This window comes from Ralstonia nicotianae (genome assembly GCF_018243235.1).
Lineage (GTDB): Bacteria > Pseudomonadota > Gammaproteobacteria > Burkholderiales > Burkholderiaceae > Ralstonia > Ralstonia nicotianae.
The window spans coordinates 57,672-114,199 of sequence record NZ_CP046675.1; the positions used below are offsets into that span (position 1 = coordinate 57,672).

A 56,528-nucleotide genomic window follows, 5' to 3' on the forward strand; every position below is an offset into this window, starting at 1 on the left:
TCGATGTGATCGTGCGCCGGCGGCAGGATTGGACGAGAGAAATCGCTTACCGAGAAGCAGATGGGGCGTTGCTGGATGATCTTGCTCACGCGAGGAGGCTCGTCTCTTCAGGCGAGCCTTGATGTCGGCTATGCGTTGCGTGGCTTGTACTTGCTTCGCATCCGCAAGCCATGTTCCGCCCGGATGGAGTTTTCCGTCGGTTCGCCCGTATTGGCGTGAGCGTAGGCCCCCAGGCCAACCGCCCTCAACTCCTCCTGGCCGGCTTCACTGGTTTCGTCGTAGCGATCGCCGCTCCCCCCTTTGGAGGTTCCTGCCATGACATGGTGGGCATGGATCATTTCGTGGGCAAGGACAACGAATGATTCTTTGGAATCTTTCCTCATTCGCTTTGGCGAGCCGTTTCGACTGAGCTCAATGCTTTTCTTAGGGTTCCAACTGACAATCGCACTGCAACCGGCTTCTCCCTCAAAAGTTGCGCCATTCGCCAGTTGTGCAGCGATGCTTTGATTTTGGTCGAAATTCGCGGGCCTGTACGCAGCGATTTGAGGTCGGGTCAAAACCGGCTCTGTACTGGATTCATCGTCCGAATCGATTTCGCTAATGGTCAGCTTGCGCTGTCTGGTTGCGCTCAGAGAGCTGATACCGCGAAGCAGTTCATTACCCGAGCGCCCGGACGCAATTTTCCCTAACGCCTCGTTTACTTTGCCCGCATAACGGTCAGCTTCGCGTTGATTGTCACTTGCGGTTGCAATGTAAAACCCAGGGTACTGTGTCTGTATAAGCATCGTGTCGTTATTGCTCCAAGAGGTTGAATACACAAGCCCAGGCAGCGAGCGCGCCGGGCTTTCGATGCTAGCAAGCGCCATCGCGAAGCTCTATGCTCGACGCGAAGTTGTGCGCGCCGGTGCGAACATGGGCGAGAAGGGTAGGGCGGTTGCACCAACTGATGGGGCGAGTACACCGCGCACAGGAAGCGGTTATCCGCGAGGCGGCAGACTGAGGGGGGTGCGCCAATTGAGCAGTCCCTCGGCTTCGCGGGCTCTACGCCGAAAACTCGTCGGCGATTTCGCAGGCGGCCACAAAGGCCGTCAGGTGGGGCAGGTTGCGCGGGATGCCGTAGATCTGGCTGAGCCCGCCGTTCGTCTTGCGCTGCATCCACGCGGCCGCCGTGGCGTCGATGGCGGCGGCAAGCATCTGGTCGGCGTGGAGGGCATTCAGGACCTCATCCGCAAAATGCCGCCCAAACGAACTGTCGAGAAAGATGCGCACCGCCTCTAGCGACGAGCCTGTGGCTTTGGAGACGGTTGTCATCACCAGGGGCCAGGCTTTGTCGGCGCCCCTTCATCGTGCCGTAGAAGCCCCAGCCTTCGTTGCGGGTGGCCGGTATTTGATCTGCGGTAGTCATCTTGCTTGGTTTCAACATTGTTGCGATGGGACCAGTAACGCGCTGTTCGGAGCGCAAGCCAAGCCGTTCTGGACAAGCGTTGGCGGGGTTGCAACACACCGCCCGCAGCGCGGGTGGGCGTGCAGTTGACTCTCCGATCAGGTGGCCACTTGCGGGATGGGGTAGGGTGTGCCGCCCGCACAGGGGCGGCACCGAATGCCCGGGCGATCAGGATTCGGGGTCTTTGGCGTACAGGTCCCCGCTGGTGATATCGGCGACGTAGGCGACGTCGCGGAAGGCGCCGGGCTCATCGGCGATGCTGACGCCGCCGATCGACGTGAGCGCGACGCCGTATTTGCATGTGATGGCGGTGAGCTCGGTGACGAAGGCGTTGTAGTTGGCGGTGGGGATGTCCATGTTGGTGTCCTTGGTTGATGTCGTTGCGACACCTGTATGAACGCGCTGTTCGAAGGAGACGCCAAGCTGTTCCTGGCTTCTTCTACGTCAGTTGTGATCAGTCGGCGCGGGTCACGTACCGCGCGTAGTCGCCACCCTCCGGATTGACATACAGGGTGGGGCAGCCGGGCGCGGTGACCTCGATGCAGAAGTAGCTGCCGAGCCTGCCGCCGCCCTTGCCGCGCAGCCTGTCGCGGGACACCAGCAGGCTGCTCGCGAAATTGTCGAACTCAGTCGCAGTGAGTTCCTTGGTCTCGGTGATGTAGACCTCGACGTATTCCTGGCCGCGCACCTGGCTCAGATCGGCTGGCTTGCGGGCAAAGGGCAGACGCTTGGCCAGCTTTTCGGTTTGGATGACGTTGTCGCCGGTGACCACAATGCGGGCCGAGCGTTTGATGGTGTTGCTCATGGCGTTCTCCTTGAGATTGGCGTCGTCAATCACGACAACGACATGAACGCGTTGTTCCGGCCACAAGCCAAGCGCTGTCCCCAGCTTTATGCGGGGCCGCCGCAATCGCAGTCGGCCCTGTGCGCCGTCAGGCCGAGTGGTCGCCGTCTTCGGTTTCGATCCGGTACACGCGCTCACCGTTGCCCCTTCGGGGTGGCGCAGCATCGCGATCACCTGGGCCTGCTTGCTGTTTTCGCGCGTGCGCGGCGCCTTGGCCCCTTGTTTCCGTTCGGCTTCCGCTGCCGTCTCCGCAGCTTGGACAGCGGGGGTTTCTGCTTGCGGCGGGGGAGTCCCAACGCGTTGTAGCCCTCGTCCGTCACGTGTCATTCCAGACGCTCGAAGACGATCAGGGTGCGCTTGCTGAGGCCGTCGAGCACCTTTTTGCGTGCGCCGCCTTTGATGTTGTCGGGGAACCATTCGATCTTGCCGCTGGTGTGCTGGATGGCGTAGGCGAGGATGGCGTGCTGTGCCGGGGTCAGTGGTAGCGTGGTCATGTGCTGCTCCTTCGAGGTGGTTTGAACGTGACGTGATGAACGCGCTGTTCAGCGAAGACGCCAAGCGCTATGTGCGTCGAGGGCGCAATCGGCAGGCAAAAAAAGCCAGGAAGGAAAACTGACGCCGATACCGTTCGGACTAAAAAGTCCGAGTCGAGTCATTTTTTGGGCGAATCGCGGCGATTTTTCATCATCGTTTTTCTGCCACATTCTCAACGCAAAAAAAAGCCCGCGACGGGCGGGCAATTAAAGCAAGAGTGTGATGCGATCTGCAGGCATCTAGGCCATTGGGGAATGGGTGTGTACGCCTATCGGATTAAGTTGAATGAAATCAGTTGCATGCCAGAAAATCATTTTCAAATCGTGCTTTGCAGCATATACGTCGGACTGGAATTTTCAACCGTCATTCGGAGTATTTTTGATTGGGTGTTGGTGTCTTCCAACGCAGCTTGCGGAGGCGGTTTGGGATCTCCGTCCATACCCCACGTCAGCAGTATCTGACTGTAGGTTCCCAGGGATTCCATCAGCGCCCAAGATGTAGTGCGAGGCAGGGATTGCACGCGCCCCCAAAAAAAAGAGCGCCGGACATTCAGTTGTCCGGCGCACGGCGCACAGTAACAGCAGGGAAGATGCATCGCGCCGCTTCCCCTATTCTCGTCAGGGGCGGCTGACATCTCAATCCGTGCCCGCCCCAGTGTGCGACGCGTTGCAGTGGGTCGGCGGGCAGCCCCGCCGGGCGCCTGATGTCAGGCGTTATCCTCCTCATCGTCTTAACCGTTCTCGATTTCCTCGATGATGTCCTGCAGGGAGCCCTTCGATCCGCTGCCGTAGTCGCCAAAGAGCGCGGCGGAGATTTGATCCATCCATCCACGCTTGCCGCCGATGTCGCCCGCGCTCAGCACGCTTCGCGCGTCGTCGATCAGGTTGAGCATCGGTTGCTGGATTTCGCGCAGTTCGCAGGCGGCTTCTTCTCGGGTCAGGGTGCCGATCATTGTTTGCTCCGGTTGAGGTGTCGTGTTGATGGACGCATGAACGCGCTGTGCAGCACCGAAGCCAAGCGCTATCTGCAACAGAACCAGCTAGATTCAGATGGGAATTTCGATTCGCGCCTACGCACGGCATCGGGGCGTGTCGGACGCCGCCGTGCGCAAGGCCATCGCCGCCGGCCGCATCACGCCGGAAGCGGGCGGCACCATTGATACGGACCGCGCCGACGCCGAATGGGCACGCAATACCGACGCGCCGCGCACCGGCACGCGCACCCGGCCCGTCAGAGCCGCCGTGCAGCAGGAGGGCGGCCAGACCCAGGACGGCCCGACATCGTCGCCCACAGGCGGCACGTCGCTGCTGCCGGCCCGCACCGTCAACGAGGTGGTCAAGGCGCAAACCAACAGGTGCGCCTGGCCCGACTCAAGGGCGAGCTGGTGGACCGCTCGCAGGCCATTGCCCACGTCTTCAAGCTGGCACGCGCCGAGCGCGATGCGTGGCTGAACTGGCCGGCGCGGGTCTCCGCGCAGATGGCCGCGACCCTGGGCGTCGATCCGCACACGATGCACGTTGCGCTGGAGTCCGCCGTGCGTGAACACCTGCAGGAGCTGGGCGAGCTGCGCCCGCGCGTGGATTGATGCTGGACGCGGATTACGAAGGCGCCGCCGAGCTCGAGCGGGACTGGCGAGAAGGACTGACGCCCGATCCGCTGCTGACTGTCTCCGAATGGTCCGACCGCCATCGCATGCTGTCGAGCAAGGCGTCGGCCGAGCCCGGGCGCACCAGCCGCACGCCATACGCGACATTGCCTCCGGCTGGCGACTGGGACCCGATCGTTGGGACAACCCAAATCGGTCCGAGGAACCCGTTTGACGAATCTGATGAACGCTCGGAACGTCTGGTCCCTCTTGTGGGGGGGCTGGCTTGGGTAGGCTCAGTTTGTTTAAGACGATCGTCGGGATCCAGACTTTAAAAATCCCTCTGTGGAATGCGATGTAGGTCGCCAATGCCTATTCCATAATGTGAATCGATATCATAAGAAATGGAAAGGGGATGAGATTGGTAAAGAATCTGTATATGTCTGACGCGCTTGCCACGGCGCTATTTCCGCTGCTGTGTAAGTGCAGGTGGCTTAATAATTGGAATGAGATCTTTGAAGTTAGGTGTTGGACCTAAATTTTTCTAAATTGAGAAAAAGAAAAAATCAGTATCAAGCCTTGACGTGGCGTCGTAATCTAGCCCCGGTTCCGGGCGGCGCTGACTTTGGCGAAGTAACCCTCGCGTCCGACTGACGCGAAACCAGCGCGCTACGGGACATAAACTAAGCCGGAGCCGCTGGCACGCCTTGACAGCGCGCATGCCGCCTATCCAACATTACCGAGAAGGAAGGGTGAATATTTTGCAGTCTAAAAAAAGAATCTGGAAGAAATTGGAATATGTGATGGCTGCCTCACTGCTAGCTGGAGGTGCGTTATCAGCTCCAGCTGTTCACGCCGAAGCCCATGTCGATAACCCGTTTGTTGGTGCGACCGCTTATGTGAACCCGGATTATGCGAAAGAAGTTAATTCTTCAATTGCGAAGGTAAGCAATGCTTCATTGAAAGCAAAAATGGAAATCGTGAAGTCATACCCTACATCGGTCTGGCTTGATAGTATTGGTGCGATAGGCGGTGGTGCGAAAAATGCAGGCCGTCTTGGTCTAATGGCTCATTTGGATGCTGCATTGGCTCAGAAAAAGGCGAATAAGCCAATTACGGTGGGCTTTGTTATTTATGATATACCTGGGCGCGATTGTCACGCGCTAGCTTCTAATGGCGAACTTCCTTTGACTCCAGAGGGCCTGCAGCGCTATAAAAAAGAATACATTGATGTGATTGCCGGAATTTTTGCAAATCCAAAATACAAAGATATCCGTATTGTTAATGTTATTGAGCCGGACGGCTTGCCAAACCTTGTAACTAACTTGAGTGACGCTCGTTGCGCTAAAGCGAAATACACGGGAATTTATGAGGATGGCATTAAATATGCGCTTAACAAATTTTCAAGTATTAAAAATGTGTACAACTACATGGATATCGCTCACTCTGCCTGGTTGGGGTGGGATGACAACCGGGCGGCGGCAATTCTTCTGTATACACAGTTGATTCAAGGAACCACAGCAGGTTTTGCTAGTGTAAATGGTTTTGCTACCGATACGGCAAACGTTACACCGCTGGTTGAGCCAAATCTACCTAATCCTGATATGAATGTGGGTGGGCAGCCCATCAGATCGGCAAAATTCTATGAATGGAATCGTTATTTCGGCGAAATTGATTTTGCAGAAGCCTTGTATAAAGATTTTGTCGCTGCGGGCTGGCCATCTAATATTGGGTTCTTAATTGATACTGGACGTAACGGATGGGGAGGGGCTCAACGTCCAACTGCCAGTACCGGAAGTGATGTCAATGCTTATGTAAACTCTGGGCGTGTAGATCGTCGGAAACACCGTGGTAACTGGTGTAATCAGGTCGGAGCAGGCATGGGCCTACCTCCATCTGCGGCTCCAGGCGGTCATTTGGACGCTTTCGTATGGATTAAGCCTGCAGGTGAATCTGATGGTTCTAGCAGACTTATTCCGAACAATCAGGGCAAAGGCTTTGACAAAATGTGCGATCCTAATTTTATAACAGCGGATGGCGTGTTGACAGGTGCATTGCCTAACGCTCCAATTGCTGGTGAATGGTTCCATGATCAGTTTGTCATGCTAATTAATAATGCTTATCCTGCTATAGGGGGTTCTACTCCAAAGCCGACGGCTAGTTCCTCGCCGACTCCTGCTCCAAGCAGCAATATTTCTATTCGTGTCATCGCGGACAACGAGTGGAACGCAGGTTCCTGCGAGCGCGTCCAGGTGACTAATACCGCCAGCAGTCCCAGCACATGGGCTGCCACGCTTCAGATCAAGGGCCAAGTCCAGAGCCTCTGGGGTGCAAATTGGTCACAGAACGGTGACACCCTCACCGCTTCCGGTATGGACGGGAACAAGACGCTTGCGCCGAATGGGGTGGCCGAATTCGGCTTTTGCACGGCATATTGAGGTGCTGTTTGGGTGTGCAGCTAGCAACAAGGTCACGGGATCGGGCGCGCTTTGGCAGACTTGGGGCACGCAGTTCGAGCAAGACGGCATCTACGCCGTATTCCCCCGGCGTGCAGACATTCAGGTGGGAGAGATCTACCTAACCTGCGCTTCGACCATCGCACAGAAGTTCGATGCGGCCAACGAAACAGCACGCCGGATGGTCCCGAGTCCTATGTGGGTGGCCTCCGTGCCGGGCATGGTCGATACCGCTCAGAAAGATGGCGCCCTGTCCAATCTGTATAAGACCCGTGTGCAGTTGCCGCGAATTGCTGTGCCGGCGGCTGAGGAAGGCAGCACACCCGCACCTGTTGCCGCATCGGCCGTGGTCGCAGCGAGCACACCGGTGGCAGCTCCTGCGTTCAAGACGCGAGGATGATGACGGCACTGGCCGAGCGCGGGAGGCCCGCGCTCGACGGCACCGTTGCCGGCAACAGCGGCTCCAGCGCTTTCCACAATTCGTTGGTGATCTTCTTTCGAGCCATGCCACCAATAACGCTCACGGGCCATCATGCGATGACTGGGTTTGGTTGGCGACGCTAAGTAACCGTGTGGCCGGGCTACCCCGGCCACGATTTTCTGCTTTCAAACCTTTGGATGCCGAGCGCGATAGCATCTTCTGAATGTCGCTCAATGCGTCATCCAGTTCGGGTTTGGTCTGCACCCGTCGCCCACCGCAACAGTTCGTTGCGGCGGCCTGCTGCTCAGGCTTGCGGAAATTGGTTATTTAACCGTCCAGGTTTGTGAGCCTTGATCTTGATTCGTGGTGTGCCAAACATTTCTGGTCGCTGTACCACCGCAGGCGCCACGGAAGACGGAGGCCATGATATTGAAATTTGAAACGGCCTGAAAAGACGTAGAACGAAGAGATTGGACGTCGTATTGAGCGTTGTTGAAATAGATTCGAACACAGCCCGAGGTGGCATTCTGCACGGTAAGCTGAACGGACCTTTGAAGGATCGCTGTCTGCGAGTTGGCTGTGCCTGCGGTCAGGGCCATCGCCGTCGTAGCTGTAGCGAAAAAGAATTTCTTGAGATGATATTTAGGTATTCTCATTTTATTTTCCAATGCAGATTTGATTGATGGCGATAAAATTGCCAGGGTTGTCACCCCCTCACACGATGGAATACCTTGGTTTGTCCTAGGGCGGATATCCCGAGGTACCCACGCAAGTGCATCTTCCCGTCCTTGATTGTCACCTTGCAGGTGTACGTGCGACCGGAGGCGCCGTCATAGAGTGATCCACCGGTCCATTGGCCATCCTCCCAGCGAAGACCCGAGAGAAACACGACGTTTTTCAGCGAGCGGGAACGCAGCGCGGGATTAGGATTCTTCGTGTCCAGCTTGAACGTGGCATTGTCAGATTCCACGACCTGGTTGCCATACAGGAGACGTGCCTCGAATTCCGGCCCTGCCTTGTACATGTCGAGCTTCACGCTTCCATCCTCGGCTTCCCACGCCCCGATGATCTCGTCGGCAGGCAACTGCTGGGCATGCGTGACTACTGTGAAGAACAGGCTCATAACGAAGAGCATCATGGACACACTCGATCGTCCTAATACCAAGCTCGCCTTCATGCCATTGATCCTTGTTAGAAAGGTTTCTCCGATACAACCCGCACCGAACGGTCAACTCGCACAGCACCATGCTGTATTGAGCTCGATCGGAATCACGAGACTTTTTTCCATTCAGTCACGCTCATGAGATGCGCTCACGGTTGCGATAGACGAGCAGATCGTAGTGGCTTGGGGTGAGCCGGGCAGTGGCAGATGGCGTCGATGTCATTGCGGATCGCGCCATTCTTTTCTGAGGTGGGGTGACCATCGGTACACGGTCTGCCGGGGCGGAATGTCGTGCGGTAGCATGCGCCAGTCGCAGCCCGCTCGCATTAGGTGGGGCAGGGCGTTGACCACTTCCCGTCAGTCGCGCTCCCGGCGCTGGCCGCTGGCGGCCGCGCGTGGCAGCAGAGGCTGGAGCGCTGACTATTTGATAGCCGTCTTCAACAGTCTGCCGGTTGCTCGGGGGCAGCCGCCTGATCAGCATACGATTGGCGCGATATGCAACTCGACTGACGTCGTTCGCCAGTGCGTGGGCGTCCCCAGGGGCGTAACTTTGGGCAGATCGCAATCGGTACGGAAATCATGATGTCTGACAGACGAAAGAAGACGGCGCTCGTGACTGGCGCATCCTCTGGTATGGGCAAGGAAATCGCGAAGCGCCTGCTTGCAGACGGTTTTCAGGTCTACGTTGCGGCGCGCAGCGTGGACAAGATGAGCGACATCGCGGATCTTGGGGCAATACCTGTGCGCATGGACATCTCGAAGGATGAGGAGATCACGGCGGCAGTCGATACCATGCTTCGGGCAGTAGGCCGTGTGGACGTGCTGGTGAACAACGCCGGTTTCGGGTTGTATGGCCCGATTGAGGAGGTTGGCATTGACGAGGCTCGATACCAGTTCGAGGTCAACGTCTTCGGTGCCGCCCGCCTGACGCAACTCCTGCTCCCAGCGATGCGGAAGAGCGGTGCGGGGACGATCGTGAACATCACGTCGATGGGCGGCAAGATCTACACGTTGCTTGGGGGCTGGTATCACGCGACCAAGCATGCGCTTGAGGGCTGGTCGGATTGTCTGCGGCTCGAGCTCGCGCCCTTTGGTATCAATGTCGTGGTCGTCGAGCCTGGGTTGATCGAGACGGGGTTCGGCGACGTGGTCGCCGATGGTCTGCTCAAGCGATCGGGCAACGGCGCGTATGCGAAGCTGACGCACGCGGTCGCCAAAGCGACAAAGGACGCCTATGGGCAAGGGCGCGGCACCGATCCGAGCGTCATCGCAGGTATCGTGTCCAAGGCGGTTGCGGCAAAGCAGCCGCGCACCCGCTACGTCGCCGGCAAGTACGCCAAGCCGATGATCCTGATCCGAAGCTGGCTTGGCGACCGCTTGTTCGATCGCATGATCATGAGCCAGATGCGATAGGATGGCTTCACAGTCAGCGAGCGGAGACCTATCCGTCAGATTTTCTGTGTCAGTCCAATGTCAGCAGAGTGCCAACCATGAGCGGAGCCCGGGCAGACCGCTGTAAAGTCCCGCAAGCCTTCTGGCTTACGATCGAGCGTATCGGGCTGCCGCCGGCCGCGCTGCTGCGGCAAGCCCGTCTCCCCGGAGCCTTGCACCTGAATCGGCAGGGATTTGTCACCACGGCGCAGTACTTTGCGCTGTGGCGGGCGCTTGAGGATTTGGTGCCGGAGCCCGGCATCGGCATCAAGTTAGTCGAAGCGGCCAATACGGCGGTGCTTCCGCCATCGAACCTGGCGGCATTTCATGCGCGGAACTATCGCGACGGGCTTGACCGGATCGCCCGCTTCAAGCGGTTGTGCACGCCTGAGCAGTTGCACTTTACCGAGGAGAATGGCGAGTTCACGATGACGACCGAGTGGTTATACGCGACAGAACTGGAGCCTGCTGTCGCAACGGATGTGACCTTCGCCTCTTTGGTTGAGCTTGGGCGCAGAGGCACAGGGCAGTGCCTAACGCCTCGTCGCGTGCAGTTCGTACGTCCTGACCCGAAGGTCGACATCCATCGAGCCTATTTTGGTTGCCCGGTCCGCTACGGCGCTTCCCACAATGTGCTGACCCTGAAGTCAGCTGACTTGGATCGTCCTTTCCCAGGCCACAATCCGGAGCTCCTTGAAATGCTCACGCCAGCGCTGGCCTCAGCGCTTGGCGAACTCGATGCGCATAGCTCGATCCGGGAGCAGGTCAAGATCGTTCTCAAGCGGAGCCTGGCGAGCGGCCGACCGGAGCTGCCAGACGTGGCACGCGAACTCGGAATGAGCGAGCGTACGCTACAACGTCGCATCACCGATGACGGTGGATCCTTCCGAGGCATCCTGATTGAAGCGCGACAAGAGCTCGGGCGGCAATTGTTGGCCGATCCGTCCGCTGACATCGAGGAGGTGGCGTGTCTGCTGGGCTATCAGGATACGAGCTCGTTTTATCGAGCTTTCAGAGGCTGGGAGGGTGTGACACCCAACCGGTGGCGGGAGCTCAACAGCAATGGGCCGGCGGTGTGAGCGTTGCTTTTGCACAGCCGTCGCTTCTACTTCCCCCTGAATCTCAGAGGCGCGCGAGCACAGCCTGGCCCTGCGCCGGAATTAGGCAGCGCTTGCAGGACATGGCATCTTGATCCCGTGGGAAGACCGCAACAGGCCGCCAGCGTTTTGGGCGCGCTCAGGTTTGCGCTTGCCGCCAGAGCCCGCTGGCCGAAGACGATACCGTCCGAAGATGGCGACGAGTTCCGTTACCAAGCACGGATCGTCCAGTCGTTCCGGCCGCCGCGCGGTGACGTCGTGGATGATCCCGAACTCACTAAAAAGGATCACTGGCCGCTCTTTTTTGTTGGGTAACGCCTACCCAATATAAAAACATACGGAGCAAGCTGACATGGGAATGCCATCGCGGCCACGTGTGGGAGACGTCGCCAAATTCAATGTTTGCCGGCCGCTGGTGTCCATCGTGCGCCATCCTGGACCGTATCCGGGCAGGAATCAGCACAAGCAGCGATACGAGGCCACCGGTAAGTTGGACACGGTATCGCGCTAGGAGCAGGCCGAAGCGTGTCGGCTGGCGAGAACGCAACGGCGGCAGCCGGCCATCATCAAGGACATGCTGGTAACGGTTGGGGGCCGGACGTACTCGGGCCTCGGGACAAGCATCTGGCCGCAGTTCAGTGCCGACGTGGGCATAAGCGGAATGAACTGTTTTAGGACGGCGTGGCCGCCACAAGATAGCGTCATGAAGGTCGGTCGGTGAGGAGGCTCCACTTTTTCTGTTTCGGATTTCGCCGCGGCTGGCTGCATGCCACAGATGCTTAAACTGCTTGCGGGTAACGACATCGTTGTCGAGATCAGATATGCGTCGCTGTACGGTGATGAATTCTCGTCCATCAATCACATGCGCCTAAACAACGCTGACGCGATCCATCTCGCCGATCAACTCAAGAGATCGTCTTGCATGGTCGAACCGAGCCGTAGGTCGTGCTTGGCGCAGTTGTCCGGCTGAGGCTCACAACGGACATCCGTAGATGTCTTCGAGCACGACCATACCCCGTCGGTATGGAAAATTTGGACTATTGCGCAAACCGACGGACACCAGTTCAGGGGGCAGACGCGAGTTCTGTTCAGCAAAGCTGGCTGCTTCCACACCAGTGGTGCATTGGTACGCAAAAACCCGCGACCGTTGGAAGCGTGTTTTTGCGTTCGCCTCCGTAGGCCACCACCAAAGATTCAGCGCAAAAAGCCTTGGAAACACAACGTGTTCCAAGGCCTTGAGTGCACGGAATTTCCGGACGCGCCATGCGCGATGCGGTCTACGGGCCAAGCGGCATTCCGGTGGTTGGCGGGACGTCCGCCTGGCCGCGGGTCACCTTAAAGGCCCAGGCTCTTACAGCGCCTCCATGCTGCGCAGCACCCGTGTCGGAATCCCGACGACGTCGATCTTCTGCCCCACGTCGCCACGCTGAGGGTTGACGATGCCCCCATCTACGTGACGCCCTTGTTCGGCCAGCGTCTGCAACTGTTTGACGTCGGAGGCCTGGTCGCCATAAGACGTGACAGGAACATCGGGCGGCACCGAGAGGTGCTCCAAGCTCCGCAGCAGTCGAGTGGCCCCGGGCTTCTTATCGCCACGATCCACGACGGTCGTGTCCGGATGGGCAAAAGTGGATGCCTCGCCCAGCACTTGACGCAAGGCTTCGTCATTGTCGCCCTGCAGCGCCGCGGTCAAACGGTCCTGCAGCGTTTCCGGCATCTCCTGCGGCTGTACGCCGGGTTTGGGCCGCAGTTCGAACTTCACGTTCGGGAATTCAACGTGCTGTCCGCCACATAGGGGCCGCGGGACGGTCTCACCAGGTGCACGACGCCGCCTTCGTCGCCCAGCATGTTGGTGACGTGCGGATGCAGCCGGGCAATGTATTCACCGCGAGCCTGATCGATGCTTGCCGTCGCGGCAAAGCCGCGAATGGCGCGGGTTCCGCTGCTCTGGGTACTGAGCTGCGGGCTGGTTTTCTGTGCGCCGATCCTGCTGTCGTCACCCGCAATCGGCTTGTCGGTGAACAAGTCCCGGCCGTGTTTGCCGGCATGTCGCACCGCGTAGTAGTCCTGCTTGCTCTGATGCAGGGTCTCGACCATGGAGGGTGCAGGTTGCTCCGTGGCGAATTCGCTGAAGAAGACCGGGGCTTGCGTTGCGGCCCGCTGATGGCATGCCCGTGTTTCCATCCGGTCCGTCGACCCCAGGTTTTTGGGGGGAGGCAGGAGGGACGCGCCCTTGCTGGGAGCGGCCTTGCGGCTTTCGGTGATCATTTTATCCAGTGCCCGGCGATTTTATGTCGGTCCGGCCGGCTCCGTTTTAATCGGGCCTTTCGGGCGGTTCTGGTGCGCCGCGCTCGATGCTGCCCGAGGGATCGGGCTGCTAGCGGTTGTTGTCGCGGATGAACGGCAACGATATTCGGGATGCGATGGGTGATGCTGAGGCCGGAAGATTTTATGAATTTCATGGTTTGCTTGAATGGGGCGGCGGTTAAATCCGGATTCCAATTAAGGTGATGCCGAGGTGCGTGCCACTGACTGCTTGGGGGTGCCGTTGAGAAACAGATGGATGTAACGGATCGGGAGCGGCACAAGCCGCCAGCGTATGGGCAGATCGGAGGAACGCTGATCCGATCTGCCCTGCGCGTGTCTTGGCCTGTCGCAGGTGCGACGGCCGCTGGATTATTGGGAAATGAGCATGTGTCGTTTTGGTGTTGTGGTTGGCTCATTTGGATAATTTCGACTGTTTATTTGATGATTTATCGATATTTTGTGCTTTTTTTCGATGCGAAATTTTGTTTTCAAATCGGAAGTGGGGTCGTTTGTGTTTTTGCTTTCTGGGGTAAGTGATTTTTGAATGTGTTGCTTTTAATGACTGATGTTATTTTTGTTTTGCGCCTTTGGTGTGGTTTATTTTTCTTGCTGGATCGCGTTGCTATTAGGCGCAGAAGGCCGGACAAGGAGGGGGCGCTCGTCCGTGTTGTGCCGGCACGATGCTGACACGCGAGTGCATGGACAGCCCCCATCGTGTCGTGGCCGCGTCGAATGGTGGGTTCGAAGACAACGGCGAGCCCTACAGCAGCCTGAACGCGATCGCCGACGTTCTTGGGGTGCGGGATGGCGCGAAGAAACAGCGCAAGGGGACCGGTGCATGAGCCCGCAGGAAGCGCCGGCGTTGCGCGATCGACACCCGCAAGTTTTCAGACGAGGGGGGCGACCTGGACTTCAATTCGATCGACGCACGGCGTGACGCGGGTCACGCCTACATCGCCGGCCAGTGCGCCGAGGGCTGGATTCCGGTGTCGGACGACCACGAACGAGGGGCAGGGCTCACTCGTAATACGCCGGCGCCATCTTCAGCGTGTCGCGCTGCGCTTTGTCGTGGTTGATCCAGAGCTGCGCTTTTTCCCGTACCAGCAGATCGGCGATGCGCTGCATCGAGGCACGCGTCTTGTCCTGGTCGAAGTTGATGGAGGGCACGCGGCGATTGTCCCAGTTGCTCTGGAAGTGGACGGCATCGCCCGACAGCACGAGCGCCCCCGTCTTCGGCAGCTTGACCAGCAGCGATTGATGGCCGGGCGTGTGGCCGGGTGTCGAGATGAGCATGACGCTGCCGTCGCCAAACACATCCTTGTCGCCTTCGAGCTCGGTGACCGGATGGTCGGGCTTGAAGCGCGGCGCATGGTTGGCGCCGGGCCATTCGTACTCAGCCTTCTGCACCAGCAGCATCGCTTGCGGGAACATCTCGACGTTGCCGATGTGGTCGGGGTGGGTGTGAGAGATCGCGACATAGTGGATGTCAGCGGGCTTGACGCCGAGTTGTGCCAACTGGCTCGCCAGCGTTTTCGGCCGACGCCAGTGGATCGCCTTCGGATCCGCCGGGGCCTGCCCATCCGGCAGGGCGGCGATGGCATCGTCTACGCCCGTATCCCACAGGAGCCAGCCTTGCGTGTGCTTGATCAGGTAGCAATTGTCGGCAAATGCCATCGGTTTGCCGACATTCACGCCTGGTGACCAGCGCGAGATGTCACCGGCGACGCCTTCGCCGCAGTTGAGGATGTAGAGACGCTCGACACCGCTCGTCTGCCGTGTGGGTAGGCTGCCGCACCCCGCGGCCAGGATGACAACCGACGCGAGCGCAAGTTGAGCGGCGATGCGCAGAAATTTCAGCATGACGGACTCCCATGGATGGGCGGCGAGTGCGGGCAAGGTCGTTTGCGAGGCTTCGCGTCGGAACGATGTCGGTGCCGCGTCAGGCGGAATCATGATCGTCAATCGTCCTCGCCGTCCGCTACTGTTGCTGGCGGTCGCTGACCGATGAGGCACAGGTCGTTCGTTGCCGGCCGGAATCGGTCGACCAGCCATCCGCCCTGATCCGAACAGAAGCGCATGTGCGCGGCACGCTCCATCAGCTCGGGGATCGGTCTCGGCCCAGCCGCGCTGCCTCGATCGTGGCGATATCGATCTTTTTCATCGTCATCATCGCGTCGAATGCGCGCTTGGCTGCCGCGCGATCGGGGTCGCATATCGCCGCAGTGAGGGCGCGCGGGGTGATCTGCCACGAGATGCCCCAGCGGTCCTTGCACCAGCCGCATGCGCTTTCCTGGCCGCCATTGCCGACGATCGCATTCCACAGGCGGTCGGTTTCGGCCTGGTCGTCCGTCGCGATTTGAAACGAGAAAGCCTCGTTGTGCTTGAAATGCGGGCCGCCGTTCAGCCCGAGGCAGGGAATGCCGGCAACGGTGAACTCGACCGTCAAGACATCGCCCTGCTTGCCGTCCGGATAGTCGCCCGGCGCGCGGAGGACCGCACCGACAGCGCTGTCGGGGAGGATCTCGGCGTAGAAGGTGGCGGCGTCGACAGCGCCGCCGTCGTACCACAGGCAGATCGTGTTCTTGCGGCTCATGTGTGTCTCCTGAAGCCTCAGGCACCGGCATCCGTCACGGTAGCCATGCCAATCGCCCATGTCGCAAGGCCAGGGTGTCGGATGGAGACGGATGCCGTCGTCGGGATACCCAATGTCTCACAGTCCCGCGGCAAGCGCAGATCATCCGATTCGGTGATCGAAGCCGATGGCCCACATTCGGCCAGCCGGGACGGAACCCGGGGACGGGGCATGCTTCTGGCGCGATCGACCGGTCGGGCGCGTCGGATCGCTGGCCGGGATGCCGCCGTGCGCACATTTAAAAACGGCTTCAAGTTGCGCGCCTCCATGCCGTTTACCGCCACATAGCGTGCAACAGGGGGAAGACGATGTCGCAGCAGGAAGTTGATGAACGGACCAATCTGACGAACAACAATCGCTTCGAGCTGCTGCTGTTTCGCCTGGGCGAATCGCAGCGCAGCCAGCGGGAACTGTTCGGCATCAACGTGTTCAAGGTGCGCGAGATCATGGTCATGCCGCCGGTGACGCATGTGGCGGATGCCGGCGCCCACATCCTGGGGGCGGTGAATGTGCGCGGCCAGATCATCCCGGTGATCGACCTGGCCAGCGTGATCGGCTGCAAGAACGGCAATGCCAACATCCTGCTGATCACCGAATACGCGCGCAGCACGCAGGGCTTTGCGGTGGAAGAGGTGGACGAGATCGTGCGCTTGGAATGGAGCCAGATCTTTCCCGCCGAGGCGAGCGTGGGCAGCGCCAACATCACCAGCCTCGCGCGCCTGGACGGCAGTGCCGACAATTCGCGCCTGGCGCAGGTGATCGACGTCGAGCAGATCCTGGTGGATGTGTTCCCGACCCGCCGCGCCGACCTGGCGCCCGACAGCGACGGCCGCGCCATCAAGCTGCCGCCGGGCGCCAAGCTGCTGGTGGCCGACGATTCCGGCCTGGCCCGTTCGCTGATCGCCAACGGCCTGGAGGCGATGGGGGCGCCGTTTGTGATGACCAAGAGCGGCCAGGAAGCCTGGGACACGCTGCAGAACATCGCCCGCGACGCCGCGCGCGAGGGCAAGACCGTGCGCGACAAGATCGCGCTGGTGCTGACCGACCTGGAAATGCCCGAGATGGACGGCTTCACGCTCACGCGCAAGATCAAGTCCGAGCCGGCGTTCCAGTCGATTCCGGTGGTGATCCATTCCTCGCTGTCGGGTTCGGCCAACGAAGACCACGTGCGTCGCGTGGGCGCCAACGGCTACGTCGCCAAGTTCGAGGCGAACGAGCTGGCCCAGGCGATCGTCTCGGCGCTGGGCTGAGGCCTACCAGTGCGGGCAGGGGCCGGGGCGGGTGCCCGGCCGTCTCGCACCGCCGCCGAACCGTTCTTCCGCCGTGTGCCGGGCGCATGCGTGGCCGCATCGAGGCTACGGTGCCGCCGTTTCGGCACGACTTGGGCGATGCCGCCGGCGTAGCGCGCCGGCGATCCGGCTATAGGCCGTTCTCCACCATTTCCACCACGCGCAGGGCGATGGCGCCGGTCTGCTCCGGCGGCCGGCCGCGCAGCGGTCCGTCGATGATCAGCAGCGCCAGGCCGTGCACGGCGGACCAGGCCAGGTATTCAGCCCCCGGGCGATGCTCGGCGGGCAGGACGCCGGCCGCCGTCATGCGATCGAGCGCGGCGCCCAGCAACTGGAACGGATTGAGTCCACTGTCGCCGGCCTTGTCCGGATCCGCGTCGTGCTCGACTTCGTCGGGCACGGCAAATGCGGTGCGGAACAGGCCGGTCTCCTGTTGCGCAAAGCGCAGATAGCCCACGCCGACCGCGCGCAGCGCCGCGCGCGCCTGCTCGGCTTCGGGCTGGGCGGGGTCGATCCGCGCCAGTTCGGCCTCCATCGCGCGGGCCAGTGCCGCGAGGGCCGAGGCGCGCACCGCCTGCAGCAGGTCGTGGCGCCCGGCAAAGTGCCGGTAGGCGGCATTCGGTACCACGCCGGCGCGCCGCGTGGCTTCGCGCAGCACGATCGCATCGGGGCCGCCGGCCCGCGCCAGGGCAATGCCGGCATCGAGTAGCGCGCGGCGCAGGTCGCCGTGCCGGTAGGTGGTCCGCGCGGGCGGACGGGCGTGCTGCTGGGTCATGTCATCTCCACGTGGACACGGTCGATTCTGTCTGCTATGGTTTGTGGACAGTGTTCACAATGACACCGTAGTCCCTGGCAATGTGCTTTGCCAAGCTTTTTTTCAGGAGGCGGACATGGCGGATGTGACGACCGTGGCAGACGACGAAGCCCGAATTCGTGCGCTGATCCAGGAATGGGCCGACGCCGTCCGCGCCAAGGATGTGAACGCGGTGTGCGCCACTACGCGCCGGACGTGGTGGTGTTCGATGTGATGCCGCCGCTGTTCGTCAAGGGCGCCGAGCCGTACCGCTGCAACTGGCAGGACTGGTTCGATGCCCTGGAGGGCCCGGCCGATTTCCAGTTCGTCGATCTGCACCTGGCGGTCAGCGGCGATCTGGCCTATTGCTTCAGCGTGAACCGGCTGCGCGCGCGGTATCGCGATGGCACGAAGCACGATGCGCAAACGCGCGCCACCGTGTGCTGGCGCAAGATCGGCGGCCGCTGGCTGGTGGTGCACGAACACGCTTCGGTGCCGATGCCGGTTCCCGAGCATGCCGGCGCCTGAGCGCCGGCGCTGCCGAACGCTTCACTTTCCCCACAAGAGCCGCAGCCACGCGGCCATCGCTGTTCTCGACCAAGGAGCTGTGATGCTAGTCCAACCCTATCTGTTCTTCGAAGGCCGCTGCGAAGAGGCGCTGGAGTTCTACAAGAAGACGCTCGGCGCGAAGGTCGACATGCTGATGCGCTACAAGGACGCGCCCCCGGGTGCCGAGCCGAAGGCCGAGCAGTGCGGCGGCGTGGTGCCGCCGGGCGACAAGGTCATGCACGCCGCCTTCCGCATCGGCGATACCCTGGTGATGGCATCCGACGGCATGGCTTCGGGCAAGGCCGAGTTCAAGGGCTTCTCGTTGTCCGTCGACGTGGCGGACGAGGCCGATGCCGAGCGCACCTTCAAGGCGCTCGGCGACGGCGGCCAGGTGTCGATGCCGCTGGCGGAGACCTTCTTCGCCAAACGGTTCGGCATGCTGGTCGACCGGTTCGGCGTGATGTGGATGGTGATTGCGCCCAAGCCGATGTGAGCGCGGTGAATTGAGGCGGGAGGCATGGGCGTCGCAGGCACCATGCCTTGCTACACCTGCCGGGATGCCTTCACCTCTGGCAGCCTCCGACCGTCTCAGCCAGCCCGCACTCGATTGCGCGGGGCGTTGATCACCTCCGGATCACCCTCCAGGCGCCGCGCCGCGCCGCGTACTGCGGCGCGGCGTTTTCAATCGGGCTCAGGCGCGTCGAGCCGGTTCACGCAGTCAGTACACGTGGTATGTCGCTATGCGATGCCGGTCGCCTCGGAAGGCGGCGGCATCGCTCACGGCCTGATCGGTTCGCGGTTCCGGATCAGGTTGCTGGTGCCTGTGCGCTTGTCGCAAAGGCGCCCGGCGCTTGTGGATGCCTACGATGCGTCGCTCGTGGAAAACACGATGAATCGACCGCTGACATCCACGTCAGGCTTGGTCTTGAGCACTTCCCCGGAGCATTGGGTGTCGCTTTTGTAAAACGTGACATTGGCCGTCTTGTAGTGCACGCCGAGGTTCTTGGCTTCCAGTACGACGTAGGAATCGTCCACGAAGTGCCGCGTCTCGGTTTTCCCGGACAGCAGCTTGAAGTCGATGCTGATGCAGTGCGCGCTGGCGTTGGCCACGAGTTGATCCCGATAGACGTAGCCCTCCGGAACAACCGGCGCTGACGCAGCGGCATAACTCGACGCCGATTGCCCGATCGCCAAGAGGCTGCCCGCAATCAGGGCGATTCGGCCGGCACGGTGGAATGCGTAGAGTTTCATATGGTTCCTGTGTGAAATGAGCGCGGGATGCGGGCCCCCATGCCATTAACGCCTGGGGTATGCACCTGTCCCAGGAGCACGCATCATCTTGCGCTCGTGATAAAGGGATTGATGATTGTATTCAGTGGATATTGATTTTCCAGAAAATTGAATGGCTGGGAATCAGGAAGCGGGTGATTTTCAGGAAATACGGTGACTGTGGAATGGGATGGCGGCCAGGCTTTCTTGTAAATTTCCCCACCTTTTGCGTGATTGAAGTGATTTTGAAATTAGGTGCAGATCGCTATTTAAAATCATTTTTTCAACACCGGCTCGATTTGTCAGTCATCCAGAAAAATCCTTTCAGGTCAATCGGTCCGTCAGTCCGGAAGAAAGAATGCGTGCTGAGTGACACGTTGATGCCAGTGGTTGGGGCCGTGGTCGCGCGCCCGTCCAGCAACGTGACCGGCGCGCGCAATGCGGGTCGGCGCGGCATGCCCACCCCGGCGATGTCCGACCCGCGGGCTGGCCCGAGGCCGGCACCCCGGGCCGGTCAAGCCGGGAGATCAGTCTCCCGGAGGCCGGGTGGCCACGCTCATTGTCCCGATGGGAAGGCGCCAGACTGCCCGAATGCCTGCCGGATCAGTTCACGCAGTGCGCGTTCGGGCTGGACGAAGCCGGGGCCGGTGGCGTTGTCGCGGCCGGGCGGGCCCATGTCCGTGGCCGTTTTGCGCAAGGCGTCATAGAGCTGCGCCGGCGTGGCCCGTGGCACCGCCTGGCGCATCAATGCCGCCACGGCGGCCAGGTGCGGCGCCGCGGCCGAGGTGCCGAGGAACTGATAGGGGTACGCGGGATAGTAGCGGCAGTTCAGGTTGTAGACGCCGAAGCCCCGATCCCCGTCCTTGGCCTGGCGGCCGAAAAACACGGAGCTTGCACCATCCGGGCCGACGATATCCGGCTTGCCGTCGAGCACCGGGCGAGCCAGCGCGCGGCCGTCATTGTCGAACAGCACCAGGCCACCGCCGTGCGAGGAGAAGCTCTCCAGCTGCGCGGTCTTGAGCGTCGGATCGCACATCGGCGTCGCCAGGTAGTTGGCGGCGCCGGTTGTGAGCGAGTTGGGCGACAAGCGATGCCCGTAGATGGCAGCGTCCGCCGTACCAAACTGGCCGATGACGGTCCGACTGGTATGCAGACGAAGCCGCCGTGGCGCAGCGCCATCCAGCAACCGGACCTGCAACGTGGCTTCCGCCGCGGTGCCCAGCAGCGTCCCCCACGCAATGGCCTGCTGGCCGATCACCGATGCGTCGGTGCAACTGGGGTAGGGCTCGCCGTCGACCACGACCTTGAACGGCTTGCCGTTCTTGTCGGCCAGGCAGACCTGGAGCGAGCTGGCGCTGTTGTCGAATGGCCGATCCCAGTAGAGCTGGACCCGGAACCTCCAGAACGGCGTGTCCTCAATCTGACGCAGCGCCCGCACCGGAAGCGCGTACACCTGACTTGCCCCGGACTGGTCGAAGTTCAGCGGACGTCCGGGCGTGCCCGTGCCGTTCGGATCGGTCGGCTGGTCGGCGAAGCGCGCGGTATTGTTGACGTAAGAGACGGGGGACGCATCCGCGTTGCCGTTGCCGGCGGCAGAGAAGTACGCGACCCCGCGATTCCTGACCACATTGTCGATCGCCACGCCGATGATGCCGGACTGGAACGCGGGCTCCTCGAAATACTCGACGTCATCGACGATGATTTGCGCGCCACCGCCGGGCACGCCCCGGGCGGTGGACTGGTTCTTCGGCAACGCCAGCGCTTCGATGCCCTGCGCGAAGTCGGCCTGCCCGCCGAACGCGGTGTAGAACGCAATGTCCGCACCGGGGGCCACGTCGTGGATGATCTCCGCCATGCCGCGGCCTTCGTCCCCACCGTCGCTGCAGTCGCGCAGTTCCTTCAGGATCCGGATGCGGCCGTTGCCGGGCAGCTCGCCCCGGGCGATGTCGTCTTCCATTGCGTCCTGGTGGCCGTTCTTCGCAACGTAGCGTGCATCCTGATTGCGCTCGCTATTGCAGTTGAACGAATCGGAAAGCACGCCGACGGTGATGCCTTTCCCGGTCAGTTCTTGACCGAGGTTCTTGACCGCTTGCCGCAGCGAGCGGCTCAGTTGGGCGTAATCGCCCTGTCCCTGGACCACGCCGGAATGCGTGGACCTCGCCACCTTGCTGATCCGCCGGATTTGCGCAATGGCCGCGGCCTCGTCGATGTTCGCGACGGGCAGGCAACCGCTGATGTAGTTCCCGTACACCGCGGTGTCCTGCAGGCCCAGGCGCTCCAGTTGGGCGGCCGTTTGCCGGGCGTCCGCTTGCACGGCGATGTCGACGTTGACGCAACTGCCGGGGCGGGTTGCCGCCGGGCTCTCGATGCCGGAAGCGGACCTCGCGTGCAGTGTGCCGGTGTTCTGCCGCAGGCGGATCAACGCCCCATCGAGCTTGGCGGTGTTGCCTTCAGCCTTTGCTTTGGGCGGCAGGCCCGATGGTATGCCGTCGATATTGGGGAGCGGCGAGCCGTTCGGTTTCGATGGTGATGCATTGGCCTGGGCCATCAGGTCGGCTGAAATGCCTCCGAATAATGAAATCAATAGTGCTGCCCTTAATATGTTTGATCTCAACACTGGTATTTCTCCCGAATTGAATGGAACTTCAATATAGGAAAGGGTTTTTCCAATGTTTGCTCGGGAGAGTTTTGTTGAGATTGCGGGGCATATTCAGGTGCCGGTTTTTTGAAATCGTCACCGCCTGCGGGATCTTGTGGGGGATGTTGCGCGAGCGTGGCGAATCTTGAATGCGCGGGCTGAAGCGCGTTCGAGGTCCGGATAGTGGGCGTGGCCAATCAAACCGCTCGACAAAGCGAGTGCAGATGACGGCATGGCGGGATTGAGCGGGATTCCGTGGAGGTCGGGCTGGTGCTCGCAGCGGCGCGCGGACCACCAAAGCGGGGATCAGGGTGTGCCCATGTGCGGGTGCGTGATCGTGGACAGGGTTTTCGGCGCCTGTCCGGCCGAGCTTTTTCATTGACCGACCGGTCGGACGATTTATAATCGATCCATCCCCAGCGCGGGGCCGCAGGGCGCCGCGCGCACATCGATCGAATGCGGTTGGAGGTGACCATGTACACCCAGAGCCTGGACCTTCCCGGCGGCGTGCCCACCGAGCAGGAGCCGGCCGTCAGCCAGGACGAGTCCGCGCTGCAGGCGCGCTTCGATGCCCGCATCGCGGCCGACCACAAGATCGAGCCTCAGGACTGGATGCCCGCGCCGTACCGCAAGACGCTGCTGCGGCAGATTTCGCAGCACGCGCATTCCGAGGTGGTGGGCATGCTGCCCGAGGGCAACTGGATCAGCCGGGCGCCGTCGCTCAAGCGCAAGGCGATCCTGCTGGCCAAGGTGCAGGACGAGGCCGGCCATGGCCTCTACCTCTATGCCGCGGCGGAGACGCTCGGCAGCGCGCGCGACGAGATGATCGATGCGCTGCACGCGGGGCGCGCCAAGTATTCGTCCATCTTCAACTACCCGACGCTGTCGTGGGCGGACGTGGGCGTGATCGGCTGGCTGGTCGACGGCGCGGCCATCATGAACCAGGTGCCGCTGTGCCGGTGCTCGTACGGACCATATGCGCGCGCCATGATCCGCATCTGCAAGGAAGAGTCGTTCCACCAGCGCCAGGGCTTCGAGTCGCTGCTGACCATGATGCGCGGCACCCAGGCCCAGCGCGACATGGTGCAGGACGCCGTCAACCGATGGTGGTTCCCGGTGCTGATGATGTTCGGCCCGCCCGACAGCGCCTCGCCCAACAGCGCGCAGACCATGGCGTGGGGCATCAAGCGCATTTCCAACGACGACCTGCGCCAGCGCTTCATCGACGCCACCGTCGAGCAGGCGCGCGTGCTGGGCGTGACGTTGCCCGACCCCGGCCTGCGGTGGAACGCCGAGCGCGGCCACTATGATGGCTCGCCGCTGGATTGGACCGAGTTCAAGCGCGTGCTGGACGGCCACGGACCGTGCAACCGCGAACGCCTGGCCACGCGCAAGCGTGCGCACGACGAGGGGGAATGGGTGCGCGAAGCCGCGCTCGCCCATGCCCGCAAGCGCGCGGCGCACAGCGCCACACCGGCCGCGCCGACCGAACAAGCCGCCTGAAGGAGCCCGCGATGGATCGACACGAATGGCCGCTGTGGGAGGTGTTCATCCGCAGCAGGCAGGGCCTGGAGCACAAGCACTGCGGCAGCCTGCACGCGGCCGATGCCAGGCAGGCGCTGCAGATGGCGCGCGACGTCTACACGCGCCGACAGGAGGGCATCTCGATCTGGGTCGTGCCGTCGGCCGCCATCACCGCCAGCGAACCCGACGACAAGCCGATGCTGTTCGACCCGATGGCCGACAAGATCTACCGGCACCCGACGTTCTATCGGCTGCCGGACGAAATCAACCACATGTGAGCGACGGCGATGCAGTCCACCAACGACGCCCACCTGCGCTACGTGCTGCGGCTGGCCGACAGCGCGCTCATCCTCGGCCAGCGCAACGCCGAATGGACCGGCCACGGCCCCGTGCTGGAAGAGGACATCGCGCTGTCCAACCTGAGCCTGGACCTGATCGGCCAGGCCCGGCTGCTCTACACGCACGCCGGCCGGCTCGAAGGCAAGTTGACCGGCATGCCGCGCAGCGAGGACGACTACGCTTACTGGCGCGACGAGCCCGCCTTCCGCAATTACACGCTGCTGGAATTGCCGCACGCCGGTCCGCTGTGCGGCACGGCCGCCGGCAGCCGCGACTATGCCGTCACCATCGTGCGCCACTTCCTCTATGCCGCGCTGATGGTGCCGCTGTGGGAAGCGCTGGCCGCATCCGCCGATGCGGAGCTGGCGGCCATCGCCGCCAAGTCGGTCAAGGAGATGCGCTACCACCTCGCCCACACGCGCGACTGGCTGGTGCGCTTCGGCGACGGCACCGCGCAATCGCACGCCCGCGCGCAGGCCGCGCTCGACTGGCTGATGCCTTACACCAACGAGTTCTTCGCAGCCGACGCGGTCGAGGAGGCCGTGGTCGAGGCCGGCATCGGCGTGCGTCCGGCCCAGGTGCGCGGCGCCTGGGAAGCCACCGTGCGCGACACGCTCGACGAGGCCACGCTGACGTGGCCGGATGCCGGCCCCTATGTCAGCACCGGCAAGCACGGCATCCATTCCGAACACATGGGCTACCTGCTGGCGGAAATGCAGGGCCTGGCCCGCCAGTTCCCGGGGGCGACATGGTAGCGGGGCACGCGCTTTCCGTCCGGGCCGATGCGCAGGCGGACGCCGCCAGGCTGGCGCGCGCACGGGCCGCGCTCGATACGGTGACGGACCCGGAGATCCCCGTGGTCTCCATCGCCGAGCTGGGTATCCTGCGCGACGTGCGCATCGACGCGGCCGGCACGCTGGCGGTGACCATCACGCCCACGTATTCCGGCTGCCCGGCCATGGACCAGATCGCCGATGACGTGACCCGCGCGCTGCGGGGCGCCGACGTGGGCGCATTCCGCGTGCAGACCGTGCTGTCGCCGGCCTGGACGACGGACTGGATCAGCATGGAGGGCCGGCGCAAGCTGCATCACTTCGGCATTGCGCCGCCGGCCCACGTGGTCGGGGCGGGGGGCGTGCGCCCGATCCGGCTGGTGCGGCCCGCGGAGGCGGACCGGGTAGCCTGCCCACAGTGCGGGTCGCTCGATACGGTGCTGGTCTCCGCCTTCGGCTCGACCGCGTGCAAGGCGCTTTACCGCTGCCGCGCGTGCCGCGAACCGTTCGACTACTTCAAGCCGTACTGACCGCCACGACCGCCACGACCGCCATGACGCCTCAATTCCACCCGCTGCGCGTTGCCGAAGTCCGTGGCGAGACGGCCGATACCATCTCCCTGCGCTTCGACGTGCCGGACGACCTGCGCGAGGCGTACCGCTTTACGCAGGGCCAGTTCCTCACGCTGCGCGTGCCGGCGGGCGCGGCCGGGCAGGGCGAGCTGCGGCGCTCGTATTCCATCTGCTGCGCGGTCCAGGACTACGACGCGCACGGCGAGCTGCGCGTGGCCGTCAAGCGCGTGGATGCCGGCGTGTTTTCCAACCACCTGCACGACCGCATCCGCGTCGGCCAGACGCTCGACGTGCTGCCGCCCGACGGCCGCTTCTACGTGCCGCTGGCCGCCGAGAGCGCGCGCCACTATGTCGCTTTCGCCGCCGGCAGCGGCATCACGCCCGTCCTGTCGCTGATCAAGACCACGCTCGCCGCCGAGCCGCACAGCCGCTTCACGCTGGTCTACGGCAACCGCACGGTGGACAGCATCATCTTTGCCGAGGCGCTCGAAGACCTGAAGGACCGCTACCTCGACCGCTTCGCGCTGTACCACGTGCTGTCGCGCCAGCCACAGGAGATCGCGCTGTTCAACGGTCGGCTCGACGGCGACAAGGCGCGCGCCTTTCTCGACACGCTGATCCCGCCCGACGACATCGACGCGGCGTTCATCTGCGGCCCGTCCACCATGATCGACGCGGTGGAGGCGGCGCTGCTGGCGCGCGGCGTGCCGCGCGAGCGCGTGCATGCGGAGCGCTTCGGCGTGCCGGTGGGCGATGCATCGGCCAGGCCGCGCAAGCCGGCCGCCGTCGCGGGCGACGTGGCGCTGACGGTGGTGCTCGACGGCAAGTCGCACCATGTGCCGATGGTGGGCGACGGCAAGGTGCTCGACAGCGCCTTGGCCGCCGGGCTCGACCTGCCTTACGCCTGCAAGGGCGGGGTCTGCTGCACGTGCCGCGCCAAGGTGCTGGAGGGGCGGGTGGAGATGGAGAAGAACTTCACGCTGGAGGACTGGGAGATCCGGCAGGGGTTTGTGCTGACTTGCCAGGCGCGGCCGTTGACGGAGCGCGTGGTGGTCAGTTACGACGAGCGCTAGGGTGCCGCCGCCCCGGGGGCGTCAGCGTTCAGGAAACGCCTTCCGGGTCGCCTCGATCCCCAGGCGGCAGGCGCTGGCCACCTCGCGCTGCGTCGTGCTCGACGCCCGATCGAGCGCTTGGCCGAGTCGGCCGAGATAGGCGCCGACGCCCTCCGCGGGGCGCCTGGACTCGAAGGTAAAGGTGCAAAGCTGCTGCGGCGTGGCGCCGCTTTCCGCACCCAACAGGGATAAGACTTCAAAGGGCCGCTGCGGGAGCGCGTCGTGGATGGCGTCGCCAAGATCCTCGCCGGCAGCCGCATCCGCCACGCGCCGCAGCGCTTCGTACACGCGCAGCCAATCGTCGTCGCCCGAGGCGATGCCTTTGAGAATGGCGTTCCATTGGGGCGTGTCGTAGGACGCCAATAGGGTCTGCCTTGCGCCGGCGGAAGCGATGTGTGAGAGCACGGCGCTTGGGGTCGGTGGGGCGGTTTGAGCCGGGGTTGCTGTTGCAACAAACAGTGCGGCAGTCGGGATCAGGCGTTTCATCGATCAGATAAGATACGGCCCGCCCAAGCGGCCCTACCAACCAACGGAGTGTTTTTGTGATTCAACCGAGCAACGTATTCAAGGACAACCTCGCCCAGCTGCCGGCGATCGACGGGATCGAGCGTATCGACCTGATCGACGGCAAGGGCGCCGTGGTGGCGGACATCGAGAACAAGCCGGGCAAGCAGGGCTCGCTGGCGGTGTACCGCTACCTGCAGCAGGCATTCGGCACGCTCGACGCCAAGGCGGCCGAGCATGGTCTCGCGGTGTTCGCCGAGCACACGGCCGATGCGCGCAACCGCCCGGGGGCGCACCCGAACGTCGACCGCCTGCTGGCGATCGCGGCAGGGGCGGAAGTGCTGCACATCAGCGTTGTCGCCAAGGCTTGAGTGTGTTTGCCGCAGGGTGCGGCGCAGATTGTTCGGCATCCGCCCGCACCGTGCATCGGGTTCGAGTATTTGATATCCGTCTGCCGGGCTGCTTCCGCCCAAGTCATGGGAGTCTACGTAGGCTCGGCTTCTCGGGGCTCGTTCCGCACCTCGGCCTCCGGGTTGGGTTCGCCATCTCTAGTGGCGATCAATGTCTTCGGCGTCAGCGGAATCAAGAGCAGGATCAGTGCGTAGACCACGGTCGTCGCGATCACGCAATACGTGAATCCGTGCGTTGGGCTGCTGTTGTAGATCCATGAGCCGAGCAGATCGCCGGCACGCGCCGAGAGCGCGAGAACGCCATCCACCAGCATCATCAGGGTGCCTTGCAAGCCGGGCGGACAGGACCGCATCGCGAGATCGAAGTACGCCGCCGTGGCGACACCACCCATCAGCCCGATCGGTGCCGCCAGTACCAGCGCGAGATTGGCTGAGTGAATGAAGGCGAGCGGAATCATCTGCGGCACTGCGACGAGCGTTCCCCACCATAGCAGCTTATCCAGCGATACTTTCTTGCACAGCAAGCCATACAGCAGAAATGTCGGGATGAACGCGGCGGCAAAGATCCCGTTGTAGTACGAGTAAACGGAATCCGATGCATGCAGCGCATTGGTCAGATAGAACTGCAGAGGCGTGGCGGATCCCGGCGCAAAGTTCCACAGAAAGCAGATGAGAACCGCTGGATAAATGGCCCGATGCGTCACCAGCCGCCTGACATTTCCAATGAAATCCGTGCCCCTGGCCTGTGGTTTCTCGTAGAGCTGGCCGAAGACGGAAATGGGCTTCCAGAGCCCCAGCAGGGCAATCAGCACCGTGACCGCCGCCACCAGGAAGAAGGCCCCTTGCGGGGCAAGGTGGCCGGAGATGTACCCGGAAGCGAACGCGCCCGCAACGACGGGGACGGCGCTGACCACGTTCCATAGCGCGCTCAGGCGCCCGGACATGAGCTTCTCCTGGCCCACCAGGGCGATCAACCCCTGATAGGCCGCGGCGACGAATCGCGACGACAGCATTGCCAGCAGCATTCCGACGAGCAGTCCCAGGTATGAGAACCCTGAGAACGCCATCCAGATGAGGGCCACCGCGGTCGTCGGAGCGAAAATCAGGAAGAAGCCGCGATCCCGCAGCCCCAGCGGGTTCCAGTGATCGCGCGCGAGGCCGAACGCGAACGCAATGTACACCGGGATGCCCGTCACCAGCCGGAAGATCGAGATCTGCGTCGCCGTCGCATGCAGCTGGTTCTTGAGCAGGTACGACGTCTGGATATCAAGCAGGTAACCGGCCGGCGTTGCCAGATAGATGAACAAGGTCAGCCAGCCGAAATACAACAGGGTTTGATCGCTGCCCTCGGAGCCATCATTACGACCAGAAGCGGTCAGCATGTTCGTCGCTTACACAGCAAGACTGGGGTTCGATCTGTTCCGGATTGCCGACCGGAACGGCTCGCGGAGCCACATCTACGGGGGAGGGGGGGGTCGTGCGCTTGATGCCGGCAACGCACTCAAGCCGCTAACATCAACCTAGCCGCGCGTGGTCCCGCTGGCAAGTCTTGCCGGCGCGCTATGAGCCGGGCTGCGCGGTGGCAATCCGGCCCGGCGGCGGGGGCGGTTGAGTGACCGCGGCACCTTGGAAGCGGTCGCCGGGCCTAAGCTGGGATGTCAGGCCGCTCGGGGCCGGGGCGCGCTTTCCGCAACATGCCGGATCCTTCTCATGCGCGCGGCGGAATGCGCCACCAAGTCACCACCACGACCAGCAGGAACGCCACGTAGGCCGTGGCAAACACCCAGGCCGGCAAGTCGTAATACAGCCAGGCGCTCACCCAGCGCTGCACGAAGCCTTGCGGGCCCGCGGCCCCGGTGCGCAGCCGATCCTCCAGCACGGTGAGCGGGCAGGGCAGGTCAAACAGCGCCAGCATCGCAACGACGCCGATCGCCGCGAGATGCGTCAGCCGGAAAGTGCGGTTGCGCACCCAGCCCTGCCTGAGCGCGGCGCCTGCCAGGATGGCGATCAACCCGCCGACGATGAACAGGACGACCAGTGCGTGCAGTACGAGAACAGTGTCAGCCAGCCGGATCATATGACCTTGCCAAGTGTGGCTTGCGCTTTATTGAGGGGGATAAGCCCTTTCATAGGCGCGGTCGGACATTGCCGCGTGCAGTTCCTCGCTTCCCTTGGGGAGGAGGAAGACAACACGTCGGTCGTGGTGTTCAACCTGGAAAGGCGTGCCGGACGTCTTCAGTTCCTTCCAGAAGGCGGAAGACCAATTGCAATCTTCTGACCACCGAAAATACCAACGAAAACAAGCGTCCCGAATGGAGTGGGCTACATCGGCCACCTGCGGATAGTCTTCGTCATCACAGGAGACCGTGCCATCGCTCTCCACCACATGCGCTGGGCCAGGTTTCAGTGCCTGGAGGCGTGAAATCAACATGTGCTGGAGATTCGCGTCTTCAAATCGAAGGGAGCGGTTTGTCATGGCCTAGGATTGCGTTTTACCCCCACCCAACCCATTCTCCAGCATCTCAATCACCATCTCGGCATAGCCTTCGTACGACAGCGGCCCATCGGGTTTGAGCCATGTGAACGTCCAGTTCATCATCCCGAACACCATCATCGTGACCGGCGTGCGGTTGGCGTCGTCGACCTTGCCGGGGTAGGCCGCGGCGAGCTGGCGGCCGACGGCAGCGACGACTTCGCGCTCGCGCGCCAGGATGATGTCGCGCTGTTCGGGCGACAGGTATTTCACGTCATTGAGCAGCGCCACGTGCCGCGTGCGCGAGGTGGCGTACTCGGCCAGGAAGGTGCGGATCAGCAGGTGCAGCGTGGCGCGCGCCGACAGCCTGGCGTGGAGCGCGTCGCGCTCGGCGCGTTCGACCAGATCGGCCAGGCGCAGGGTGTAGCGGTCCAGCAGGTCGAACAGGATGGCTTCCTTGCCTTCGTAGTAGTGATACAGGCGGGACTTCGAGCCGCCGCATGCCGCGGCGATCTGGTTCATCGACACGCTCGCGTAGCTGTCCGCGGCGAAGGCTTCGGCGGCGGTGTCGAGCACGCTTTCTCGGCGGAGTTCGAATTCGTCTTCGTTCTTGACGCGGGACATGTCGGGGGCACATCGGGTGATGGCCGCCATGGTAGCAGCGTTGCGGGCCGCCGGGCCCCGGGGAAAGCGCTAGGCTGCCTGCCTGAGCGGGCGCATGCAGCGGCGCAGGCGCGCGGGGTTTGTGCCCGGTGCGTCGCCCGTGGCGCAACCCGCGCCGGACGGGCGGATCAGTCAACCTGCCAGCGGTTCTCGAACAGCATCGATTCCAGCGGCTGGCGGCTGGCCCAGTGCTCCTGCTCCAGCATCGGCCGGTCGTAGAACGCATCGACATGGCCCAGGCACAGCACGGCCACCGGGCGGGCGCCGGCGGGCAGGTGCAGCAACTGGCCCAGCTGCTGCGGATCGAACATCGAGACCCAGCCCACGCCGATACCTTCCGCGCGGGCGGCGAGCCACAGGTTCTGGATCGCGCAGGCGACCGAGGCGAGGTCCATCTCGGGCAGCGTGCGCCGGCCGAAGATGTGCGGCTCGCGCTTGTCCATCAGCGCGGCGACCAGCACTTCGCCGCAGTCGAGAATGCCTTCGACCTTCAGCCGCAGGAATTCGTCTTCCCGCTGGCCGAGCGCCCGGGCGGTGCTGAGGCGCTCCTCCTCGACCAGCGCGTGGATGCGCGCGCGCAGCGCCGCATCGGTGATGCGGATGAAGCGCCACGGCTGCATGTAGCCGACGCTGGGCGCCAGGTGGGCTGCCCGCAGCAGGCGCGCCAGCAGCGCGGGCTCGATCGGGTCGGGGCGGAAGTGGCGCATGTCGCGCCGCTCGCGGATGACGCGGTAGACGGCAGCGACATCGGCCTCGGTGTAGCGGTGCGTGGTGGTCATGGCCGGAACAGGCGGGCAGCGGCGGTGGGGTTGGACGGGAAGTAGGCGTGCAGGTAGCTGGCGACGATGCTGCCGTGGCGGTAGACGGCCTCGCCGGGCGCGGCATTGCCGGCACCATGGGCGCGGCGTGCGTGCGTGGCCGGCGCGAGCGGCGTTGCCAGGCTCGAATAGTGGAAGGTGTGGCCGCGCAGTTCGCCGTCGCCCAGGTCGACCGCTTGCAGGCCGAGGCCGGCCAGCCGGGTGTGCAGCGTGGCGGCGCCGGGCAGCAGGCCGGCCATGGTGCCGCGGCGGCCGGCGGCGTCGGTCAGGGTGTCGGCCAGGTACAGCATGCCGCCGCATTCCGCGTACAGCGGCTTGCCGGCCCCGGCGTGCGCGTGCAGCGCGGCGTGCAGGGCCCGGTTGGCGGACAGCGTGTCGAGGTGCAGCTCGGGGTAGCCGCCCGGCAGGTAGACCGCATCCGCCGGCGGCAGCGCCGCGTCGGCCAGCGGCGAGAAAAAGCGCAGTTCCGCGCCCAGGCCGGCCAGCAGTTCGAGGTTGGCCGGGTAGAGAAACGAGAACGCCGCGTCGCGGGCGATGGCGATGCGCGTGCCGGCCAGCAGGGGCGGCATCGGCGCGGCGCGGGCCGGCGCGAAGGCGACTGGTGGCGGCAGCTCCGCCAGGCCGGTGGTGGCGATCCGGGCGGCGGCGTGTTCGAGCCGCGGTTCGAGGTCGTCGATCTCCTGGGCCATCACCAGCCCCAGGTGGCGCTCGGGCAGCGTCATGGCGTCGTCGCGCGCGACGGTGCCGAGGCAGCGCAGCCCGGCGGGCAGGGCGGCGGTGAGCAGTTCGGCGTGGCGCGGGCTGGCGACCCGGTTGGCGAGCACGCCATGGAACGGCAGCGCCGGGCGGAAGCTCGCCAGCCCGTGCGCGATGGCGGCAAAGGTCTGCGCCATGGCCGAGGCATCGATCAGCGCCAGCACCGGCACGCCGAAGGCCTCGGCCAGGTCGGCGCTGGACGGGGTGCCGTCGAACAGGCCCATGGCGCCTTCGATCAGGATCAGGTCGGCCTCGGCCGCCGCGGCGTACAAGCGCTGGCGGCAGTCGGCCTCGCCGGTCATCCACAGGTCGAGCGAGTGCACGGGCTGGCCGCTGGCGCGCTCCAGGATATAGGGGTCGAGATAGTCCGGCCCCGTCTTGAACACGCGCACCGTGCGGCCCTGGTTGCGGTGGTGGCGCGCCAGGCCGGCGGTCAGCGTGGTCTTGCCCTGGTGCGAGGCCGGGGCCGACAGGAACAGCGCCGGGCACTGCCGCGCGGTATCGGGTGATGTGGCCATTGTCAGTACTCCACGCCGCGCTGCGCCTTGATGCCCTGTTCGCGGTAGGGGTGCTTGACCAGGCGCATTTCGGTCACCAGGTCGGCGGCTTCGACCAGCGCCTCGGGCGCGTGGCGGCCGGTGATGACCACGTGCAGCGCGGCCGGGCGCGCGGCGAGTACCGCCAGCACCTCGTCGAGCGGCAGGTAGTCGTACTTGAGCACGATGTTGAGCTCGTCGAGGATCACCATCGCGTAGTCGCCGCTTTCGATCATGCGGCGCGCTTCGGCCCAGCCCTGGCGCGCGGTGGCGATGTCGGCGTCGCGGTCCTGGGTGTTCCAGGTGTAGCCCTCGCCCATGGTGAGGAAGTCGCAGTTGTCGAAGCGGCCCAGCAGGTCGCGCTCGGCGGTATGCAGCGCGCCCTTGATGAACTGGACCACGCCCAGGCGCATGCCATGCCCGACCACGCGCAGCCCCATGCCGAAGGCCGCGCTGCTCTTGCCCTTGCCGGTGCCGGTGTGGACGATCAGCAGGCCTTTCTCGCCGGTGGCGGCGGCCTTCTTCTTCTCGAAGCCGGCCTTGCGACGTTCGGTCATGCGCTGGTGCGCGGCGGGGTCGGTTTTCATGGTGGTGTCCTTGTGAGGTCTTGGCGGGCGGTCAGCGCCAGTCGGTGCCGGTGAGTTCGCGCAGCTGCTCGGCCACGCGCGGGCGGCTCGGGTGGTAGCCGATGAACACCAGCTGGGCCTGCCTGGGCGGCGCGGCATCCAGTTCCAGCCGGGCTTCCACCCGGTTGCGGACCGCCTGGATCAGCACCCGTCCGGCGCCGGCGCGGGCAAAGCCCTTGGCGCGCAGGATCGGTTCGCTGCGGGTGATGGCGGCGACGGCGTGGCGCAGGGTGTCGGCGTCCTGCGCGTCGTGGCTGCGGACCATGAACGACTGCCAGCCCGGATCGCGCTCGTGGAAATGCTTGTGCGTCGCCAGCCCGTGGCTGTGCGCGCCCTGGCCGCCGTGGCTGTGGCCGTCGAGCAGGCGCTGGTTGGCCAGCGGCCGCAGGTTGAGCCCGGGCAGGGTGGCCACCGGCCCGTAGTGCCGGTGCGCGGTGCCGGCCGGCTCGTGCAGACGCAGGCCGAGCGTGAGCCGCGTGTCGAGCCGGGCGTCGAACGCCAGTTCGATGAAGCGCACCGACGGCGCCAGCGCCCGCACGCGCGCCTCGGCGTCGAGCTGGGCGTCTTCGACGAGCGCGTCGATCTTGTTGAGCACGACGATGTCCGCGTTGGCGAGCTGCTGCTCGAACAGGCTGGCGATGGGGGTTTGCGTGGCGTCGTCGTCGGCCGCGCGGTCGAAGCCGCCCGACAGCAGCAGGGGCGTGTCCACCACGGCCAGCGTGGCGTCCAGCACGAAGTACGGCGCCAGCGCTTCGCTCTGCAGGCTTTCCATCACCGCTGTCGGCAGCGCGAGGCCGGAGGTCTCGATCAGCACGTGGTCGATCGTGCCGCGCCGCTGCCACAGTGCCTGCATGGTCGGCAGGAAATCGGCATCGTCGTCGTAGGCGATCAGTCCGTTGGACAGGTCGTGGACCTCCGCGCCGCCGCGCTCGCCGTCGCCGCGCAGCAGCGCGCCGTCGATCGACACTTCGCCGAATTCGTTGACGAGGATGGCCAGGCGGCGCTGCTTGTTGTCGCGGATCAGGCCGGACAGCAGCGTGGTCTTGCCGGCGCCCAGGAAGCCGGTGAAGACGGTGACGGGAATGCGTTGGGTCATGGGTTCAAGCCTCGACGTTGTTCCGGTCGGCGAGATTGGCGAGCTGCATCAGCACGCCGGCAAAGTCATGCGCCACCGCCGGGTAGTCGATGGCCGGGCGGTCGACCACGATCAGGGGGATGCCGAGCGCGGCGGCGGCCGCGGCCTTGGCGTGGTAGCCGCCGGCTTCGCCCGAGTCCTTCGTCACCACGCAGTCGATGCCCCAGTCGCGCCACAGCGCTTCGTTGGCGGCCTGCGAGAACGGGCCCTGCATCGCCACCAGCCGTGCGCGCGGAATGCCCGCGTCGATGGCGCGCTGCAGGTGGGCCGGGTCCGGCGCGACGCGCACGAACCAGGCGTGCCGGCCGGCGGCGTCCGCGCTGACGAAGGTGGCGAGGTCTTTCGAGCCGGTGGCCAGGAAGATGCGCCGGCCGTGCTGCATTGCCAGGCGCGCGGCGTCTTCCATCGACGCGGCCCGCTGCGCCGGGGCGGCTTGGGCATCGCCCGGACGTTCGTAGCGCAGGTAGGGCAGCGCCAGCTCCTGCGCGAGCCGGATCAGCTGCTGCGACATCTCGGCCGCATACGGGTGGGTGGCGTCGACGATGGCGTGCGCGGCGCTTTCGCGCAGCAGCTCGCGGCGGCGCTCGATGCCGAGCCGGCCGGCCACCACGGCCACGCCGGGGCAGTTCTGCCCGGCCAGCGCGGCGCCGTAGTCGCTGGCGCTCGACACCACGACGGCCCGGCCCGTGGCAGCGATGTCGCGCGCCAGTGCGTTGCCGTCGCTGGTGCCGGAGAACACCCAGACCGCATGCGCGGGCAGGCCGGCCGCGGTGACGGTGTCCGGCGTGTCGTCCCAGTTGCCGTAGCCGCGCGGGGTGTAGATCCAGCCGCGCTTGCGGCGCGTGAAGCGGTTGCCGATCACCAGCGAGGTCAGCATGTCGAAGCGGCGCGTGCGCAGCTCGGCCAGCGTGACGATCTCGGCGGCCTGGCCTTCGCGGTAGGCGTTGTGGACGATGCCGCAGAGCGTTTCGGCGCGCTTGTGCTCGAGCAGGATGTCGAGGATGCGGTAGACGCCTTCCTGCCGCTGGCGGCTCTGCACGTTGTAGAGCACCACGGCCAGGTCGGCCTGGGCGATGTGGCGCGCGCGCGTTTCGATCCACGACCATGGGCACAGCAGGTCGGACAGGCTCAGCGTGGCGAAGTCGTGCGACAGCGGCGAGCCCAGCAGCGAGGCGCAGGCGTTGGCCGAGGTGATGCCGGGAATGACCTGCACGTCGAAGGTGTCGTGCTCGGCCATCGCTTCGAACGCCAGCGCGGCCATGGCGTAGATGCCGATGTCGCCGCTGGAGATCAGGGCCACCGTGCGTCCGGCGCGCGCCTCGGCGATCGCCAGCTCGGCGCGGCCGCGCTCCTGCGTGAGCGGCAGCGTGCGGATGTCCTTGGCCGTGATCCACGGCGCGATCCAGGTCAGGTAGAGGTCGTAGGCGACGATCACGTCGGCCGCGTCCAGGGCCGTCTTGACCATCGGCGGGATCAGTTCGCGGGTGCCGGGCCCGACCGAGACCAGATACAGCTTGCCACTCATTGGGTGGTGTCCTTCCATGCAGGGTTGTCTTCGACGACAGCGACGGTCACGCCGTCGAGCGCCGTCTTGGGAACGATCAGTTGCCCGCGCGGGCTGGCGATCAGCGCGCACGGCTCGCACACGCCGTCGACGCCGACGCTCTTGCGCACCCAGGCCGACGGAGCGTCCGTCCAGCCGCGCGCGGCGATGTCCGCCTGGGCGATCACGCGCAGCGGCAGCCCGTGGCGCGCGCAGAAGGCCAGCAGGCCCGGTTCGTCGGCCTTCAGGTCGATGGTGGCGATTTCGCGCACCTCGGCCAGCGCGCGCTGGCTCAGCGCGGCCATCACGGCGCGCCCGATGGCCTCCATCGATTTGCCGCGCCGGCAGCCGATGCCGAGCGTCAGCGGCTTGCGGGCCTCGGTGGCGGTGGTGACGGCCGGGATGCCGCCGGTGAGCTGCGCCACTTCGTAGGCGAGCGCGTTGGCGCCGCCCTCGTGCCCGCCCAGCAGCGGGATGGCGAAGCGCGCGGCCTCGTCCAGCACGACCACGGCCGGGTCGGTCAGCTTGTTGCGGGGCAGACCGTCGAGGTAGCGCACGGCGATGCCGGCGGCCGCCACCATGATCCAGCGGCGATGGTGCGCGAAGGCGTGGCGGAACAGCTCGCGCGGCGAGGCGTGCGGGATCTCCCACGGCTCGTACACCTCGGCATCGAGCGCCCGGGCCAGCCGCCGGGCCAGCGGCTGCGCATCGGCGCGCACCAGCCAGATCGCGGTGGGCTTCATGCGGTCTCCTTGCCGGTGGGCGCTTTGCGCGGGCGGCGGCGCGGGGCTTTGCGGTCGGTGCCGTCGCGGAAGATGTGCGTGAAGCCGGCCGCGTACAGGCTGGACTCCACGCCGCCCTCGCGCGACAGCGCGCGCCCGACCAGCAACAAGGTGGTCAGCAGCCAGTCTTTCTGGCTGACTTCCGACAGCAGCGCGCCCAGCGTGCTGCGGTGGATGGCCTGGTCGGGCCAGGTGGCGCGGCGCACCAGCGCCACCGGCGTGTCGGCCGGGTAGTGCAGCAGCAGGTCGGCCACGGTCTGCTTCAGGCGCTGGCCGGACAGGAAGATGCACATCGTGGCCTGGTGCTCGGCGAAGCGCGCGACGGATTCGAGCTCGGGCACCGCAGAGGCCCGCCCCGACACCCGCGTCAGGACGATCGATTGCGACACCGCTGGCCGCGTCAGCTCGGCACCCAGCACGGCGGCGGCGGCGGTGAACGACGATACGCCGGGCACGATCTCGTAGTCGATGCTGAGCGCCTCCAGCCGGCGCATCTGCTCGGCGGTGGCGCCGTAGATGGCCGGGTCGCCCGAGTGCAGGCGCGCCACGTCCTTGCCCTCGGCCTGCGCGCGGCGGTAGCAGGCTTCCTGCTCGTCGAGCGACAGGGTGGCGGTGTCGTGCAGTTCGGCGTCGGGGCGGCAGTGCTGCAGCATCTCGGGCGGCACCAGCGAGCCCGCGTACAGCACCATCGGCACGCTGCCCAGGATGCGCGCGCCGCGCAGCGTGATGAGGTCGGCGGCGCCGGGCCCGGCACCGATGAAATACACCTTCATGCGTGACGCTTCTCCCTGGCGGTGCGGCGGATCAGCATGGTGGCGAGGTAGCCGCTCGCGTCCGCCGACAGCGCGCGCACGTCGTCGCACAGCACCTCGCCCGGCAGGCCGATGCGGCGGGCGAAGGCGCAATGCTGCGCGATCCCCATCGCGTTGAGCAGACCCAGCACGGCCGGCAGCCGCGCGCCGATCTTCATCAGCACCACGATGTCGTGGCTGGCGATGTCGGCGCGCAGCGCTTCCATGTCGTCGGGGCAGGGCAGGATCAGGATGCGCTCCTTGCCCTCGCCCAGCGGCCACGACAGCGCCGAGGCCACCGCCGCGAAGCTGGTGATGCCGGGGAAGGTGACGTGCTCCAGCGCCGGCAGCGCATCGCGCAGCGCGGCCAGCAGGTAGCCGTAGGTGGAATACGTGAGCGAATCGCCGAGGGTCAGGTAGGCCACGTTGCGCCCGGCGCGCAGCTCGGCCGCGACGGTGCCGGCCAGTTCGGCGTAGTGCTGCGACAGCACGCTGCGGTCAGGGTCCATCTGGAACGCGATCTCGCGCAGCTTGGTGTCCGGCACCGCCAGACCGGCCAGGCACTGGCGCGCCACGGAAGCTTCGCTGTCGCGTGCGCGGGGCAGGTAGATCAGGTCGGCGGCGTTGAGCGCCTCGAGCGCGGCCACGGGAATCAGCCCGGCCGGGCCTGGGCCGACGCCGATGCCGGTGAAACGGCCGAGCGCGGTCATGCCCCGGCCTCCTGGCCGGCCGTGCCCAGCGGCGTGCCGTCCATGGCGAACAGGCGCACCGCCACGCGGTCCGCGCGCGGCACCCTGGGCTGCATCCGCGCGGCGATGCGCTGCTCGATTTCGGTCCAGAACGCCTGGGCGCCTGGCTGGTGTTGCAGAATCTGGATCACGTTTTCCACGGTATTGGCTGTCTTGATCTGTTCGACGAGCGCGGCGGCCACGCCGAGCTCGGTGGCCACGGCGGCCACGGAGCCCATGGCCATGCCGCTCTTGCTCGAATGGGTGTCCCACACGCCGTCGAGCACCTTGGCGAGCTTGCCGGGGTGGCCGAGCACCCACAGCGTGCCCAGCCGGTGCCGGTCTTCTTCCAGCGCGGTCTGCGCGTAGTCGAGCGATGCGCCGATGAAGTTGGCGATCTGCACGACCTGCTTCTTGGACAGCGCCAGCGGGTGCGCGGCGTAAGCGCGCCCGATCTTGCCCGGCGTGAAGGCGATGGCCTCGGGCGCATCGCCCAGCGCCACGCGCACGTACACCTCGATCGACGCCATCCACGCCGCCAGCGACATCGGCTCGACAATGCCGCTGGTGCCGAGGATGGAGATGCCGCCCACGATGCCCAGCATCGGGTTGAAGGTGCGGCGGGCGATGCGCTCGCCGTCCACGCAGCCGATCGCCAGGTCGAAGCCGGGGTTGGCGCCGCCGGCCAGCACTTCGTCCACCGCCATGCGCATCATCTGGCGCGGCACCGGGTTGATGGCCGGCTCGCCGGGCGGCACACGCAGGCCCGGCTGGGTGACGGTGCCCACGCCCGGCGCCGCCATGAAGCGCACCTCGCCCGCGTGGTTGACCGAGACCTCGGCGAAGATCGTGGCGCCGTCGGTGTTGTCCGGATCGTCCCCGGCGTACTTGAGCACGTCGGCGCGCACCGCACCGCTGGCCAGTGGCTCGATGCGCGCGATGGGGACCTCCAGGCAGTAGTCCGGGTCCGGCAGGCTGACCTCCACCGCATCGACCGTCTCGCCGCGCACCAGTCTGAGCAGCGCCGCCTTGACCGCGGCGGTGGCGCAGGTGCCGGTCGTGCGGCCGCGCCGCAGGCCGTTGGGCGCGGGCGTGGCGAGGTCGAAGGGGCGGCGGGCCGATGGCTGCATCGTTAGGCCTGCTGCGGCAGGGATTGGTTTTGGCGGTAGACCTGATCGATGGCGGCAATCATCAGCGCGTTCACCGCCGAGGCCGCCCATGGCGAGCCCCCGCGCGTGCCGCGGTTGGTGATGCGCGGCACCTGCATCAGCCGGCGCAGCGCCTCCTTGCTCTCGCGCGTGCCGACGAAGCCCACCGGCAGCCCCACCACCAGCTGCGGGCGCCAGCCCTGCTCGCGCACCAGCCGCACCAGCTCCACGATGGCGGTCGGCGCGTCGCCGATGGCGACCACCACGTCGTTGCCGAACCGCTGCCAGGCGCGCCGGATGCCGGCGGCCGAGCGGGTGATGCCGTGCGCCTCGGCCAGCAGGCGCGTTTCTTCGTCGTGCACGCCGCACCAGGTCTGCACGCCCAACTGGTCGAGCACCGCGCGCTTGAGGCCCGTCTGCACCATGGTGACATCGGCGACGATGCGGCGGCAGCGCAGCAGGGCGCGGATGCCGGTCTCGACCGCGCCGGGCGAGAAATACAGGTCATCGACGATGTCGAAATCGCCGCTGGTGTGCACCAGCCGCTTGAGCACGATCTGATGGTCGGCTGGCACGCCGGACCAGTCGCGCCCGGCGTCGATGATGCGCATGCTCTCGGCCTCGATCGGGTGCGGCACGTAGGGTGGCCAGTCGGCGGCGGGCGCGGGCGTGGCGCCGTCGCGGCCCAGCAGCCCGCGCACCAGCCCGTGATGGCTCTGCTGCGGCGTGCCGACCTGCTCTTCGAAGCCGACGATCTGCACGCGGTACTTGCACAGCGCGCAGTTCATCGCCGCGCGGCCCTCGATGCCCTCGCGGGCACGCTCCAGGAACACGTCCGCCACGTGCGGGTGCACGCCCAGGTACGGCGCGCGCAGCACCTCGATCTCCGGATGGCGCGCGGCCAGATCGTCGGCGGCACCGTAGATGCGCTTGACCAGCACGCCGTCGAACAGGAAATACGGCAGCACGACGATGCGCCGGTACCCGAGCCGAGCGGCGGCCTTCAGGCCATCGGCCACCAGCGGGCGCGCGGTGCCGGCATAGCAGACGAAGGCGGTGCCGAAGCCCATGCCCTCTTCCAGCATGCGCGTCAGCTTGGCGATCTCGGAGTTGGCGTCGGGGTCCGACGTGCCGCGCCCGACCACCACCAGGCAGGTGTCGGCGCGCGACACGGTCTGCGCCGAGCGGCCCTCGGCCTCGACGATGCGCTCGCGGCACAGCGCGAGCAGCTTGGGATGCAGGTCCATCGCCGCGCCGAAGCGGAAATCGACCTGAGGATGGGCCTGCTTGAGCGCCAGCAGTTCGCTCGGCATGTCGTTCTTGGCGTGCGTGGCTGCCAGCAGCACGCCGGGCACCATCACCACCGTCCCGGCGCCGTCGGCAACCACGGCATCGACCGCTTCGTCGAGGGTGGGCGTGGCGAATTCAAGGAACCCGTGCGCGACGGTGCGACCGCCCGCGCGCTCGCGCAGCAGCGCCACCAGGGCCAGGAATTCCGCCACGCCGTCGGGGTCGCGGCTGCCGTGGCCGGCCAGGACGATGGCGTAGTCGGCGCCGTGGGTGGAGGTGGATGCGTCGGTGGTTGTCATGCGGCCTCGGGCGGCGGTTCGATCTGGCTGGCCATCGGGTGCAGCGTGCGGATCAGCATGATGCTCATGTCGGAGAAGCGCTGGTCGGCGCATTCGGCCAGGCTGCCGTGCCATTCGGCCTCGCTGCGCGTGAGGCGCTCCCACACCTCGACGCGGTGCCCGGGCGGGATGCCGTTCTCCAGCAGGTAGGCGGCGATGTGCCACGGCATGAAGGAGCGCGCGGCGTCCCACGGGCAGGGGATGACGATGGCGTTGCGCTGGTCTTGCAGCACGTGCACGAGGTGGCGCTTGAACGGCGTCAGGTCGCCGCGCCGGTGGAAGGTGATGAAGCTGGTCTCGTCGAAGCAGACCTTGGCGCGCGAGGCCAGGATCTGCGCCGACGAGATGCCCGGCACGGTCTCGACCGGATGGCCGCACGCGCGCTCGACGCGCTCCAGGTACTGGAAGCCGCTGAAGTGGATGTCGCCCATGAACACCACCACGCAGCGCTGGCCGGCGTGGTGCAGGCGGGCCACTTCATCGAGCTGGGCGACCTGGTCGCGGTAGCCCATCTGGATGACCTGGGCGGTGTCCGGAATGAGCGGGCGCACCACGTCGACCACGGCGTTGAAGCCGGCCACCACGTCGGCGTGGCGGATCAGGTCGACGGAGCGTTGCGGCAGGTAGCCGATGTCGCCGGGGCCGGCGCCGATGCAGATGATCATTTGCTTGGGGTCCTCATGGGAGGGGTTTCCTGTTTTGGCTTCAGCCCGTGGTTTGCCCTTTTCGTCCCCTGCCGGGGTGGGGCTTGGTGGTGCATCCTTTGTTTCATCCCCTGCCGGGGCTGACTCACTTTCTTTGTCTTGCCAAAGAAAGTAAGCAAAGAAAGGCGCGCCCGATGCGGCGACCCCCTCCTTGAATTTGTGTTGCAGGGAGGGAGAGGGGGCAAACTCGCTTCGCTCAGACAGCCCCCTCTCTTTTTCCTCCCTGCAACACAAATTCAAGGCGCCGCATAGGGCAAGGGCAAAGCAAACAATCTGTACGCTGACCTTGCTGCGGCAAACCTTGTTGCTGCTGAATTGGTGCTGCGATGGTTTGGCCGTTCCTGCCCTAGATGGCGCCTTGAATTTTTGTGACGGGGAGGAAAAAGGAAGGGGGCCTGTCTGAGCGAAGCGAGTTTGCCCCCTTCCCCTCCCCGTCACAAAAATTCAAGGAGGGGGGCGCCATCTCGGGCGCGCCTTTCTTTGCCTACTTTCTTTGGCAAGACAAAGAAAGTAGGTCGGCCCCGGCAGGGGACGAAACCCGGGATGGACCACAAACCCCCAACCCCAAAGCCCATCCAGCAGCAACCCAACACCAACCCAATACCAACCCAATACCAACCAACCCATTCATCCCGGTACCCGCTCCCGAATCGTCAGCATCAACTGCTCACCACTCAGATGATCCAACGGCAGGCAGTCGGCCTGCAGCGCCTGCGCGAGTTCGCGGGCGCGGCCCAGGCGGACGTAGTCTTGCTCGGTATCCAGCACCAGGGCCGGCGTGCCGCGCGCGGCCAGGTGTTCGGCCAGCGCCAGCGTTTCGCGCCACGGGTCTTGCCCCGCGTCCAGCGCGATATTGGCACGGCCGTCGCTGATGACCACCAGCAGCGGCGTGAGGTCGCCCGCCTGCGCGAGGGTTTGCGCCGCCAACTGCAGGGCATGGGCCAGCGGCGTGCGCCCGCCGGTGGGCAGCGCGGCGAGTGCGCGCTCGGCCAGCTCGACCTGGCGCGTGGGCGGCAGCACCAGCTCGGCCTGCTCGCCGCGGAAGCAGATCAGCGCCACCTGGTCGCGGCGCTGGTAGGCGTCCTGCAGCAGGCCGAGCACGCTGGCCTTGACCATCTCCATGCGGCGGCGCGCGGCCATCGAGCCGGAGGCGTCCGCCACCAGCAGGATCAGGTTGCCCTGGCGGCCGGCGTGGACTTTTTCGTGCAGATCGGCGCGGGTCACGCTGAAGCCGGCCGGATCGCGCAGCAGCGCGTGGCGCAGGGTCGCGTCCACCGCCAGCCGGGACGGGGCTTCGTTCGGCACCGCGCCGATGGCATGGCCGCGCCGCGTGCCGGTGGCCAGGCTGCGCCGGCCGCCGGCCTCGTGCGTTTGCCGTGCAGTCACTTCGATGCGGCCGACCGTGGCGGCCGGGCCGGCGGCGAAGACCTGTTCGGCGGCGCCGTCGGCGGGGGCGGTCTCGCCGCCGTCGTCTTCGGGTGGGGTGGTGTCCGTTTCGGTGCCGGGGCCGGTGTCGGGGCTTGCAGGCGGCGGCGTGGCTTGCCGCATCAGCTCGTCCAGCCGCTCGCGGTCCAGGCCGGACTGCTCGAACGGCTTGCGGCGGCGCCGATGCGGCAGGACCAGCTCGGCCGCGTCGCGCACGTCCTCGGCGGTGACTTCGGTGCGGCCGTCCAGTGCGGCGAGCGCGCGGGCGGCCTTGTGCATCACGATATCGGCGCGCAGGCTCGCCACCTCGAACTCGCAGCACAGCGTGCTGATGAAGGCGAACAGCGTGTCGGGCAGCGCGACCCGCGCCAGCATTGCCTGGGCCGCGGCAAGCCGGGCGCGCAGCGCATCGGTGTCGGCCTGCCAGGCGGCCACGAAGCCGGCCGGGTCGGCCTCGAACGCCAGGCGCCGGCGCACCACCTCGGTCCGCACGGCGGCGTCGCGCGGGGCGGCCACTTCCACCATCATGCCGAAGCGGTCGAGCAGCTGCGGGCGCAGGTCGCCTTCTTCGAGGTTCATGGTGCCGAGCAGCGTGATGCGCGCGGGATGGCGCATCGCCAGGCCGTCGCGCTCGACCGTGTTGTGCCCCATGGCCGACACGTCGAGCAGCACGTCGACCAGGTGGTCGGCCAGCAGGTTGACCTCATCGATATACAGCAGGCCCCGGTGCGCCGAGGCCAGCAGGCCCGGCTGGAAGGCCTTGCGGCCGTCCTTGAGCGCGCGCTCGATGTCGAGGTGGCCGAGCACGCGGTCTTCGGTGGCGCCCAGCGGCAGGTTGACGAAGGGCACCGGCGCGCTGGCGTGCGCGGCGTCGCCTGCCCGGCAGGCTTCGCATTCGGCCAGCGGCGCGTCGGGCGCGCAGTTGAAGGCGCAGCCGGCCACGCGCGTGATGGGCGGCAGCACGTCGGTCAGGCCGCGCGCGGCGGTGCTCTTGGCGGTGCCCTTGTCGCCGCGGATCAGCACGCCGCCCAGCGTCGGGTCGATCGCGCACAGCAGCAGGGCGCGCTTGAGCGGTTCCTGGCCGACGATGGCGGCAAAGGGATAGTGGTGGGTCATCGTTGCGTTGTCTCCCCGCGCGCTTCGAGCATCGCTTCGCTGCGCAGGTGCAGGGCCTGCAGCGCGGCCACGGTATCGGGCTTCGGCTCGGCCCACATCTGGCGCTGGATGGCTTCGAGCAGGCGCTCGGTGATGGCGTTGAGCGCCCACGGGTTGCTCTCGGCCAGGAATTGTTGCATGGCCGGGTCGAAAGCATACGCCTGCGCCAGCTGCTCATAGACCCAGTCGTCCACCACGTGGGCGGTGGCATCGTAGCCGAACAGGTAGTCGACGGTGGCGGTCAGCTCCAGGCCGCCCTTGTAGCCGTGCTTCTGGATGCCGGCGATCCACTTCGGGTTGGCCACGCGCGAGCGGAACACGCGCAGCGTCTCTTCCTTCAGGCTGCGCACGGCCGGATGATCCGGGTTGTGGCTGTCGCCGAAATACTGGCGTGGCTGGCGGCCGGTCAGGCTGCGGATGGTGGCGATCATGCCGCCGTGGTACTGCAGGTAGTCGTCGCTGTCGAAGATGTCGTGCTCGCGGTTGTCCTGGTTGTGCAGGGCGATCTCCACGCCGGACAGCCGGTGGCGGAAATCCGCGCGGGCATCGGTGCCGTTGTCGCGCCGGCCGTAAGCGTAGCCGCCCCAGTTGATGTAGGCCTGGGCGAAATCGGCATCGTCCTGCCAGTGCTGTTCCTGGATCAGGGGCAGGATGCCCGCGCCGTAGGTGCCGGGCCGGGAGCCGAACACGCGATAGAGCGTGCGCTGCTCGGCGGCCTCGGGCGGCAGGCCGGCGAACAGCTGGTGCGCGAGATCGGCCAGGTAGTGCTTGCGCACGAAGTTGCGCTCGACGGGCTCGTCCAGCCGGGCCACCGTGTGCACCGCTTCGTCCACCAGGTGGATGAGGTGCGGGAAGGCATCGCGGAAGAACCCGCTGATGCGCACCGTCACGTCGATGCGCGGCCGGCCCAGCTCGGCCAGCGGAATCACCTCGATGCCGGCCACGCGGCGGCTCTCCGCCTGCCAGCGCGGCCGCACGCCGAGCAGCGCCAGGATCTGCGCGATGTCGTCGCCGTGGGTGCGCATGGCGCTGGTGCCCCACACGCTGATGCTGACCGACTCCGGATCGTGGCCGGTTTCCGTGCGATGGCGCGCCAGCGCTTCGTTGGCCAGCGCCGTGCCGATGCGCCAGGCCGCCTGCGACGGCAGGCTGCGCGGATCAACCGAATAGAAGTTGCGCCCGGTCGGCAGCACGTGCGCCATGCCGCGCGTGGGCGCGCCGCTCGGGCCGGCCGGCACGTAGCCGCCCGCCAGGCCGTGCAGCAGGTTGCCGATCTCTTCCGTGGTACGCGCGAGGTTGGGCACCAGCTCGCGGCAGACGAAGGCCAGGGTCTGCCGGATCGCGCCGGTGTGGGCGATGCCCGGCAGCACGCTGGCCAGCGCGGCGTCGGATCGGGTCGCGTCGAAGCCGTGTTCGGCCAGCGCGGCGATCAGGGCGCGGGTCAGGGCACTGACGGCGTCGAGCGCATCGGCGCGGGTGACGAGCGGCCGGTCCGACAGCCGCTGCAACGGCGGGGACACCGCTTCCAGCCGCTTGCCCTTGTCGTGCTGCAGCGCATCCCAGGCAAGGCCGAGCGCTTCGGCCACGCCGGCCGGCAGGCTCGGCACGCCCAGATTCGGCAGGCGCACCATCGCGCAGACCATGTCCACCAGCGCGTCATCGGCCGGCACGCGGCCCAGCACGTGCAGCCCGTCGCGGATCTGCGCCGCGCCCAGTTCGCACAGGTAGCCGTCGATGTCTTCGATCAGGTGGGCGACGTCGACGCCGTCCATCTTCGCCAGCGACAGCGGCACGCCGTCCGCGTTGAGGGTGGCGTCCCACGCGTGGTCGTGATCGTGGTGATGATGGTGCTCGTGCTCGTGCTCGTGCTCGTGCTCGTGACCATGATCACGACCGTAACCGTAACCGTGACCGTGACCGTGGTCATGATGGCCGTGGTGATGGCCATGCGGGTGGCGGTGCGCCTTGGCGGAAACCGGCCGGTACCGCTTCGCGCCGGCGGCCTTCGGCGTGGCCGGGCGATACGTGCCGCCGCTTACGCGCGCCGGTTCGGCATGCGTGTGCCCGTGTCCATGCTCATGCTCATGCTCATGGTCGTGATCGTGATCGTGATGATCATGCTTGAGCATCGCCGCCAGGTCGGCATCGAGCCGGGCTTCCTTGATCAGGTCCCAGATCTGCTGCTGCAGCAGGGGCAGCTTGGCCGGGTCCAGCATTTCCACCTGGTAGTACTCGTCCACCAGCTGGGTCAGCTGGGCCAGGGGGCCGTAGGTGTCGGCGGTGGTCATCGGCGGCGTCAGGTGGTCGATGATGACCGCGTGCGCGCGGCGCTTGGCCTGCGAGCCTTCGCCCGGATCGTTGAGGATGAACGGGTAGAACAGCGGCAGATCGCCCAGCAGCGCGTCGGGGAAACAGGTCTGCGATACGCCCACGCCCTTGCCCGGCAGCCATTCCAGCGTGCCGTGCTTGCCGACGTGGACGATGGCATCCGCGCGCCATTCGTCGCGCAGCCAGCGGTAGAGCGCGTAGTAGTGGTGCGTGGGCGGCAGGTCGGGGGTGTGGTAGATCGCGTCGGGGTCCATGCCGTAGCCGCGCGGCGGCTGCAGTGCGACGAAGGCGTTGCCGTATTCCATACCCGCGAACACGAGCTTGCCGTCGTGCACATAGGCGTTGCCCGGCGCATCGCCCCAGCGCTGCCGCATCTTGTCTTGCAGCGGCGCGGGCAGGTCGCTGAACCACGCGGCGTAGCGCGCGGCCGGCACGGTGGCGATGGCCTGCTCCAGCTGCGCGGCGCTGAGGTAGTCCTCGTCGTAGGCGCCGCGGTCGATCAGGGCGTGGATCAGCGCGTCGCCGGATTCGGGCAGGCCGTCGATGCGGTAGCCCTGCGCCTGCATGGCGCGCAGCAGGGTCAGCAGCGAGGCCGGCGAATCCAGCCCGACCGCGTTGCCGATCTGCGAGGCCTTGCTGCTGGAGTTGGTGAAGAGGAAGGCGATGCGCTTGTCCGCCGGGGCCGTGCGGCGCAGGGCCACCTGCCGCGCCACGATGCCGGCCACGCGCCGGACCCGGTCGGGCAGCGGCGCATAGGCGGTCTCGTCGCGCTCGTCCTTGAACGACATGGGCACGCTGACGATGCGGCCGTCGAACTCGGGCAGCGCCACGTTCATGGCGGTGTCGAGCGGGTTGAGGCCGCGCTCGGATGCGGCCCACTGGGCCTGCGTCATGCTGCTGGCGATGGCCTGGACGACCGGCACGTCGAGCCGCGCGAACGCCGCCACCGACCAGCCGGCGGCGGTCGGCCCGTCGGCGTTGACATCGCCCATGGCGAACGAGGTGGTGTTGACGAGCGCGTCGATGCGGCCGACCCCGTCATCGGCGAAGACGTCGAGGGCGGCCGGCATGCCGGTGGCATCCAGCGTGCGCAGCGAGGCGGTATAGACCGGCAGGGCGTTGAGCTGCTGCTCGGCCAGCGCGTCGACCAACTGGTCGATGAAGCGGGTGTTGCCGCACAGCCAGTGCGCGCGGTAGAAGGCGATGCCGACGGTGGGCCACGCCGGGTTGCGGATGGTGGCCCAGTCGTCCAGCGTGGCGGGCGCGGCCAGCTCCGGGTGGTAGATGCCGTGTTCGGGCAGCGCCATGGGCGGCTGGTAGCCGAAGCCGGTCATCAGCAGGCGGTCGGACAGGCAGCGCAGCAGCTGCGCCAGGTTGCCGGTGCCGCCGGCCTGCAGGTAGGCGGCCACCTCCTGCTGCAGGGCGGGCGGCACGGTCGAGCGCGCGGCCAGTTCCGGATCGGGCTCGCCGGTGCCGCTGACGATGACCAGCGCCCGGCCCTGCGCACGCGCGTCTTGGAGGAGCGCGTCGATGCCGGGAATGGCCTGCAGCCGGCCCAGCACGCGCACGATCACGATGCGGGCGCCGGCGATCGGGCCAGCGAGCAGGTCCGCCATGCGCGCATCGTCGCCGATGGCCTGCAGGTGGAGGCCGGTGACGCCGGCGAAGCCGTCCGGCAACTGCGCCGTTGCCCGCTGCAGCGTGGACAGGTCGGTACCGGCGTGGGTCAGCAGCACGATGCCGCCGTGGGATAGGGTGCTCATGGCTGCGGCTCCGGTTCGACGTCACCGAGGCCGGTGCGGTGGAAGATGCGGTCTTCGACGGGCGCGCCGCCGGCTAGGTGTTCGTCGACGATGCGCCGCACCGAGGCGGCATCCAGGTTGCGATACCAGACGCCGTCGGGGTAGACCACCATCAGCGGCCCCTGCTTGCAGACCGCGAAGCAGTGCGTGCGGGTGCGCTTGACGCGCAGGCCCTCGCAGGCATCGATGGTCTGGCCGAGCACCTTGAACAGCGCCTCGGCTTCGGCGCCGTCCTGCGTGCAGCGCGGCCCGGTGCACATCAGCACGTGCTTGTGGTGGGTTCTCATGGCAGCGGGGCTCCCTGGGCCGGATGCGGCAGGCTGTCGTAGCCCTTCCATTTGTAGATGCAGGCCGATACCGCCCAGGCCAGGACGAAGACGCCGATCATCAGGTAGCCGAAGTGGGCCAGCCCCTCGTTGAGCGAGCTCACCTGGTCCCAGAAGCCGCCGCTCAGGTTGAGCTGCCGCGCCAGCAGCCCGAGCGCCTCGATGCCGCCGATGCCGAACGCGATGAGCACCGACACCGAGGTGATGGTCAGGTTGTACCAGAGCTTGCGCACCGGGTTGACGAAGGCCCAGCCGTACGCGCCCACCATCAGCACGCTGTCGAGCGTGTCGATCAGCGCCATGCCAGCGGCAAACAGCACCGGAAACACCATCACGGCCGACGGCGGGATGCCGTCCGACGCATGCCCGGCCGCGACCGAGAACAGCCCGATCTCGGTGGCGGTATCGAAGCCCAGGCCGAACAGGAAACCGAGCGGCGCCATGTGCCAGCTCTTGGTCACCAGCCGGAACATCGGGCGGAACAGCCGCGCCAGCAGGCCGTTGCCGGCGGTCAGCATGTCCAGGTCGGCCTCGGCCAGCGTGGCGCCGCCGCGCACGCGCATGAAGCGCTTCCAGGTGCCGACGAGAATCACCAGGTTGGTGACGGCGATCGTCAGCAGGAAGAACGCCGAGATGCCCGTCGAGATCATGCCGCCGATCTCTTTGAACGCGTCGATGCGGTCATTGAGCGCCGAGGTGGCCCGCACGATGATGGCCACGCCCAGCACGACCAGCGCCGAATGGCCGATGGAGAAGAAGAACCCGACCGAGAACGGGCGCTTGCCCTGCTGCATCAGCTTGCGCACCACGTTGTCGATCGCGGCGATGTGGTCGGCGTCGACTGCGTGGCGCAGGCCGAACAGGTAGGCCAGCAGCGCGGTGCCGAGCAGTCCGGGGTGGCCGGCGAAGGCGGCCAGCGCCCAGGCCCAGGCGGCCAGGTTGGCGATGATCAGCAGCAGGAGCTGGCTGATGGGCGCGCGATGCTGCGCGATCAGATGACGAAAACGCGGACGGGAAAGCGGCGAAGCCACGGATAGGTCCCCACAAGGGTCATCGCCGCGAGTGAGGACAAGGCAGCCATGGGCCGCTTGCGGTGATCCCCCGGTGCACCCCGCCCGGTTTCAACCCACGTCGACAGAAGGAGATGGCCGGTCTCCTGGCTCGCGCGTCATCGCCTGGCGCCGCCTTCCCGGCATCGTGCGGTGGCTGGTTGGCGCAGACTCGTCGCTTACAGTTGCGGGGGCAGCCGCGGCATCGCACCGCGTTCCCGTTTCACCCTGGAAGGGCACCATCATCGTGAGGCGGGATGATACGCCGTGGCGGCGGGCTTGGGAATGCTGGAGGGGGGCGGACGCAAGTTTCGTCCGCGCCGTGCGGTCGGCTGACTCGCCGCGGTCATCGTTCCGCGATGCCCTGCGCACCTGCCGTTGACGCACGCGCATTCGCGTGGGCCGTTTTGCCGCTGTGGTGAGATTGGCCGCCGGAGTATTCGTGGCCGGCGCTCCGTGAGGCCATGTGAATTTGGTATCTCGAATATATGAATGCGTTTTTTTGATTTTTATTATTTGTTAACAAAGCGCGATTCAATTGCTTTGAAATAATCGGTTCCATTAAGATTCCAGATTTTCATGCAATCCGGGTTTTGCCGGATATGGACATGCGCACGAACATCACGGAAGTCGTCAACGCCATCCGCTCGGGCATGGTCCAGGCCGGCCGGATGGTCAAGCTGGACACGCCGCTGGGCGCGGATCAGCTCCTGCCTCAGCGGGTCCATGGATGCGCTCGCATCGGACGCAACTACGATTTCCAGATCGATGCGATTCACGTGCTGGATGCCTTCAAGCCGCGCGACCTGATGGCGCAGCCCGTCACGCTCTGGATACAGCAGACCGACCACACCTACGCGCCGCATCACGGTTATGTCCACGCCGTGCACAAAATCGGCTCGGACGGCGGCGTGCATGCGGTACAGCTCACCGTGTCGTCGTGGCTGCATTTTCTGCGCTATCGCCACGACGCGCGCAACTGGCAGGACAAGACCGTCGAGCAGATTCTTGCCGATGTGTTCAACCGGCATCAGCGCGCCCAGGGTGCGTTCCGTTTCGTGCTGCGCAACCCGCTGCCGGTCCGCTCTTTCGTCCAGCAGTTCGAGGACGACTGGAATTTCGTGCACCGGCTGATGGAAGAGGAAGGGCTGTTCTTTTATTTCGAGCAGGCGGAGGATGGCAAGTCGCACACGATGGTGATCGTGGACAGCGTGGACGCCTTGCCGGCATCCGGCCCGGCCCGAGTGCCGTTCTGCCGCAGCGGTGTGGGCGAAGAAAGCGATGGCTTCACGCACTGGGAAGAGGCCGGCGAACTCCATAGCACGCAGCTGACCACGCGCACTTTCGACTACAAGCAACCGGCCTCGGCGGCCTGGCCCAAGGGCACGAGCATCCCGACCACCGGGCAAAGCGCCCTGCCGTGGGCGGCGGAGGTATACGAATACACCGGCGCCTATACGTTCGGCCAACAGGCCCAGGGCGACCGGCTGTCGCGCATCCGCGTTGAACAATGGGAATCCGCCGCGCAACGCGTGTGCGGCATGGGCGGCCTGCGACGCATCGATGCGGGGCGCTGGCTCGAGCTGGTCGATCACCCGGAGCGCCAGGCGGGCGATCGCCCCGAGGACTGGCAATTCATCACGATCGAGGCAGTCTGGGGCATCGAGAACAACCTGCCCGTATCGTGCGCGACGCGGCAGATGGCGCGCAGCCTGAAGGCGGACATCGATGCCCTGCGTGCCACGCATGGCGGAGATGCAGATGCCCTGGCCGCGCGCCATGCGGACGGCAGCACCGGTTTCTTCGTCATGCAGATCGAAGCGCAGCGCCGGACGCTGCCATACCGCAGCCCGTTCGAGCACCACAAGCCGGTCATGCAAATTCAGACGGCCACGGTTGTCGCGGAGGAGAACGCGCTGGTCTGCACCGATGGGCTGAACCGGATCAAGGTCCGGCTCCACTGGGACCGGCTCAACGGCGACCTCGCCAGCGCCAGCTGCTGGGTGCGCACCGCCTTCGCGGACGCGGGCGACGGTCGGGGCGCCGTACACGTGCCGCGCCCCGGCGAAGAGGTCTTGATCGGCTGGGTCGATGGCGATTGCGACCGCCCGATCGCGATCGGCCGCGTGTTCAACGGCGCCAACCGTCCACAGTGGCACACCAACGGGATTCTGTCGGGCCTGCAGTCGCGTGAGTACGGCGGCAAGGGCTACAACATGCTGGTGATGGACGACGCGACCGGCCAGCCCCGCGTGCAGCTCGCCAGCAGCAGCACCGGCGCCCACCTGCACCTGGGCTACCTGATCGACCAGAATGGCAACATGCGCGGCGCGTTCCTCGGCAACGGGTTCGACCTGAAGTCGCAAGCTTACGGCGCGGTGCGTGGCGGGCTCGGTCTGTACTTCTCCACCCACCCGGTGACATCGCAGCCGCTCGATGCGCGCCCGGCCAGAAACCAGCTGGCGGACGCCGCGCGAGTCATGGACTCGTTGTCCCAGGCCAGCGCCGCGCACCAGGCGGACAGCCTGGGTTCAGGGCACGACACGCTCAAGTCCTTCGCGGACGCGACCGAGCACAGCGTTACGGGCGCATCGCCCGATAGCGCATCGCTCGATAGCGCGTCGGCAGGTGGCCTGACGGCGGGCGGCGGCACCGGTCAGGCCAACGCCTTCAGCCAACCGCTGATGCTGCTGGCCAGCCCCGCAGGCATCGGCCTGTCCACCCAACAATCGACGCATATCGCCAGTGACGCCCATACCAATCTCGTCAGCGGCCAGAGCACGCATATTGCAGCGGGCCGCTCGCTGATCGCCAGCGTGGTCGAGACGATCAGCCTGTTCGTGCAGAACGCGGGAATGAAGCTGTTCTCGGGCAAGGGCAAGGTCCAGATTCAGGCGCACGCCGACGATGTGGAAGTCTCCGCGCACAAGGCGGTGCGGCTCGCGTCGGTGACCGACAGCATTCACGTGGTCGCTAAGAAGGAAGTGCTGCTCACGGCGGGCGGCGCCTACATTCGCATCGCGGACGGCAAGATTGAGGTACACGCACCCGGCATGCTCGACTTCAAGGGCTCGGATCACGCGTTCGGTGGGCCGGCGCAGATGAATGCCGATCACCCAGCGTTTCCGAAGAACATGCCCACCACGCCGCTTGCGCTCAGCGCGGCTGCCTCACCGGCTTCCACCTCGTCCTTGCCGGCCGGCATGCCTTACACGCTGCTCGCTGACGGCGCGGTCGTTAAGCAAGGCGTGCTGGACGCGAGTGGGCAACTGCTGATCGACCACTTTCCCGCCACACAGCAATACCGCCTGCAGCTCGCCAATGGCGTCACGCACGACATCCCGGTGCCCGCCGAATATCACAGTGCGGCCAACGGCGAGTTGGCGAACCAGGGGTTCCATTTCCACGAAAGCAACGAAACCGGCGCGGCAGACCGGGCCACGCACAGGCAGGCTTACCACGACGTGCTGAACCCTGACACGAACGCTTGAGAATCGGGACATGGCAACAAAACCCATCGTCACCCCGCTGGCACTCAACTGCACCCGCAGCGCCACAATCACGCTGCCGTGGTTCGTGCAACATACCGAATACGACTCCGCACAAGCGACGTTTCGCCCGCTGGTGAACGGCGAGGAGGCGTTTGGCGCGGTCTATGACGCGATTGCTGCCGCCAAGCACAGCGTCGACATCATCTGCTGGGGCTTCCAGCCGTCCATGTACTTCAAGCGGGGCAGCAACGCCCAAGGTACGCTACCGATTGGCGATCTGCTTGAGGCCATGGGCAAGCAAGGCGTCAAGGTGCGGTTGCTGGTGTGGAGCGATAGCTTGCACCTAGCGCAGTTCTCCGAGAACATGACGCCCGGCAACAACGTCGCCTCGTACCGGTCGGACACGCGGAATTCAGCGCAGCGCGAAGTCGATCAGCTCTGGTACTGGCGTGCCAATTTGAACAACGTCACCAAGGGCTCGGCGGCAAAGTGGTTGATGCCGGGCACCGCCATGCAGGAGATTGCCAAAGCCATCCGCAATCACGCGCTGCGCGACAAGGCCCTGACCAATGTGGAATTCGCCACGCGCGACTTCAACCTCGGCGAGCGCGCAGAGATCGCCTGGCGCACCTGGACGCAGGGCAAGGATACCGGGCGCAGCACGTTCACCAAGGACGCCAATGCCGCCGCCATGGCTGGCGAGCCGTCCCATCATCAGAAGATGGTGCTGGTCGACTACGAGATGCCGGAGCGGGCCATGGGGTTCGTGATGGGGCACAACACGCTCGACGCGTACTGGGACCGTGACGATCATGGTTACACGCGCATGCATCCGCAGATGGGGCGCAACGACCATCACCCACGCCAGGATATGTCGAGCCGGGTTACCGGCCCCATCCTCCAATACCTGAACCGGAACTTCTGCCAAGCATGGAGTGACGCGACGGGGCAACAGCTGGAGGCAGGGAGGGCGGCGATCGCAAGCCAGCTCAAGCTGCGTCGCGACTTCGACACGCCGGTCATGGCGCAGATCCTGCGAACGCAATCGCAGCACGGCAAGCGCGACATCGAGGCGATGTACCTGCAGGCGGTGAACAACACGACGAACTTCGTCTACATCGAGAACCAGTATTTCCGGTTCCCGCCGCTGGCCGACAAGATCAAGGAGGCGGCCAAGGTCCAGTTTGGTGCTGGGCGCGACCAGGGCAAGCATGGTCCGCTGCACCTGTTCGTGGTGACCAACTCGAACGACGATGGGATCGGCCTGGGAACGGTCAATACGTACCGGATGCTGGAAGCGCTGGGGCGGGCCGATACCCTGCCCGGCGTCGCCACATTGGAGCGGGAAGACGCGCGCCAAGCGTCGTTGAGCAAGCAGCGTGCGCAGGCGATCGATCAGCAGAATCAGGCCAATCAGGTCATTGAAGACGCGGACGCGTTTCTCAAGACCGAGGACACGGCGTCCACGCGGCAATGGCTGGCAGACGCGCAGCAGAAGCTCAAGCGCGCCACGGCCAAGCGGGCCGAGCTGGAGGCGGAGATGAAGAAGACGCTGCCGAAGACCATCCAGTCCGTGAAGATCGACGGACTGGAAGTGCACATTTGCACGCTGGTTGCCCCCGACTCGCCGCCGAACAATTGGGACTACGTGTACGTGCACGCGAAACTGATGATCGTGGATGATGTGTTCATGACGCTGGGCTCGGCCAACATCAACACGCGCAGCATGCAGGTCGACAGCGAATTGAACATCTGCCATGAGCATTCGGGGGTGACGCAGCCGCTCAGAAAGCGGCTCTGGGGAATCCATACCCGGCCCGGTCCTGCGGAACACACCAATTCCATCTATACGAATGCGGTGGGCGATGATATGGCGAAAGCATTCACCGCTTGGGGGCAAATCATTGCTCAGAATGTTGATAATCAGCGCAACAACTTAGCGCCGTGCGCCTCCCTGATTGGCTTCATGCGCACCTCAGAAAAACGCAGCTATCTGGACTGACCGATGAACAAAAGCATTCTGATTGTTGCGCTCGCGTTCCTCACCTGCGCCTGCGCGAAAAAGGAGAACCCGTTGGCTTCGTTACCCGACATGAGCGCCGTGCGCGCCAACCTTGCCTTTACCTGCGTTCACGAGGCTGACCACCTGCCGCCACTCGATCCCGAGGCAGACCAGCTTTTCCAATACGGGCGGCATTTGCAGAAGAAGGAAGGGCCGAAGAATTTCAACGACATCGCCCGCTACTACCGGATCGCGACGGCGCACGGACACTACAAGGCGAATAACAACCTGCAGTCACTGGTCTCGCAGGGGCTAGCGGACTCGCCAGACGCACCAAAAGAGACGATCGACCTGGCCGCGCAACTGGTGAACCAGGGGGTACCGGGCGGCTACTACGACATCGGGCACTATCTGGAACTGGGATACGGTCTGAAGCAGGACACCGAAATGGCACTGCGCTACATCCGCAAGGCAGCTGACCTGGGTAGTCCTGACGCGCAGTATTACGTCGCAGAAAAACTGGCGCCAATCGACAGCGCGCCTGCGATTGCTCGTCAGATGTGGCAGTGTGCGGCGGACCAAGGACACGGCAAGGCTGCGAATACGCTGGGCATTGACCTAAAGAGAGACAGGCTATACCCGGAGGCCGCCAGCGCCTTCCAAAAAGCTACCGCAGCGGGTAACCCACAAGGGGCGCTCGTGCTGGAGACCGCATTTTCTGGAGTTTCGGAAGGAGATCGTCTTGCTTACATCGGTGTAGCAAAGGATGCTGAGCGCTCGCGCCGCTACGAGGCTATTGGCGAATTTATCAGCAGAAACGACGGCCGTAACCCCAAGGTTCCGGACATCGACAAAATCGTCCCGCTGCCACCCGCGAAACTGCCGCCGTGGGACGGCACCTTCCAGTGGGAAAAAGACCAGGCCGCCGCCGCCG

The 56,528-nt window shown here is 65.4% G+C and carries 50 protein-coding genes, 5 pseudogenes and 1 riboswitch (2 of these 56 cut by a window edge); of the genes and pseudogenes, 19 read left to right on the forward strand and 36 right to left on the reverse strand.

Translation table 11 applies throughout. The features are described from left to right. Positions 1-122: pseudogene (locus tag GO999_RS24800) on the forward strand (site-specific DNA-methyltransferase); it begins 1,144 nt to the left of the window's first position. Between the two features lie 6 nt (positions 123-128). Here GO999_RS24800 and xopG read toward each other — a convergent pair. The 6 genes and pseudogenes from xopG to GO999_RS16955 form a co-directional block, all read right to left on the reverse strand. Continuing rightward, complete coding sequence (gene xopG, locus GO999_RS16930; protein ID WP_249215102.1) at positions 129-866, reverse strand: XopG/HopH/AvrPtoH family type III secretion system effector; 738 nt, start codon at positions 864-866, stop codon at positions 129-131. A 175-nt stretch (positions 867-1,041) separates the two neighbouring features. Then, positions 1,042-1,311 carry a hypothetical protein gene (locus GO999_RS16935; RefSeq protein WP_197362323.1) on the reverse strand — a complete coding sequence of 90 codons (270 nt, stop codon included), beginning with the start codon at positions 1,309-1,311 and terminating at the stop codon, positions 1,042-1,044. 301 nt (positions 1,312-1,612) lie between these two features. Then, positions 1,613-1,801, reverse strand: a complete 189-nt coding sequence (locus tag GO999_RS16940) for a hypothetical protein (protein WP_071093604.1) — start codon at positions 1,799-1,801, stop codon at positions 1,613-1,615. Between the two features lie 97 nt (positions 1,802-1,898). Continuing rightward, positions 1,899-2,249 (reverse strand): hypothetical protein, encoded by a 351-nt coding sequence (locus GO999_RS16945; RefSeq protein WP_211907175.1) that lies wholly within the window; start codon positions 2,247-2,249, stop codon positions 1,899-1,901. Between the two features lie 174 nt (positions 2,250-2,423). Further along, positions 2,424-2,782 (reverse strand): annotated as a pseudogene (locus GO999_RS16950) (DUF3489 domain-containing protein); the annotation flags it as partial. A gap of 770 nt (positions 2,783-3,552) precedes the next feature. After that, on the reverse strand, positions 3,553-3,774 hold the full coding sequence (locus GO999_RS16955; protein WP_058908424.1) for a hypothetical protein: 222 nt from the start codon (positions 3,772-3,774) through the stop codon (positions 3,553-3,555). Positions 3,775-3,871: 97 nt separating this feature from the next. Between GO999_RS16955 and GO999_RS16960 the strand changes: the two are divergent. From GO999_RS16960 to GO999_RS16970, 3 genes and pseudogenes are all read left to right on the forward strand, one after another. Next, positions 3,872-4,407: pseudogene (locus GO999_RS16960) on the forward strand (elements of external origin). 719 nt (positions 4,408-5,126) lie between these two features. Then, positions 5,127-6,845, forward strand: coding sequence for a temperature dependent virulence factor cellobiohydrolase ChbA (gene chbA, locus GO999_RS16965; protein WP_197348212.1), 1,719 nt, complete (start codon positions 5,127-5,129; stop codon positions 6,843-6,845). After that, positions 6,808-7,263, forward strand: coding sequence for a hypothetical protein (locus GO999_RS16970; protein ID WP_211907003.1), 456 nt, complete (start codon positions 6,808-6,810; stop codon positions 7,261-7,263). The genes chbA and GO999_RS16970 overlap by 38 nt, the downstream gene beginning before the upstream one ends. Before the next feature lie 344 nt (positions 7,264-7,607). Here GO999_RS16970 and GO999_RS16975 read toward each other — a convergent pair whose 3' ends face one another. From GO999_RS16975 to GO999_RS24810, 3 genes and pseudogenes are all read right to left on the reverse strand, one after another. Further along, positions 7,608-7,994 (reverse strand): hypothetical protein, encoded by a 387-nt coding sequence (locus GO999_RS16975; RefSeq protein ID WP_311134549.1) that lies wholly within the window; start codon positions 7,992-7,994, stop codon positions 7,608-7,610. Further along, entirely contained in the window at positions 7,991-8,461 is a 471-nt protein-coding gene (locus GO999_RS16980) for a DUF2147 domain-containing protein (protein ID WP_011003885.1), read from the reverse strand. Before GO999_RS16980 ends, GO999_RS16975 begins: the two co-directional genes overlap by 4 nt. A gap of 225 nt (positions 8,462-8,686) precedes the next feature. Beyond that, positions 8,687-8,863, reverse strand: a pseudogene (locus GO999_RS24810) (transposase); the annotation flags it as partial. 165 nt (positions 8,864-9,028) lie between these two features. Here GO999_RS24810 and GO999_RS16990 point away from each other — a divergent pair. After that, positions 9,029-9,859 (forward strand): oxidoreductase, encoded by an 831-nt coding sequence (locus GO999_RS16990; protein WP_011003887.1) that lies wholly within the window; start codon positions 9,029-9,031, stop codon positions 9,857-9,859. A 77-nt stretch (positions 9,860-9,936) separates the two neighbouring features. Beyond that, positions 9,937-10,956, forward strand: a complete 1,020-nt coding sequence (locus GO999_RS16995) for an AraC family transcriptional regulator (RefSeq protein WP_016723906.1) — start codon at positions 9,937-9,939, stop codon at positions 10,954-10,956. Positions 10,957-12,325: 1,369 nt separating this feature from the next. On the opposite strand, the gene GO999_RS17000 is transcribed toward GO999_RS16995, so the two are convergent. Then, a complete protein-coding gene (locus tag GO999_RS17000) occupies positions 12,326-12,736 on the reverse strand; it encodes a hypothetical protein (protein WP_016723908.1) in 411 nt (136 codons plus the stop codon). Beyond that, positions 12,733-13,242: a hypothetical protein gene (locus tag GO999_RS17005; RefSeq protein ID WP_038938627.1), complete on the reverse strand. Its 510-nt coding sequence runs from the start codon at positions 13,240-13,242 to the stop codon at positions 12,733-12,735. The genes GO999_RS17000 and GO999_RS17005 overlap by 4 nt, the downstream gene beginning before the upstream one ends. 737 nt (positions 13,243-13,979) lie before the next feature. On the opposite strand from GO999_RS17005, the gene GO999_RS17010 reads away from it, so the two are divergent. After that, positions 13,980-14,123, forward strand: coding sequence for a hypothetical protein (locus tag GO999_RS17010; protein WP_231675850.1), 144 nt, complete (start codon positions 13,980-13,982; stop codon positions 14,121-14,123). Positions 14,124-14,298: 175 nt separating this feature from the next. Here GO999_RS17010 and GO999_RS17015 read toward each other — a convergent pair whose 3' ends face one another. Beyond that, positions 14,299-15,141, reverse strand: a complete 843-nt coding sequence (locus GO999_RS17015) for an N-acyl homoserine lactonase family protein (RefSeq protein ID WP_211907004.1) — start codon at positions 15,139-15,141, stop codon at positions 14,299-14,301. Positions 15,142-15,376: 235 nt separating this feature from the next. Then, a complete protein-coding gene (locus GO999_RS17020; RefSeq protein ID WP_011003895.1) occupies positions 15,377-15,874 on the reverse strand; it encodes a VOC family protein in 498 nt (165 codons plus the stop codon). 347 nt (positions 15,875-16,221) lie between these two features. Here GO999_RS17020 and GO999_RS17025 point away from each other — a divergent pair, with 347 nt between their 5' ends. Continuing rightward, positions 16,222-17,163, forward strand: a complete 942-nt coding sequence (locus GO999_RS17025) for a chemotaxis protein (protein WP_016723912.1) — start codon at positions 16,222-16,224, stop codon at positions 17,161-17,163. Positions 17,164-17,332: 169 nt separating this feature from the next. Here GO999_RS17025 and GO999_RS17030 read toward each other — a convergent pair whose 3' ends face one another. Beyond that, the gene (locus tag GO999_RS17030; RefSeq protein ID WP_111374791.1) at positions 17,333-17,977 is read right to left on the reverse strand and encodes a TetR/AcrR family transcriptional regulator; all 645 of its coding nucleotides are present in this window, start codon (positions 17,975-17,977) and stop codon (positions 17,333-17,335) included. A 115-nt stretch (positions 17,978-18,092) separates the two neighbouring features. Here GO999_RS17030 and GO999_RS17035 point away from each other — a divergent pair. After that, a pseudogene (locus tag GO999_RS17035) lies at positions 18,093-18,523 on the forward strand (nuclear transport factor 2 family protein). Between the two features lie 82 nt (positions 18,524-18,605). After that, positions 18,606-19,037, forward strand: coding sequence for a VOC family protein (locus tag GO999_RS17040; RefSeq protein ID WP_011003899.1), 432 nt, complete (start codon positions 18,606-18,608; stop codon positions 19,035-19,037). Positions 19,038-19,405: 368 nt separating this feature from the next. On the opposite strand, the gene GO999_RS17045 is transcribed toward GO999_RS17040, so the two are convergent. Both GO999_RS17045 and GO999_RS17050 read right to left on the reverse strand, forming a co-directional pair. Next, positions 19,406-19,795, reverse strand: a complete 390-nt coding sequence (locus GO999_RS17045; RefSeq protein ID WP_071507937.1) for a hypothetical protein — start codon at positions 19,793-19,795, stop codon at positions 19,406-19,408. A 574-nt stretch (positions 19,796-20,369) separates the two neighbouring features. Next, positions 20,370-22,361: a S8 family peptidase gene (locus GO999_RS17050; protein WP_211907176.1), complete on the reverse strand. Its 1,992-nt coding sequence runs from the start codon at positions 22,359-22,361 to the stop codon at positions 20,370-20,372. A 564-nt stretch (positions 22,362-22,925) separates the two neighbouring features. Here GO999_RS17050 and paaA point away from each other — a divergent pair. The 5 genes from paaA to paaE are packed head-to-tail and all read left to right on the forward strand — an operon-like array spanning position 22,926 to position 26,732. Next, positions 22,926-23,954, forward strand: coding sequence for a 1,2-phenylacetyl-CoA epoxidase subunit PaaA (gene paaA / locus GO999_RS17055; protein ID WP_011003902.1), 1,029 nt, complete (start codon positions 22,926-22,928; stop codon positions 23,952-23,954). A gap of 11 nt (positions 23,955-23,965) precedes the next feature. Then, the gene (gene paaB, locus GO999_RS17060) at positions 23,966-24,253 is read left to right on the forward strand and encodes a 1,2-phenylacetyl-CoA epoxidase subunit PaaB (protein ID WP_011003903.1); all 288 of its coding nucleotides are present in this window, start codon (positions 23,966-23,968) and stop codon (positions 24,251-24,253) included. A gap of 9 nt (positions 24,254-24,262) precedes the next feature. Further along, a complete protein-coding gene (gene paaC / locus GO999_RS17065) occupies positions 24,263-25,069 on the forward strand; it encodes a 1,2-phenylacetyl-CoA epoxidase subunit PaaC (protein WP_211907005.1) in 807 nt (268 codons plus the stop codon). After that, positions 25,063-25,617: a 1,2-phenylacetyl-CoA epoxidase subunit PaaD gene (gene paaD, locus GO999_RS17070; RefSeq protein WP_016727725.1), complete on the forward strand. Its 555-nt coding sequence runs from the start codon at positions 25,063-25,065 to the stop codon at positions 25,615-25,617. The genes paaC and paaD overlap by 7 nt, the downstream gene beginning before the upstream one ends. Positions 25,618-25,640: 23 nt before the next feature. After that, positions 25,641-26,732 carry a 1,2-phenylacetyl-CoA epoxidase subunit PaaE gene (gene paaE, locus GO999_RS17075; RefSeq protein ID WP_211907006.1) on the forward strand — a complete coding sequence of 364 codons (1,092 nt, stop codon included), beginning with the start codon at positions 25,641-25,643 and terminating at the stop codon, positions 26,730-26,732. Positions 26,733-26,753: 21 nt separating this feature from the next. Here the strand turns inward: paaE and GO999_RS17080 are convergent, their stop codons facing one another. After that, positions 26,754-27,257, reverse strand: coding sequence for a hypothetical protein (locus GO999_RS17080; RefSeq protein ID WP_231675851.1), 504 nt, complete (start codon positions 27,255-27,257; stop codon positions 26,754-26,756). A 56-nt stretch (positions 27,258-27,313) separates the two neighbouring features. On the opposite strand from GO999_RS17080, the gene GO999_RS17085 reads away from it, so the two are divergent. Next, positions 27,314-27,646, forward strand: coding sequence for a DUF2322 family protein (locus tag GO999_RS17085; protein ID WP_211907007.1), 333 nt, complete (start codon positions 27,314-27,316; stop codon positions 27,644-27,646). A gap of 113 nt (positions 27,647-27,759) precedes the next feature. On the opposite strand, the gene GO999_RS17090 is transcribed toward GO999_RS17085, so the two are convergent. The 19 genes from GO999_RS17090 to GO999_RS17180 all read right to left on the reverse strand — a co-directional run bounded on the left by GO999_RS17090 (position 27,760) and on the right by GO999_RS17180 (position 50,083). Beyond that, the gene (locus GO999_RS17090; protein WP_211907008.1) at positions 27,760-29,067 is read right to left on the reverse strand and encodes an MFS transporter; all 1,308 of its coding nucleotides are present in this window, start codon (positions 29,065-29,067) and stop codon (positions 27,760-27,762) included. Positions 29,068-29,393: 326 nt separating this feature from the next. Beyond that, positions 29,394-29,762: a DUF2784 domain-containing protein gene (locus tag GO999_RS17095; RefSeq protein WP_016727728.1), complete on the reverse strand. Its 369-nt coding sequence runs from the start codon at positions 29,760-29,762 to the stop codon at positions 29,394-29,396. Between the two features lie 27 nt (positions 29,763-29,789). Then, positions 29,790-30,161, reverse strand: a complete 372-nt coding sequence (locus GO999_RS17100) for a hypothetical protein (RefSeq protein WP_139233305.1) — start codon at positions 30,159-30,161, stop codon at positions 29,790-29,792. A gap of 3 nt (positions 30,162-30,164) precedes the next feature. Beyond that, complete coding sequence (locus GO999_RS17105) at positions 30,165-30,782, reverse strand: TetR/AcrR family transcriptional regulator (RefSeq protein ID WP_211907009.1); 618 nt, start codon at positions 30,780-30,782, stop codon at positions 30,165-30,167. Positions 30,783-30,949: 167 nt separating this feature from the next. Continuing rightward, entirely contained in the window at positions 30,950-31,600 is a 651-nt protein-coding gene (bluB, locus tag GO999_RS17110) for a 5,6-dimethylbenzimidazole synthase (RefSeq protein ID WP_011003912.1), read from the reverse strand. Beyond that, positions 31,597-32,919: a cobyrinic acid a,c-diamide synthase CobB gene (locus tag GO999_RS17115; RefSeq protein WP_211907177.1), complete on the reverse strand. Its 1,323-nt coding sequence runs from the start codon at positions 32,917-32,919 to the stop codon at positions 31,597-31,599. Before GO999_RS17115 ends, bluB begins: the two co-directional genes overlap by 4 nt. Then, entirely contained in the window at positions 32,916-33,518 is a 603-nt protein-coding gene (cobO, locus tag GO999_RS17120; RefSeq protein ID WP_011003914.1) for a cob(I)yrinic acid a,c-diamide adenosyltransferase, read from the reverse strand. Before cobO ends, GO999_RS17115 begins: the two co-directional genes overlap by 4 nt. A 31-nt stretch (positions 33,519-33,549) precedes the next feature. Continuing rightward, a complete protein-coding gene (locus GO999_RS17125) occupies positions 33,550-34,653 on the reverse strand; it encodes a CobW family GTP-binding protein (RefSeq protein WP_211907010.1) in 1,104 nt (367 codons plus the stop codon). Between the two features lie 4 nt (positions 34,654-34,657). Then, the gene (cobJ, locus tag GO999_RS17130; protein ID WP_211907011.1) at positions 34,658-36,217 is read right to left on the reverse strand and encodes a precorrin-3B C(17)-methyltransferase; all 1,560 of its coding nucleotides are present in this window, start codon (positions 36,215-36,217) and stop codon (positions 34,658-34,660) included. Further along, entirely contained in the window at positions 36,214-36,978 is a 765-nt protein-coding gene (locus GO999_RS17135; protein WP_058908659.1) for a cobalamin biosynthesis protein, read from the reverse strand. Before GO999_RS17135 ends, cobJ begins: the two co-directional genes overlap by 4 nt. Further along, on the reverse strand, positions 36,975-37,790 hold the full coding sequence (gene cobM / locus GO999_RS17140) for a precorrin-4 C(11)-methyltransferase (protein WP_211907012.1): 816 nt from the start codon (positions 37,788-37,790) through the stop codon (positions 36,975-36,977). Before cobM ends, GO999_RS17135 begins: the two co-directional genes overlap by 4 nt. Further along, positions 37,787-38,518, reverse strand: coding sequence for a precorrin-2 C(20)-methyltransferase (gene cobI / locus GO999_RS17145; protein WP_011003919.1), 732 nt, complete (start codon positions 38,516-38,518; stop codon positions 37,787-37,789). The genes cobM and cobI overlap by 4 nt, the downstream gene beginning before the upstream one ends. Then, positions 38,515-39,666 carry a cobalt-precorrin-5B (C(1))-methyltransferase CbiD gene (gene cbiD / locus GO999_RS17150; RefSeq protein ID WP_020830272.1) on the reverse strand — a complete coding sequence of 384 codons (1,152 nt, stop codon included), beginning with the start codon at positions 39,664-39,666 and terminating at the stop codon, positions 38,515-38,517. Before cbiD ends, cobI begins: the two co-directional genes overlap by 4 nt. Before the next feature lie 2 nt (positions 39,667-39,668). Then, positions 39,669-41,273 carry a precorrin-8X methylmutase gene (locus GO999_RS17155; RefSeq protein WP_064478384.1) on the reverse strand — a complete coding sequence of 535 codons (1,605 nt, stop codon included), beginning with the start codon at positions 41,271-41,273 and terminating at the stop codon, positions 39,669-39,671. Further along, positions 41,270-41,977 (reverse strand): cobalt-precorrin-7 (C(5))-methyltransferase, encoded by a 708-nt coding sequence (locus tag GO999_RS17160; RefSeq protein WP_011003922.1) that lies wholly within the window; start codon positions 41,975-41,977, stop codon positions 41,270-41,272. Before GO999_RS17160 ends, GO999_RS17155 begins: the two co-directional genes overlap by 4 nt. Positions 41,978-42,643: 666 nt before the next feature. Continuing rightward, a complete protein-coding gene (locus GO999_RS17165) occupies positions 42,644-44,557 on the reverse strand; it encodes a putative cobaltochelatase (RefSeq protein WP_211907013.1) in 1,914 nt (637 codons plus the stop codon). After that, a complete protein-coding gene (locus tag GO999_RS17170; RefSeq protein ID WP_211907014.1) occupies positions 44,554-48,687 on the reverse strand; it encodes a cobaltochelatase subunit CobN in 4,134 nt (1,377 codons plus the stop codon). Before GO999_RS17170 ends, GO999_RS17165 begins: the two co-directional genes overlap by 4 nt. After that, positions 48,684-49,013: a (2Fe-2S) ferredoxin domain-containing protein gene (locus GO999_RS17175; protein ID WP_016723929.1), complete on the reverse strand. Its 330-nt coding sequence runs from the start codon at positions 49,011-49,013 to the stop codon at positions 48,684-48,686. The genes GO999_RS17170 and GO999_RS17175 overlap by 4 nt, the downstream gene beginning before the upstream one ends. Next, the gene (locus GO999_RS17180) at positions 49,010-50,083 is read right to left on the reverse strand and encodes a HoxN/HupN/NixA family nickel/cobalt transporter (RefSeq protein WP_016723930.1); all 1,074 of its coding nucleotides are present in this window, start codon (positions 50,081-50,083) and stop codon (positions 49,010-49,012) included. The genes GO999_RS17175 and GO999_RS17180 overlap by 4 nt, the downstream gene beginning before the upstream one ends. Before the next feature lie 98 nt (positions 50,084-50,181). Beyond that, a riboswitch (cobalamin riboswitch) is annotated at positions 50,182-50,360 on the reverse strand. Positions 50,361-50,703: 343 nt separating this feature from the next. Here GO999_RS17180 and GO999_RS17185 point away from each other — a divergent pair. The 3 genes in view from GO999_RS17185 to GO999_RS17195 are tightly spaced (at most 10 nt apart) and all read left to right on the forward strand, a layout consistent with a single transcriptional unit that may run on beyond the window. Then, the gene (locus GO999_RS17185) at positions 50,704-53,592 is read left to right on the forward strand and encodes a type VI secretion system Vgr family protein (protein WP_211907015.1); all 2,889 of its coding nucleotides are present in this window, start codon (positions 50,704-50,706) and stop codon (positions 53,590-53,592) included. A 10-nt stretch (positions 53,593-53,602) separates the two neighbouring features. Continuing rightward, positions 53,603-55,594, forward strand: coding sequence for a Tle5 family T6SS lipase effector (locus GO999_RS17190; protein WP_211907016.1), 1,992 nt, complete (start codon positions 53,603-53,605; stop codon positions 55,592-55,594). Between the two features lie 3 nt (positions 55,595-55,597). After that, positions 55,598-56,528 carry the 5' portion of an SEL1-like repeat protein gene (locus GO999_RS17195; RefSeq protein ID WP_205963262.1) on the forward strand. 377 nt of this gene lie beyond the right edge of the window, so 931 of the gene's 1,308 nt are visible here — the first part of the coding sequence; it begins with the start codon at positions 55,598-55,600; its stop codon lies off the right edge, out of view.

Bases quoted from the DNA above. Each gene is read 5' to 3' on its own strand.
- xopG (WP_249215102.1), bottom strand. From the start codon at position 866: ATGGCGCTTGCTAGCATCGAAAGCCCGGCGCGCTCGCTGCCTGGGCTT.
- GO999_RS16935 (WP_197362323.1), bottom strand. From the start codon at position 1,311: ATGACAACCGTCTCCAAAGCCACAGGCTCGTCGCTAGAGGCGGTGCGC.
- GO999_RS16940 (WP_071093604.1), bottom strand. From the start codon at position 1,801: ATGGACATCCCCACCGCCAACTACAACGCCTTCGTCACCGAGCTCACC.
- GO999_RS16945 (WP_211907175.1), bottom strand. From the start codon at position 2,249: ATGAGCAACACCATCAAACGCTCGGCCCGCATTGTGGTCACCGGCGAC.
- GO999_RS16955 (WP_058908424.1), bottom strand. From the start codon at position 3,774: ATGATCGGCACCCTGACCCGAGAAGAAGCCGCCTGCGAACTGCGCGAA.
- chbA (WP_197348212.1), top strand. From the start codon at position 5,127: ATGCCGCCTATCCAACATTACCGAGAAGGAAGGGTGAATATTTTGCAG.
- GO999_RS16970 (WP_211907003.1), top strand. From the start codon at position 6,808: ATGGGGTGGCCGAATTCGGCTTTTGCACGGCATATTGAGGTGCTGTTT.
- GO999_RS16980 (WP_011003885.1), bottom strand. From the start codon at position 8,461: ATGAAGGCGAGCTTGGTATTAGGACGATCGAGTGTGTCCATGATGCTC.
- GO999_RS16990 (WP_011003887.1), top strand. From the start codon at position 9,029: ATGTCTGACAGACGAAAGAAGACGGCGCTCGTGACTGGCGCATCCTCT.
- GO999_RS16995 (WP_016723906.1), top strand. From the start codon at position 9,937: ATGAGCGGAGCCCGGGCAGACCGCTGTAAAGTCCCGCAAGCCTTCTGG.
- GO999_RS17005 (WP_038938627.1), bottom strand. From the start codon at position 13,242: ATGATCACCGAAAGCCGCAAGGCCGCTCCCAGCAAGGGCGCGTCCCTC.
- GO999_RS17010 (WP_231675850.1), top strand. From the start codon at position 13,980: ATGGACAGCCCCCATCGTGTCGTGGCCGCGTCGAATGGTGGGTTCGAA.
- GO999_RS17015 (WP_211907004.1), bottom strand. From the start codon at position 15,141: ATGCTGAAATTTCTGCGCATCGCCGCTCAACTTGCGCTCGCGTCGGTT.
- GO999_RS17020 (WP_011003895.1), bottom strand. From the start codon at position 15,874: ATGAGCCGCAAGAACACGATCTGCCTGTGGTACGACGGCGGCGCTGTC.
- GO999_RS17025 (WP_016723912.1), top strand. From the start codon at position 16,222: ATGTCGCAGCAGGAAGTTGATGAACGGACCAATCTGACGAACAACAAT.
- GO999_RS17030 (WP_111374791.1), bottom strand. From the start codon at position 17,977: ATGACCCAGCAGCACGCCCGTCCGCCCGCGCGGACCACCTACCGGCAC.
- GO999_RS17040 (WP_011003899.1), top strand. From the start codon at position 18,606: ATGCTAGTCCAACCCTATCTGTTCTTCGAAGGCCGCTGCGAAGAGGCG.
- GO999_RS17045 (WP_071507937.1), bottom strand. From the start codon at position 19,795: ATGAAACTCTACGCATTCCACCGTGCCGGCCGAATCGCCCTGATTGCG.
- GO999_RS17050 (WP_211907176.1), bottom strand. From the start codon at position 22,361: ATGGCCCAGGCCAATGCATCACCATCGAAACCGAACGGCTCGCCGCTC.
- paaA (WP_011003902.1), top strand. From the start codon at position 22,926: ATGTACACCCAGAGCCTGGACCTTCCCGGCGGCGTGCCCACCGAGCAG.
- paaB (WP_011003903.1), top strand. From the start codon at position 23,966: ATGGATCGACACGAATGGCCGCTGTGGGAGGTGTTCATCCGCAGCAGG.
- paaC (WP_211907005.1), top strand. From the start codon at position 24,263: ATGCAGTCCACCAACGACGCCCACCTGCGCTACGTGCTGCGGCTGGCC.
- paaD (WP_016727725.1), top strand. From the start codon at position 25,063: ATGGTAGCGGGGCACGCGCTTTCCGTCCGGGCCGATGCGCAGGCGGAC.
- paaE (WP_211907006.1), top strand. From the start codon at position 25,641: ATGACGCCTCAATTCCACCCGCTGCGCGTTGCCGAAGTCCGTGGCGAG.
- GO999_RS17080 (WP_231675851.1), bottom strand. From the start codon at position 27,257: ATGAAACGCCTGATCCCGACTGCCGCACTGTTTGTTGCAACAGCAACC.
- GO999_RS17090 (WP_211907008.1), bottom strand. From the start codon at position 29,067: ATGCTGACCGCTTCTGGTCGTAATGATGGCTCCGAGGGCAGCGATCAA.
- GO999_RS17095 (WP_016727728.1), bottom strand. From the start codon at position 29,762: ATGATCCGGCTGGCTGACACTGTTCTCGTACTGCACGCACTGGTCGTC.
- GO999_RS17100 (WP_139233305.1), bottom strand. From the start codon at position 30,161: ATGACAAACCGCTCCCTTCGATTTGAAGACGCGAATCTCCAGCACATG.
- GO999_RS17105 (WP_211907009.1), bottom strand. From the start codon at position 30,782: ATGTCCCGCGTCAAGAACGAAGACGAATTCGAACTCCGCCGAGAAAGC.
- bluB (WP_011003912.1), bottom strand. From the start codon at position 31,600: ATGACCACCACGCACCGCTACACCGAGGCCGATGTCGCTGCCGTCTAC.
- cobO (WP_011003914.1), bottom strand. From the start codon at position 33,518: ATGAAAACCGACCCCGCCGCGCACCAGCGCATGACCGAACGTCGCAAG.
- GO999_RS17125 (WP_211907010.1), bottom strand. From the start codon at position 34,653: ATGACCCAACGCATTCCCGTCACCGTCTTCACCGGCTTCCTGGGCGCC.
- cobJ (WP_211907011.1), bottom strand. From the start codon at position 36,217: ATGAGTGGCAAGCTGTATCTGGTCTCGGTCGGGCCCGGCACCCGCGAA.
- GO999_RS17135 (WP_058908659.1), bottom strand. From the start codon at position 36,978: ATGAAGCCCACCGCGATCTGGCTGGTGCGCGCCGATGCGCAGCCGCTG.
- cobM (WP_211907012.1), bottom strand. From the start codon at position 37,790: ATGAAGGTGTATTTCATCGGTGCCGGGCCCGGCGCCGCCGACCTCATC.
- cobI (WP_011003919.1), bottom strand. From the start codon at position 38,518: ATGACCGCGCTCGGCCGTTTCACCGGCATCGGCGTCGGCCCAGGCCCG.
- cbiD (WP_020830272.1), bottom strand. From the start codon at position 39,666: ATGCAGCCATCGGCCCGCCGCCCCTTCGACCTCGCCACGCCCGCGCCC.
- GO999_RS17155 (WP_064478384.1), bottom strand. From the start codon at position 41,273: ATGACAACCACCGACGCATCCACCTCCACCCACGGCGCCGACTACGCC.
- GO999_RS17160 (WP_011003922.1), bottom strand. From the start codon at position 41,977: ATGATCATCTGCATCGGCGCCGGCCCCGGCGACATCGGCTACCTGCCG.
- GO999_RS17165 (WP_211907013.1), bottom strand. From the start codon at position 44,557: ATGACCCACCACTATCCCTTTGCCGCCATCGTCGGCCAGGAACCGCTC.
- GO999_RS17170 (WP_211907014.1), bottom strand. From the start codon at position 48,687: ATGAGCACCCTATCCCACGGCGGCATCGTGCTGCTGACCCACGCCGGT.
- GO999_RS17175 (WP_016723929.1), bottom strand. From the start codon at position 49,013: ATGAGAACCCACCACAAGCACGTGCTGATGTGCACCGGGCCGCGCTGC.
- GO999_RS17185 (WP_211907015.1), top strand. From the start codon at position 50,704: ATGGACATGCGCACGAACATCACGGAAGTCGTCAACGCCATCCGCTCG.
- GO999_RS17190 (WP_211907016.1), top strand. From the start codon at position 53,603: ATGGCAACAAAACCCATCGTCACCCCGCTGGCACTCAACTGCACCCGC.